The 40664-nt window shown below is 35.4% G+C and carries 34 protein-coding genes and 3 pseudogenes; 5 read left to right on the top strand and 32 right to left on the bottom strand.

Annotated features, from left to right (window positions below; translation table 11 throughout):
• Together L1275_RS15820 and L1275_RS15815 are read right to left on the bottom strand one after the other, a co-directional pair.
• A pseudogene (locus tag L1275_RS15820) lies at nt 1-998 on the bottom strand (hypothetical protein); the annotation flags it as partial.
• Nucleotides 999-1993: 995 nt separating this feature from the next.
• Nucleotides 1994-3130, bottom strand: coding sequence for a DegT/DnrJ/EryC1/StrS aminotransferase family protein (locus L1275_RS15815; RefSeq protein ID WP_253475674.1), 1137 nt, complete (start codon nt 3128-3130; stop codon nt 1994-1996).
• Between the two features lie 1367 nt (nt 3131-4497).
• On the opposite strand from L1275_RS15815, the gene L1275_RS15810 reads away from it, so the two are divergent.
• Entirely contained in the window at nt 4498-4737 is a 240-nt protein-coding gene (locus L1275_RS15810) for a transcriptional regulator (RefSeq protein WP_253475671.1), read from the top strand.
• Between the two features lie 265 nt (nt 4738-5002).
• Nucleotides 5003-5290, top strand: coding sequence for a helix-turn-helix domain-containing protein (locus L1275_RS15805; protein WP_253475668.1), 288 nt, complete (start codon nt 5003-5005; stop codon nt 5288-5290).
• Nucleotides 5291-5405: 115 nt separating this feature from the next.
• Here L1275_RS15805 and nagB read toward each other — a convergent pair whose 3' ends face one another.
• Nucleotides 5406-6179: a glucosamine-6-phosphate deaminase gene (nagB, locus tag L1275_RS15800; RefSeq protein WP_253475665.1), complete on the bottom strand. Its 774-nt coding sequence runs from the start codon at nt 6177-6179 to the stop codon at nt 5406-5408.
• A gap of 1296 nt (nt 6180-7475) precedes the next feature.
• Between nagB and L1275_RS15795 the strand changes: the two genes are divergently transcribed.
• Entirely contained in the window at nt 7476-7982 is a 507-nt protein-coding gene (locus tag L1275_RS15795; RefSeq protein ID WP_253475662.1) for a hypothetical protein, read from the top strand.
• 4 nt (nt 7983-7986) lie between these two features.
• On the top strand, nt 7987-8727 hold the full coding sequence (locus L1275_RS15790; RefSeq protein ID WP_253475659.1) for a peroxiredoxin: 741 nt from the start codon (nt 7987-7989) through the stop codon (nt 8725-8727).
• A gap of 824 nt (nt 8728-9551) precedes the next feature.
• Here the strand turns inward: L1275_RS15790 and L1275_RS15785 are convergent.
• From L1275_RS15785 to L1275_RS15675, 23 genes and pseudogenes are all read right to left on the bottom strand, one after another.
• Nucleotides 9552-10148 (bottom strand): acetyltransferase, encoded by a 597-nt coding sequence (locus L1275_RS15785; RefSeq protein ID WP_253475655.1) that lies wholly within the window; start codon nt 10146-10148, stop codon nt 9552-9554.
• 9 nt (nt 10149-10157) lie between these two features.
• Nucleotides 10158-10676 carry a hypothetical protein gene (locus tag L1275_RS15780; protein WP_253475652.1) on the bottom strand — a complete coding sequence of 173 codons (519 nt, stop codon included), beginning with the start codon at nt 10674-10676 and terminating at the stop codon, nt 10158-10160.
• A 4-nt stretch (nt 10677-10680) separates the two neighbouring features.
• Complete coding sequence (locus tag L1275_RS15775; protein ID WP_253475649.1) at nt 10681-11289, bottom strand: sugar transferase; 609 nt, start codon at nt 11287-11289, stop codon at nt 10681-10683.
• Nucleotides 11282-12475, bottom strand: a complete 1194-nt coding sequence (locus L1275_RS15770) for a glycosyltransferase family 4 protein (protein WP_253475647.1) — start codon at nt 12473-12475, stop codon at nt 11282-11284. The genes L1275_RS15775 and L1275_RS15770 overlap by 8 nt, the downstream gene beginning before the upstream one ends.
• 54 nt (nt 12476-12529) lie before the next feature.
• Nucleotides 12530-13663, bottom strand: a complete 1134-nt coding sequence (locus L1275_RS15765; protein WP_253475643.1) for a right-handed parallel beta-helix repeat-containing protein — start codon at nt 13661-13663, stop codon at nt 12530-12532.
• On the bottom strand, nt 13653-14714 hold the full coding sequence (locus tag L1275_RS15760; protein ID WP_253475640.1) for a glycosyltransferase family 4 protein: 1062 nt from the start codon (nt 14712-14714) through the stop codon (nt 13653-13655). Before L1275_RS15760 ends, L1275_RS15765 begins: the two co-directional genes overlap by 11 nt.
• Before the next feature lie 6 nt (nt 14715-14720).
• Nucleotides 14721-15719: an EpsG family protein gene (locus L1275_RS15755; RefSeq protein ID WP_253475637.1), complete on the bottom strand. Its 999-nt coding sequence runs from the start codon at nt 15717-15719 to the stop codon at nt 14721-14723.
• A 123-nt stretch (nt 15720-15842) separates the two neighbouring features.
• Complete coding sequence (locus L1275_RS15750; RefSeq protein ID WP_253475634.1) at nt 15843-16964, bottom strand: glycosyltransferase; 1122 nt, start codon at nt 16962-16964, stop codon at nt 15843-15845.
• Nucleotides 16954-18075 (bottom strand): non-hydrolyzing UDP-N-acetylglucosamine 2-epimerase, encoded by a 1122-nt coding sequence (gene wecB / locus L1275_RS15745; RefSeq protein WP_253475631.1) that lies wholly within the window; start codon nt 18073-18075, stop codon nt 16954-16956. The genes L1275_RS15750 and wecB overlap by 11 nt, the downstream gene beginning before the upstream one ends.
• Nucleotides 18075-19280 (bottom strand): hypothetical protein, encoded by a 1206-nt coding sequence (locus L1275_RS15740; protein WP_253475628.1) that lies wholly within the window; start codon nt 19278-19280, stop codon nt 18075-18077. The genes wecB and L1275_RS15740 overlap by 1 nt, the downstream gene beginning before the upstream one ends.
• Nucleotides 19270-20523, bottom strand: coding sequence for an O-antigen translocase (locus tag L1275_RS15735; RefSeq protein WP_253475625.1), 1254 nt, complete (start codon nt 20521-20523; stop codon nt 19270-19272). The genes L1275_RS15740 and L1275_RS15735 overlap by 11 nt, the downstream gene beginning before the upstream one ends.
• A gap of 1 nt (nt 20524) precedes the next feature.
• A complete protein-coding gene (locus tag L1275_RS15730; RefSeq protein ID WP_253475622.1) occupies nt 20525-21622 on the bottom strand; it encodes a DegT/DnrJ/EryC1/StrS aminotransferase family protein in 1098 nt (365 codons plus the stop codon).
• A 9-nt stretch (nt 21623-21631) separates the two neighbouring features.
• On the bottom strand, nt 21632-22096 hold the full coding sequence (locus L1275_RS15725) for an acyltransferase (protein WP_253475619.1): 465 nt from the start codon (nt 22094-22096) through the stop codon (nt 21632-21634).
• Nucleotides 22093-22503: an FdtA/QdtA family cupin domain-containing protein gene (locus L1275_RS15720; protein WP_253475616.1), complete on the bottom strand. Its 411-nt coding sequence runs from the start codon at nt 22501-22503 to the stop codon at nt 22093-22095. The genes L1275_RS15725 and L1275_RS15720 overlap by 4 nt, the downstream gene beginning before the upstream one ends.
• Nucleotides 22496-22897, bottom strand: coding sequence for an FdtA/QdtA family cupin domain-containing protein (locus L1275_RS15715; RefSeq protein WP_253475614.1), 402 nt, complete (start codon nt 22895-22897; stop codon nt 22496-22498). The genes L1275_RS15720 and L1275_RS15715 overlap by 8 nt, the downstream gene beginning before the upstream one ends.
• Entirely contained in the window at nt 22897-23778 is an 882-nt protein-coding gene (gene rfbA / locus L1275_RS15710) for a glucose-1-phosphate thymidylyltransferase RfbA (protein WP_253475612.1), read from the bottom strand. The genes L1275_RS15715 and rfbA overlap by 1 nt, the downstream gene beginning before the upstream one ends.
• Nucleotides 23779-23947: 169 nt before the next feature.
• Entirely contained in the window at nt 23948-24997 is a 1050-nt protein-coding gene (rfbB, locus tag L1275_RS15705) for a dTDP-glucose 4,6-dehydratase (RefSeq protein ID WP_253475610.1), read from the bottom strand.
• A gap of 10 nt (nt 24998-25007) precedes the next feature.
• Entirely contained in the window at nt 25008-26330 is a 1323-nt protein-coding gene (locus tag L1275_RS15700; protein ID WP_253475607.1) for a nucleotide sugar dehydrogenase, read from the bottom strand.
• Between the two features lie 90 nt (nt 26331-26420).
• On the bottom strand, nt 26421-27389 hold the full coding sequence (locus L1275_RS15695; RefSeq protein ID WP_253475605.1) for an SDR family oxidoreductase: 969 nt from the start codon (nt 27387-27389) through the stop codon (nt 26421-26423).
• A gap of 283 nt (nt 27390-27672) precedes the next feature.
• Nucleotides 27673-28086 (bottom strand): annotated as a pseudogene (locus tag L1275_RS15690) (sugar nucleotidyltransferase); the annotation flags it as partial.
• Nucleotides 28083-29141, bottom strand: a complete 1059-nt coding sequence (rfbB, locus tag L1275_RS15685; RefSeq protein ID WP_253475603.1) for a dTDP-glucose 4,6-dehydratase — start codon at nt 29139-29141, stop codon at nt 28083-28085. The pseudogene L1275_RS15690 and the gene rfbB (L1275_RS15685), both read right to left, overlap by 4 nt.
• 10 nt (nt 29142-29151) lie before the next feature.
• Nucleotides 29152-29586 (bottom strand): adenylyltransferase/cytidyltransferase family protein, encoded by a 435-nt coding sequence (locus L1275_RS15680; RefSeq protein ID WP_253475601.1) that lies wholly within the window; start codon nt 29584-29586, stop codon nt 29152-29154.
• A gap of 218 nt (nt 29587-29804) precedes the next feature.
• Nucleotides 29805-30326, bottom strand: a complete 522-nt coding sequence (locus tag L1275_RS15675) for an ArsR family transcriptional regulator (RefSeq protein WP_253475598.1) — start codon at nt 30324-30326, stop codon at nt 29805-29807.
• A 502-nt stretch (nt 30327-30828) separates the two neighbouring features.
• On the opposite strand from L1275_RS15675, the gene L1275_RS15670 reads away from it, so the two are divergent.
• On the top strand, nt 30829-32583 hold the full coding sequence (locus L1275_RS15670) for a tetratricopeptide repeat protein (RefSeq protein ID WP_253475595.1): 1755 nt from the start codon (nt 30829-30831) through the stop codon (nt 32581-32583).
• A gap of 121 nt (nt 32584-32704) precedes the next feature.
• Here L1275_RS15670 and L1275_RS15665 read toward each other — a convergent pair whose 3' ends face one another.
• The 6 genes and pseudogenes from L1275_RS15665 to L1275_RS15640 form a co-directional block, all read right to left on the bottom strand.
• Nucleotides 32705-34648 carry an OmpA family protein gene (locus L1275_RS15665; protein ID WP_253475592.1) on the bottom strand — a complete coding sequence of 648 codons (1944 nt, stop codon included), beginning with the start codon at nt 34646-34648 and terminating at the stop codon, nt 32705-32707.
• A gap of 12 nt (nt 34649-34660) precedes the next feature.
• Nucleotides 34661-35593, bottom strand: a complete 933-nt coding sequence (locus tag L1275_RS15660) for a type IX secretion system membrane protein PorP/SprF (protein ID WP_253475590.1) — start codon at nt 35591-35593, stop codon at nt 34661-34663.
• Nucleotides 35594-35608: 15 nt separating this feature from the next.
• A complete protein-coding gene (locus tag L1275_RS15655; protein WP_253475587.1) occupies nt 35609-36871 on the bottom strand; it encodes a gliding motility-associated C-terminal domain-containing protein in 1263 nt (420 codons plus the stop codon).
• 1 nt (nt 36872) lies between these two features.
• On the bottom strand, nt 36873-39452 hold the full coding sequence (locus tag L1275_RS15650) for a hypothetical protein (protein WP_253475583.1): 2580 nt from the start codon (nt 39450-39452) through the stop codon (nt 36873-36875).
• An 8-nt stretch (nt 39453-39460) separates the two neighbouring features.
• Nucleotides 39461-39949 carry a hypothetical protein gene (locus L1275_RS15645; RefSeq protein WP_253475580.1) on the bottom strand — a complete coding sequence of 163 codons (489 nt, stop codon included), beginning with the start codon at nt 39947-39949 and terminating at the stop codon, nt 39461-39463.
• A 7-nt stretch (nt 39950-39956) separates the two neighbouring features.
• Nucleotides 39957-40664 (bottom strand): annotated as a pseudogene (locus tag L1275_RS15640) (hypothetical protein); the annotation flags it as partial.

Below are 40664 nucleotides of genomic sequence, written 5' to 3'. Positions count from 1 at the left end.
GTATAAGTATATACTCGAGTCGTAGCATTTTGTTCGATAGTCGTCAGCGTTTCAGCAGCTTTTACTAAATCGGTGATATTGATGATTTGTAAAACCCCTTTATCATCATAATAGTTGAAATTGGTACCATCATAAGTAACATTTCCCTCTATTTTTGTGATGTATTGGTTTAAAATCTCTTTTACAACAGTGTTGTTGATGATCTCTTCGAATTTATTCGTCACATCTGCAATTACGTTGATATCAACTGTTGCTCCAGCCTCGTTGGTATAAGTATATACTCGAGTCGTAGCATTTTGTTCGATAGTCGTCAGCGTTTCAGCAGCTTTTACTAAATCGGTGATATTGATGATTTGTAAAACACCCTTATCATCATAATAGTTGAAATTGGTACCATCATAAGTAACATTTCCCTCTATTTTTGTGATGTACTGGTTTAAGATATCTTGAACCGTTGTATTGTTAATTATTTCCTCAAATTTGTTGGTGACATCGGAGATTACTGTAATATCGACTGTATCTCCAGCCTCGTTGGTATAGGTATATACCCCAGTGGTCGCATCTTTTACTAAGGTTGTTACCGTTTCAGGTTTTGAAATATCGCTAAGCAATACAGAAACGATATGTCCTTCGGTATCTTCTAAAACCAATTGACCATTAATAACACTTAATTTAACGTTGCTCGTATTTAAAAACAGGGTAGTGTCTTCATCACTAATCATTCTAGTCCATCTATTTCTAAACCAATAAAAATAACCCGGTTGCATTTCAGCATTTGAGGTTATATTATACACCAATAGACTTTCGACATTCCCATTGGCGATTGTTGAAGCATCAGTTACACTAGTTAAAGCAATGCGCGGGATTAAAACCCCTTTGTCGTCGGATTTAATGTCCAATTGTGACGACTTGTTCGGATAATGTGTACCAATACCGACTTGGGAATAAACCATACCGCTCACAAGTAATGCTGCTAAAGGAAGTAATTTTTTCTTCATCTGAAATAAATTTTAATTATTTTTTCGTTTTGTAACTCTCTAGAGTAGATGCCTCCGAATAATGGATAAATCAATAATTTTTTACAAATTCGCCTATACTATCAAAAGTATTAATCTCTAGAATGCGAATTTGGCAATTTATTTTACTAATAATGTTTCAAATTAATGGACGTACGTAGGTCTAATAATATGACACATATTTAAAAATCAGCCGTTTAATGGAAAACCCAATAAATAAACTGATTCGTTAAAAATTTTAAAGTAGGATCACAGATATTGAATAATTCCCATAAGATATAAGCCATGACTTCAATTAATCAATTTGAGACTAAGTTTAATTTTATCATAAAAAAAATATAAAAAAAATCTTAGATGTACAAAAAGGGTTGGAAATAGGACAAAAAAAATAAATAATTGTAGTGATAAAAGTCAAAAAACATCAAATCCCGTAATTTAGCACTCAAAAATGACTTTTAAATTGCCAAAAAAAGAGGTTTAAAACGAGTAAATACCGAAGTACTTTAAATACAAAACAGTTGTTAAAAACGGATTATCATCTTATATTCAGTTAATAAACAGCCGAATACCGTTTAGTTTACGAAAAAAAATCGTTTCAAATCATGAATTCCTGTAGCTGATAGCTACGGGAATCCAATCATTATGCTTTGTATATAAAGTAAATATCGACAGCCCTTGCCTGTTTACGGGATAATACGATAGACCGTTTCCACTAATACTCAAAGTGCGTACTTTATCAGTTAACTTGACCATAAATACTCCACAATATGTATCATTTGAAAATAAGTCTATTTTATCCCAACGGACAAATATCCAGAAGAAAAGACTGTAGGGTTTGTTTGAGGGGATCTTTGCAGCGGTGAAAATCCGGGTCACGATCTTTTGCGATAATCGAAAGCCGTTGAATTCTTGTCCGCATACCGTAAAATATTTGGACAAAAAAAAATCCAGTTACTTGGCAGTAACTGGATAGGTAACTATGAATTGAAGAAACTCCGAATAGCCGCGGCAATTCGATGTAGTTCCTCTTCTTGTAAATTAGATCCTGAAGGTAAACACAGCCCCGTTTTAAACAGATCTTCTGCGACTGTTCCTCCATAATAAGGACTTGCCGCAAATACAGGTTGTAAATGCATCGGTTTCCATAATGGTCTTGATTCTATTTGATCTTCTAATAAATGTAATCTCAATTGTTCTGTCGTTTTACTACAAAGGCTTGAGTCTATAGTAATACAACTCAACCAGTGGTTAGAGAAAAAATCGTCAGACGGCTCTACAAATACCGAGACTCCAGCAATATCTTGAAACAATTGTCGGTAAAAGAAATTATTGGCTCTACGTTGTTGTACGCGATCTTCTAAAACTTCCATCTGACCTCGGCCGATACCCGCAGCAATATTACTCATGCGATAGTTATAACCTATTTGAGAATGTTGGTAATGCGGTGCTTCATCTCGCGCTTGAGTCGACAAAAACACTGCCTGATCTTTAGCAGATTTGGTTTTACAAACCAAGGCTCCTCCTCCAGAAGTGGTGATGATTTTATTTCCATTAAAACTCAAGATACCGAATGCTCCAAAAGTACCGCAGTTTTCACCCTTATAAGTGCTTCCTAGACCTTCAGCTGCATCTTCTATAACCGGTATACCGTATTTTTCAGCTACGGCATTGATTTCAGCTACTTTATAAGGCATTCCATATAAATGAACAGCGACAATCGCTTTGGGTTTTTTACCCTTGGCCATACGATCTTGAATAGCTTCTTCCAATGCTATAGGACAAAGATTCCAGGTCTCTTTTTCACTGTCTATGAATACAGGGATCGCTCCACAATAGGCAATCGGATTGGCTGAAGCAGAGAACGTCATGGTTTGGCAAATCACCTCATCTCCAGGCTGTACGCCCGACTGAATTAAGGCTAAATGAAGAGCCGCTGTTCCTGCGCTTAAAGCCGCTACAAATACTTCTTTATTTAATGCTTTAGCCAGATCATCCTCTAATCCGTTAACATTGGGTCCCAAAGGCGCTACCCAATTTTCATCAAAAGCTTGATGAATATAGTGCAATTCATTTCCTCCCATATGAGGAGAAGACAACCAAATTTTTGAATTCATGCTAGTATTTTTTGGAAATATAAAGGTAAAGGTAAATTTGACAATTTCATATAGATATTTGAGCTTTGTTTTATCAAAATTTTATACTTAATTGGCAGATATATCCCATAATTCCCAGATGATTATCATCTAATATCCATGCTGTTGTTCCTATTAATACTTGCTGATACGATTTTGTATTATTTCATCTGTAAAAATTGCCGTTCTTGTAAAAGATCCCCCTTGCATCCCTATCCATCTCCCTTAAAACAACAGGAATATCAAGGAGGACTAACCATGTCTACGTGGTGATTTACTCCGTTTTCGGGTAACTGAGCATTTTTAATACGATTCTAAAATTATGATCAAAAAAAAATCGAATTTCCACAAACACAGCCTTATAATATATCAACTGGTAAAAACGGCAGTGACTAGCTTATTTTAATAAATAAACCTTTTAATTGTTATAAAAAACCTCCTTATATCCCGCTATCGTTTCCCTTAAATAGTGGTAATAATAAGGAGGCAAATCCATGTGAAACCTACCGCCTGTAAGGACTTAAGGTTAAACGGCAATTTCAGTTAAAAAAAGGCAATCTTAAAATAAATAAAAATCATGAAAAATGAAAACTTTAAAATTCCGCCACACGGTGTTTAAATTTAATCCCATCATAAAAAACTCAACTTCAGCGTTCGTTTTTTATAAGCCCATAAATTCCTCCAGAAGCCCTTAGGCAGTTCTCCCGTGTACACCTAAAAACTATATAAAGAAGGCAATAACTAATCTTCAACGTTTTATTAGTACAACATTTTTATTATTTAACTGTACAAAAAACACGGCTATGTGTTTAAAATAAAATTTATACGGGGTACTTCTAAAGCCTATAAATGGGATAAATATTCTTAAATCTGATCTATACTATACGGGTTTAAATCAAAAAACCTCTTAGCTTAAAAAAAGGCGCGAGTACTCTACGCTATCGTACAGACACTCGGCTTATCTATAAATAATCGTCGAGCCCGCGCCAAAAGTTGAAAGCCACCCCTCACTTCTTAGCTGAATTAAAATCTTTCAGTAAGAAGATCAAAGAACGCCTTCCATCATTAAAAAAGAGTAACTAAAAACAAGTATTAACCTTAAATCATATTTAATCTAGCAAGCACCCCTTTTATATATTTTGTGTTGTATTGGTCGGTTATGAAAAGGCTCTATGACTCCGAAGGCTATACCTTTTGAACAATTCAGTTGGTTCTTCAAAAAGATAGCGCTTTCCCAAACATACTGCAGTACTCTCCTTTTAGTTTCTTTGTCGAAATTTCAGCCAAACAACCGTATTTGCGTATCATCGTGCGCATTTTTATTTGGTTATTTGTGTTAATTTGATCCCATGCTTGACATTAACTTTATCATCTGCAGTTACATTTATCATCATTGGATACTCGAAGCGTACTCGCAACGCGGTTTTGCCTTAGATCATAATATCGAGGAAAGCATCGTTCGAAAAATTAAGACCACAGCCCTTAAAACCGGAAAAGTGGTTTACCACATACCGGTATTTACTTTAAAGAAAATTTGTGAAGCCCGCAATATAAAACTATATGAATTTTTTAAATTAATTGATTGTTAGTTTTAATTTGGTAAAATTTTTACTAGATGTTCTTTTATAACACTGCTATTTTTTTTAACTTCCAAACCACTATACAACGTCTTTTACAATACCTCAAAGAGCTCTTTTTTTTTCGAAAAACCAACTTCAAAAGCCCGTTATTCCTACAATATCCACCAGACTTAAACTTTCCATCTCATTGATATTGACCCAAATATAAAAATAATTTTTAAAAACAACCTATATGTATCCAAATATTTTTTGTTAAAAATCGATATTTACTACTATGGACAAAAAACGATTTAAACAGGAGAACGAGGCGTTGGGTTATCGAATTCGAGAACTGAGGGAGAATTATGTCCACGAAAAACTCTCTCAAGAAGAACTCAGTTATAAAACAGGGAATGCCAAAAAAACCATAGGCGAAATCGAAAGAGGAAACACCAATCCCACCTACGAAACCCTACTTAAAATAAGTAAGGAACTCGATATTACCATCAAAGAACTCTTTGACTTTGATATGGATAGGTACATCCAATTGTCAAAAGATTTTAAATTGGGAAAGCTCAAGTAAGGACTCGGGATCTGAAATTAACGGATACGAGTGAGCAGTAATCAGTGAGCAGTGATTAGAGAATCGTAGGCTACAGAGAATGCACGACTAACGAATCACGACTAACGAATTACGACTAACGCGTCAATCGCGATGCTGCTTCTTGATCCAACACGTATTCGACATTTTTAAATTGCTGTAAGTAGGTTGCAGGTACTCCCGCTGATATCATTCCCTCCAGTGCTTGATGTATAATTTCAGCTTTGCGTTGGGATAAAGCCAATAAGATGATTTCCTTGGCTTGGGTAATGGTTTTAATCCCCATGGTTATTGCTTGCTTAGGAACGCGTTCCCGGCTTCCGAAGTCCATGATGGCATCTTCGATAGTAATGTCATTGAGCGTCACTAAACGCGTAGCTGAATGCAGTTCCGAACCCGGTTCGTTAAAACCAATATGTCCGGTACGCCCGATGCCTAGTAATTGCAAGTCCAAACCGCCAAAGTCTTTAATTTTCTTTTCATATAAATCACAATGCGCCTCTACCTGTTCCATAGAAAGGGTCCCGTTGGGAATATGTATGTTTTCCGACAATATGTCTACATGGTCGAACAGATTTGCATTCATAAATGCACTATAACTCTGTTCATCAACCGGCTGCATCGGATAGTATTCATCCAGGTTAAAGGTCACCACATGTCTAAAGCTCAATCCCTCATATCGATGTAAACGAATCAATTCCCGATACACTAATTTGGGTGTCGATCCCGTTGCCAAACCCAATATCAGTTTTTCTCCTTGGATCTTCTTTTGATTGATCAATAAAGCGATTCGCTGTGCCACATAAATAGACGCACTTTCGTTATTGGGGTATACTTTTACTGTTTTTTCGACTTGGTTGTTCAAAGACATGGATTTAATAAAGTTTCTTAAGGCTTATAACTAAGACATCTTCAAAAATACAAAATCTATCTGAAAAAACACAGAAAAATATAAAAGGTTCCCAGTTGGTTTTATCACTCGATCAGTTGCTCCGCACGATTAACTACACGCAACTATAAGCGCGCTATTCATTAGTAGCTGTATCATCTAATACACCCCAGTTGCCCATTTTTTTTGCTAAAACTAGGTTTTCAAAATTCCATAAAATGGTTGACCATGCAACAGTAATTCTAGCGATCACAGCAGTAAAATGTCCTCCCTTTATCCTCCCTTTATCCTCCCTTTATCCTCCCTTTATCCTCCCTTTATCCTCCCTTTATCCTCCCTTTATCCTCCCTTTATTTCTAAATACATTTTAGAAGAAAAATCAAGCATCTAAAAATCTTATAATTATTTGTATATCTCGCTGCGATCTTTTATTAAGGACACCTCGTATGCAAAATTTTTCGCATTCGAGCAATAAGAGGAATTAAATAAGAAAACTTAGCCGAAATATTGGGTATTAGCCAACAAAATGTTTCCAATTAAAATACCGCCGAATTGTAAGACCACAAAATCAGCATGATTGCACAAGCTCTAGAAGTAACCGATGAAACTATTATAAATTCCTTAGACGAAAAAATTTGGAGCACTATAAAGAAATACCTTTTAGAATGGAGCTGCTAGCTACACACCCATCGACAAAGTATCCGAACGATACAAACGTCTATAAAAAGCTGAGCAAGAAGGAGTAAATTATCAAAGAATTCCCGTTTTCTTAACTAACGATAGCGGGTTCACAATCTGTATAATGGACTGATTAAAATACGCACGACTTATTGTAAGAATCGTCCGTATTCAACTTGTGGTCGTATTAAAATAGCAAGCCATATAAAAGCTTATATACCTCAATTAGAACAATTATTTCAACTTATTTTAATATACTCTTAAGCTTTCTATTGTATAAGGAGAGGATTTTTCTATGCACATTGATAAAATAGAAAAGGGAAACTAACTTATCAATCACATGGAGGAATTAAGACAATAGAAGCGGATTTTGATGCGGATGATTTAACCGAAAGCATTGTACTTTAAGAGAGGGCTAATCGTGTTTTTTAATGTTGTATAGATAAATAGTAAGATAAAGCAAGCTGTGATATTCTTGTAGGTCGTACAATACCTAAAAAAGTAAAAAAAATGACAGATTGTTTGCAATAAATACCATGTTTATGGTATTTATTGCAAACAATCTGTCTCTAAATTTGCTGTTCAATAAAAATTATAATTATGAAAAAAGTATTATTTGGGTTATTTGGAGTTCTATTCTTTATTTCTTGTTCGTCTGATTCAGAAAACACAGTAGATAGTAAAGAAGATGTTTATTTAAAAACTAATCTTTCTAAAATTTTGAATCTAAGTGAATCAGATAGAAGTGATTTTAAAAAAACAATGGTTTTTGACTCAAATGGAAAACTATCTTCTTGGAATATTGACTTATTAGAGAAGGCTTATGTTAATGAGGAAGATTTTACAAATATATTCTCTTTTTTGGTCAGTGATTTAGGTGGGGACACTAGTAAAATAATTATAGTTGATGAAAATAATAATGAAAGAGTTCTATACCCTAAATCTAAAAGGTTAAATAACAAAAAGATTTTGTCTAGAGGAGATCATATGACAGATGATGCAGATACTGGCGGTACTGGGACAATTACATATAAAGATTATATAAAGCATCAAAGTACCGGGGATTGTATGAAATACATAGGTCATTCATGTACAAGAACATATTAATTTTATGAAAAAAATATTTTGCCTTTTTTTAGTGTTGGCTTTTTTTTTATCTTGTAAAAACAAAATTAAGGACAGCAAAGAAGATGTTTATATAAAAACTAATCTTTCTAAAATTTTAAATCTAAATGAATCAGATAGAAGTGATTTTAAAAAAACAATGGTTTTTGATTCAAATGGAAAATTATCTTCTTGGAATATTGATTTATTAGAAAAGGCTTATGTTGATGAGGACGATTTTACCAATGTCTTTGCTTTTTTGATTAGTGATTTAGGTGGGGACACTAGTAAAATGATTATCGTTGATGAAAATAGTAATGAAAGAGTTTTATATCCTAAATTTAAAAGTTTAAATAGTAAAAAATATTCTTTAGATGAAGTAAAGAATATGAATGCTTTATTTTATATAACATCTACTAATTGTGGGGGGTGTGTATCAGAATATAATAATATGAATATTTTAGCATCAAAGTTCAAGGATAAAAATATAAAGTTCATCGCTGTTTTTGAAAATGTAAATACTATAGAAAATTATAAAAAAGGAGCGATTTATAAGAAAAATGGATTTATTAATGATGATTGGATTATATTAGAATTGAATAATTTGTTACCTGTTTTGACAAAAAAATACAAAAATGAATTAGGATTTCCTTTTGCTTTTTTTAGAAAGAATAATCTTGATTTAGATATATATCCCAATCCGCACGATTATCAAAGTATTGAAAAAATAATAAGAGAAAAATTTTAGTTTAATTATTTATTTTAACAAAGGCTGTCTCAAAAGGACAGCCTTTATCGTTTTAAAAATCCAACAACATTTAATTACATAGCATCTTGTTTTTCAGCATACTTAAGTATGGCAACACAAAAACCAAATTCTAAAGCTCTATAATTAATCGCAACTATCTCTTTTACCACATTCTTTAGATGATTTTGGTTGGCGATAATCATCCTGCACCTCTTGATAATAATATTATAGTCAAAATTGACACCCACTTATTCTGAATTAAAATGAAATAGGCATCACGAGTTATCGTCCTATTACTTGATGTAGAAAACATTCTAAAATGTTTCACCTTACTTCTACAAGTTTTAAGGTAAATACCTTTTATCTTATACTTAATTTTACCCTAGTAACTATTGATTTTATTAGTACTCGCCGATTTCCGTTTGCACTAACTTCGATTATTTCATTTCCTTGAACTACGCTATAATTTATATTCAACTCTTTGTTTTACAACACAGCAATTGACCACGCTTGATACTGATTGAAGTTAAGTCCCATTAAGTATAAGTCTACCTTTTCCATTATATTCCTAGATTTGGACAGTGTAAGTACAAGTAAAATATTTTTATATAATTCATCATTTTGAATAGACTCCGCAAAATGAAGAAAAAACTTCCAATTCAAGGTTCTGTAGCCAAAATTGTACCTTGCGACATATCACTATGGAGAATGAAACTTTAAGAGGTTTGTAAATAGAAAAGGACCTGTAAAAATCACATCTCCTCGAAGCCATACTACAGAGGAAGCATTTGGTGTTATTTACTGCATTTAATATAAACTCAATATTAAAATACATTATATTTAATGATTCTTGCTGGATTCCCGACAACTACAGCGCCATCTGGTACGTCTTTAAGGACAACAGAACCTGCTCCGATAGTCGCCCAACTTCCAATTTTGACACCTTGAATGATTGAGGAACCTATACCCAAGTGGCTGCCTTCTCCAACTTCTACATTTCCTGCTAATGCAGCATTAGGCGAAATATGAACAAAATCAGCAATAATACATTCGTGATCTACAGAAGCATTTGTATTTATGATACAATGTTTACCGATCTTTGCCCCTGAATTTATGGTAACACCCGCCATTATAACTGTTCCCTCCCCTACACTTGCTCTTTTGGAAGTAGTACTATGCGGATGTATTAAAGTTATAAAACTTAATTTTTTGCATCGCGTAGCTATCTCTTTGCGAATTTTATTATTGCCTATAGAAATCACCACTTGGTCGATATTAATAGGTATATCTTCAATAACAGAATAATCTAAAACCACTTCTATTTCGGGATTTCCATCAATAAAACCTGAAATAGGGATATTCAGAGCTTCAGCAATTTCTGCCACCACCTTTCCATGACCACTCGCTCCATATAAATACATAATAAAACTTTATTTAACTGTCACTCCCTTAAATTTAAACTCGTCGTTCCTCAAGTTTTTGGTAGCCAAATTGACTTGCAGCAAGCTAATTACTGGGATATAAGCATTAATATTCTTAAATACAAAAGTAAAGCCGTAAGGAACTTCAGTTGTAGAACTCAAAATCGAAAAGCCTTTTCCCGAAGGGTGTAATACAGTAAAGGTTTCATGAAATTCCCCTTTTGAATCTACGAAATTTGCTCCAAAAAAATTGATCCCCTTATAATTTATATTGTTGTTCTCCACAAGACCACTCACCCGCAACTGCTTCTCTTTCGCATCATAAACTACTTCGTTTATTATAACGATTCTGTTATCAATTTGGATCTTACTTTCTGATTGCCGCAAATCTAAGGCAACTTTGAAAAAAGAGTTGTCTTGTTCGAGTTTTATATTTTTTGTTTTTAAGCCATCACATTCATTTTCATTGCTTTGCGCGAATCCAAAACTCGAACTAGAAAATAGTATAACCGCGATTATTTTTCTCATAATATTACCTTTTACTACCTTTAAATGCTTCCATAGTTGCTTGACCGTCCGCTGATATCCCCTCTCTAATAAACACCTTTTTTAAAGTTAAGATAAAAATTTTAATGTCCAACAACAAACTCAAATGATCTACGTACCAGACGTCCAGTTCAAATTTTTGTTCCCACGAAATCGCATTCCGGCCGTTGACTTGAGCCCAACCGGTGATGCCCGGACGCACCTGATGTCGCTTTTTCTGTTTATCGTTATACAACGGTAGATATTGCACCAATAAGGGACGTGGTCCTATCAAGCTCATATCGCCATTTAGGACGTTAATGAGCTGTGGGATTTCATCCAAAGAGGTTTTACGAACAAACGCCCCTATAGGCGTTAATCGTTCGGCATCAGACAACAATTGCCCGTCTGCCCCCTTTTTGTCGTTCATCGTTTTAAACTTGACTATGCTGAAAATTCGTTCGTCTTTACCCGGCCTTCTTTGAAAGAAAAAGGGTTTGCCTGAATTGGCAAAAAACAGCCCAATTGTAACAATTATAAATATAGGACTCAATAAAAGCAAGCCGATAAGTGCCGCAAAAAAATCCAAGATGCGTTTTAAAAAATGTTTATACATTATAGTTATTTTGTTGGACAGTAAATCCTTTATCCACTAACAATCGATTATATTCCGCTAATAAGGCATTCCAAACGAGCTTTTGTTCGTAACGCTCGGTAATCATACGTCGAGCATTATTTTTCAGATATTGAAAGTAATCGTTGTCCTCATACAATTTCAAAAGACTTCTATAGATTGCACCAACGTCTTTTACCGGAACAATCAATCCGTTTTCACCTTCAATAATAATTTCGTTACAACCGTTAATATTGGTCACTATAGACGGTAATCCCATGGCCCCTGCTTGCATGACTACATTGGGAAAACCCTCTCTATAACTCGGAAAGACCAAAGCATCCGATATCGCAAAATAGGGCCTTACATCGGGTTGAAAACCTACAGAAATGACATCTTTGTTTGAGTTTATTTCACTCAATGTTACAGTTTCTAATGGGTCTAATGCTGCTTCAAAATCACCAACCAATAAAAGTTTAATATTATTTTTTGCTTTTGACACCAAAACAAAAGCCTTTAAAAGCTCATTGATCCCCTTATCTCCTACTAGCCTACCAACAAATACAAATACAAAATCTTCCGGACTAATTCCTAAATCTTGTTTAAGTAGGTTTAATTGTTCCGACGAAAAATGAGATGTATCAAAAAAAGCCGTATTGATACCATTAGAACTTCCCTTACCAATTACTTTCAATTTATTGGGATCTGTATATTTATTTTCAACAATAAAGTCATATAATCCGTTTGAATTGGGATATACGTTTGTAGCACAACGGTAGGTCAGTTTTTCTACAAAATCTAGCAACTTTCGTTTTACTCCAGTAGCTTCCATTAAGGGCAAACCGGCCACGGTATGCAATCGAATGGGTACGCCGGCCAATTTAGCCCCTAACATTCCTACGACACCCGCTTTAGGGGTATGGGAATGTACGATAGTTGGCTTTTCTTTTTTACAAAGTTTGTAAAAATTCCATAAGGAAACCATATCTGCTAAGGGTGCAATAGTACGCTTCATTTCTAACGCAACAACAGCAACCCCTTCATTGTCCCGAACCGCTTCTAAGTCTCTTCCTTTAGAAGAGACTCCTATAACATCAAATCCTTGTTGGGTCATAAATCGATGCTGACCCTCTAAGAGTTTTTTTAAAGAAACCGGAACAGTGGTTATGCGTAAAATTTTCAATTTCATCTATTGTTTACTAATTTTTATTCTATCTCAAAATCTAAATCTAATCAAACCCTTTTATTCCACTTGAATACTCCGTTCCTTAAACCATTTTCGAAATTTAAGTTCACTATCTAAATCCTTTTTATTTTCTTGTTGAATCTGAAACTTCTTAACGAAAATAGGAGGTGTATAAGTATAACTACCCGAGCTTTTAGAAAAAAACACACCGCTATTAACAGTAGTAAAACCTTCAAAAGAGATTTGTCCTTTTATCTTTTTTATAGTTTTATCATAATTATTAAGAAGTCCCGGTATTGAAATTGCTTTTGCGGAATAATAATCGGTACAATTAAGAAACCGAATATCGACCGTTTTTTGATTTTCACCTAAAAAAGAGCCCAGAAAGATTAAGAAACCAGCATCTCCATTATTGTAACTAACAATATTCTTTAAAACAATATTCTTTAATTCCTCATGGTTGTGATTGGGTTCTAAATCAATCCCTGCCATCGGCAGCGTTCCCGAGGTATTAGAAAGAACAATATCATTTATAGAGATGTTTTCTCCACTGATTACTGAAATCCCATTCCTCCTATTATCATCGACAATCCCACCTTCAATTAAAATGTTTTTAGATTTTATTCCATCAAAATCGTTAATATATATTCCATCGCCCCAACATTTTGAAATTATTGGATTAAAAATTTTTATATTTTGTGACCCGACAATATTTATTCCCATACCCCACTCGCCCTTAGAACTTAAATGAGCGTATTTATCACCTACTAAACGAGGGTTATAGATGGCTACATTAGAAATGTTTTTCAAATTAAAAATGGAATAATTTGTTAAACTGTTTGGTTCTATAGTTATTTTAGATTTTTCTCTGAAAAAAATCTTACTGTTGCTTTGTAGCTCCAACCCCAATTGATTAACTAAAATCGGAAAATCCGGAAAAACCAAATTAGGGTTTTCATCGAGCGCTTTTTGAATATATATAGTATAATCTATATTTCCCCTTTTGGAATATCCTTTTGGCAAATAATTACTAACCTCAATAAATCCCTTTAAATCTATAAGAACCCTTTTTGACTTATTAAGTTTTAAAGGCACCTCTTTATATTTAAAAACTGCCTTGTCTTGTCCCCTACAACTCGAGAAAAAAAACACTAGAGTCAATAAAACGTATAATGCCTTTTTAACTATCATATTCCTTTATATAAAGATTAATCATTTTATCTAATGTATATTCCTCAGCGCGTAAGGCACAACTCTTGGCTTTTTCAGCATAAAATTGTTGATTAGTATAAAGTTGTAATATACAGTCCGCTAATTCTTTTTCATTTCCCTGCTCGAACAATAGTCCATATCCATCCACAATTTCCTTAATCCCTTCAACATCCGATGCTATTGCCGGTTTACCAGCTGCCATACCTTCAACTATAGACAAACCAAACCCTTCGTAATAAGAAGATAAAATAGCAACATCGGCAAAATTAAGCAACTCTGGAACATCATATCTATTCCCCAAGAAAATTACTCGATGCATTAAATCTAGTTTCTCGGCAAAATCCTCATGTTCTTGTCGCAGACCTCCGTCTCCAACAAAAATTACAGAAATTTCTTCGGGAAGATATTTTAGTGCTTTTATAACCGTCATTTGATCTTTTTGAGAACGAAAACTAGACACCTGAATGAGATTAAATCCTTGCGGTAAATATTCAAATTTCGCTGATTTATTTTTATAATTCTCAACAACAATCCCATTATTGATAATTTTAGCTGCTGTATCACGACCTAAATGTTGGTCTAAGTTTTTCTTTGTTGCAGCTGTAATGCAACAAATGCTATCTAGACCACGATAGATAACCTTATCCACAGCGCGCCAAATTTTACTTTGTCTCCTTCTATTATTAGTGCTATGTTCTGTATAAACTATCCTCGTTTTACTAAAACTAATAAATCGCGCCAAAACCACCCAATAGAGCGCAGGAAAGAGATGTACATGTACCACATCATATCGGTGTAAATATTTTACAATTTTAATGATATGCCAAGGGTTGTAAACGGACCCTTTACTCATAAAAAAAACGCGACCGTTGGTACTGGCTTTTAATTGATTTCTAAAACCTGACTCCATATCCTTCAAAACAAGAACATCCGTTAAATGTCCTTGTTTTTGTAAATTCGGAATCATATCTACAATCAATTTTTCCGCCCCACCTGTTGAAAGACTTGTGACAACTTGTAATACCTTCATTATACTTTATCTGTTTTTATAATACTGTTCCCTCGCTAAAAACCTCGTATTTACATTGTCATCACTTAAAATATTGTTGGAGTAAGTGTAAAGTTCATTATTATAAGAAAGCCCCGTTCTCATAAAACAAAAGAGCAAAATATATCGAATCCAAAATCGACTATTATTAGCTGCAACACTTAAAACTACATTGGTGTACATATAAATATACCCTAATAAAAACAAATTTGAAAATCTGTTTATAAACGATTGCGACGTACTAAAATATAAATAAACCAATAAATAAATGATACACGAATTCACTAGGAAAGCATTGTATTTTATTACCCGATTGTAATATATAATGATAAATCCAAGCAGTACAATCTTCTCCAATATACCCCAAGTGATTCCGTAAGCTTTTTCCGTATCATCCGCTCCTTGATTTAGTAAATGTTCAATTCTCCCTCCAACTGCACTTCCAATCATTTCAAGAAAGTCCTTGTAAAAATTAAACTCAAGTAAATAGACTATTATTCCCAAGAAAGAAAGAACGACTAACAATCTCTTGTTTATGACTTTTTTACCTATAAAAAAGAGAAAAAATAGAAATACTGAAGATGTATGAAATGATACCGCCAGCAATATAATTAGAATTGCTTTTGTTTTTTTGTTTTCAATAATATAGGGAATTGCGAACATCCCAATCAAAATCGCTGTAAAATTTCTAAGTAAATCGATGATAACTATTGGAAATAATGCTATCAATAAAATATAACCTAAAGAAACATACTTTAAATAAGATCCAAATAATTTATTAATTAGAAAAACTTGTATTAAGGTAATACCCAAAACAAAACTCTGATAACTTAATCCTAACAACTTAGACATTTTCATTAAAAAAGAGAATCCAATTTCATAATCATCAGCTGTCCATACGTTCCACAAAGTGGATTCATATTTTAAATTATAATTAAACCAATCTGATCCTATATACCCTCTAAATCCAAAAAATAGTAAAAACAAAATAGCGCTACAATATTGTATTCTAACCCTTACTTTCTGGTCCGTTATATAACTTCTTTCGCATAAGAATAGCACAAAAAAAACAAAAAGAAGTACTAAATAGGGTAAACTGTGTAATTCCATTTATAAAATAATTTCTTTTAATTTATCGTCTATATTAGTAGCATTAAATAATGCTTTTGACCCGTCAGAATATAGCGAATAATTTGCGTCTATATCGGTAATCACTTTTGCGATCCTTTCAGGTGTAAATCCCTCCACACTGATTCCGCATTTATGTTTCTCGAACAAGTAGTTTAGCGCAGGAATATCATTCGAGAGCATCGGAATTCCAAAGTTAGCATATTCATAAATTTTATTGGGCGCACAATACAGCGTATTTAGCGAATGTTCAATTTTACCACCATCTGAAAAATAAGTTAAAAAACCTATATGAGCTTTTTGTGTGATTTTTAGATGTGAAGGACTTGCTACAAATGGTAAAAAAACAATTCTATCATTATTCTCATACTTTGTTTTTAGTGTATTCTTATAGTCGTTATCACTCCCCATTAAGCAGACGATATACTCGTCTGGCAAAAAAGCAATAGCCTCACACAGTTCGTCCATACGCCTTTCAGGATAATTAAAAATCCCTTGATATAAAATAATCTTCTTTCCTGTAAAGCGACTATCATCCTCTAGGCTTCCATCAATTGCTATATCCATTATTGGTTTATTAGGAATTATGTGAGGTAGCCGTTGTAAATTAAAAAAGGACTTGGTTATGTGACTTCTATTGTACTCACAGCAAATAACATTTTTTGCATTTTGAAGCGCTTTTTTATAATTAATAAACGGTGATAACAGTCGATAACGAAGGGAAACTTCTAATCTAGGAAACTCAAACAAATATAAATTTGTTTTAAAATTATTAATAAGACGATAAAACAACCATATTGAAGTTTGTCCAAACAGCCATACAGTAGGAGATTCTTGAGAATAGCTTTTCAATATTTTTTGTACTTTTTTTCTAAAAAAGATTAGTCGTAAAAATTTGACAATGGAATTTGACTGCGTATTGTTGTCAATTAAATTATAAAATGTAACTCCTTTCTTCTTCAAAGATTCTATATAAATCAAATCATAACAACAACCAATTACAATAATGTCTAAACCATTATTCTGCAAAAAGTTAATTATTGACAATATCGGAGGATACTTTTGAATATCATATTCAAAAATCAGTATATGTTTATCGCTCATTTAAAAAGAATTTCACAATTTTCTCACTTGCTTTTCCATCACCATAAGGATTGTGTAAGCCAGACATAATTTCATATCGTTTATGGTCCTGAAGCAGGCTTTTCGTTTCTCTAACGATTAAGTCTCTATTGGTTCCCACTAAAATCACTGTTCCTGCCTTTACCGCTTCTGGTCTTTCAGTAGTATCACGCATTACCAAAACCGGTTTACCCAAACTCGGCGCTTCTTCTTGTACTCCTCCAGAATCCGTAATAATCATATACGATTGATTCATTAGCCATACAAAAGCAGGATAAGCCAATGGATCAATCAGTTTAATGTTATCGATACCCGATAACAGTTCATATACAGGTTTCTTTACATTGGGGTTTAAATGCACGGGATAGATAATCTGTACATCGGTATGCGTGATTGCAATTTCTCTTAAGGCCTCGCAGATTCTAATAAACCCATCCCCGTGATTTTCCCTACGATGTCCGGTTACCAAAATCAATTTTGCATTCGGATTCACCAAGGTCTTTAATTTCGCAATTTCTTCATTTTCAATTGTCTCTACACGTTTCGAACTGTCCATTAAGGCATCGATGACGGTATTTCCGGTAACCACGATAGTTTCTGGGCTAACATTTTCTTTCAGCAAGTTTTCTCGCGAAGCCTCTGTCGGTGCAAAATGATAATCTGCTATTCTTCCTGTGATTTGTCTATTGATCTCTTCCGGAAAAGGCGCTCGCTTATTATGTGTACGAAGTCCGGCTTCAACATGACAAATTTGTGCTCCTGAATAAAAAGCGGCAATACTAGCAGCCATAGTGGTCGTAGTATCTCCATGAACATATACATAATCGGGTTTAAAATCCTCTAAAACCTCTTGTAGATTTAAAATAATATCAGCCGTTAAAGAGTATAAGTTTTGATTGGGTTTCATTAAATCTAAATCATAATCAGGAACAATTCCAAAAAAATCTAATACCTGATCTAACATTTCTCTATGTTGTGCTGTAACACAAACTCTAGTGTCAAAAAACTCTGCATTCTTTTTAAATTCATTGACTAAAGGAGCCATTTTTATGGCTTCAGGTCTAGTACCAAATACAATTAAATTTTTCTTCATTATAATTTTCTAAATTTATTAATTTTTCTTAAAAATGAAATTATTCTAAATCTACTAAATCGCGTATCCTTGAGATCTTGTAATGTAAATGACGATAGGTTTACTTCTTGCAATAACTGTCGAGATACATTTTCTATACTGTGGTTTTCCATAAAATATCTATAGCAACTATCACCCTCTTTTAAGATAGAGTGATCTTTAATCTTTGCTATTATTTCCTCGAAATCATGCAAATATCTATTTTTGACATCGTAAACATCGCCAACAGAATAATTAGCGGCTTCATACAACCACCTAAATTTATTATCAATGGGCATATAAGTATAAGATAAATCTACGAGAATAGTAGGTATTTTAAGACTCGCAGATTCCAATGTTGATGTTCCCATAGCAAACATCACATGAATATTATTTACCATGTACTCATTTAATTCATCACCAATTATGGTACCTAAATGTAATAGTTCAAGATTTGGATGCAATGCTAGCTGATCTATTTTATGCTTAGCTTCGCCTTCTCCTATTATATGAAATTTAATGGTTTCAGTAGGGTATCTATCCAAAAAAGCATTACAATGTTCGATTACATTGATTAAGGGATTAACCTTTTCACTACTCAATCTACCTAAAGTTCCCAAATGAATAGTATTTGTCGGAATTTCGCATTTTAAGTAATCCTTTTTGCCGAGACAAATAATAGGAAGATAATTTTGAGGTGTGTTTTTAAAATTAAAGATATCACGTTGAGTACTTAAATTTGCACCATCCATAAACACCAATGCATTTTTGTCAATCATAAAATCAATATCGTTGGCAAAATCACTCCATGCGAAAGATTTAAAACTATACTTCTTAAAAGGTGTTAAAGCATTTTTAAGTCCCATTGGATGTATCGACCAGAAAAAGAGATTACAATCGCCTTTGCAATAATTTAGTATATCGACACTAGACGAAATTGGAGCAATCATAACAGTATTTTGGGGTAAGGTTAATTTCGTAACAACCTTAAAAGGAATCAAATTAATCTTTAGATTATTCTTCTTGACTTCACCTGCAACAAATCCATCTTCATAGTCAACATAATTTACAGATATAGACAAATCGTCCGACAAATAGTTTGCTAATCTCAAAAAAAGAAACTCAGCACCTCCAACAATTTTACTCGGATAAAAGAACGTAATTGAACTAAATTTACTATTTTCCATAAAATAAAAGTTTTCTGAATATTATAATAAATAATAATAAATATAATAGATAATTTAAACAAAACCCCATTGCAGCCCCTTCGACGCCATACAAACCAACAAACCAATAACTAAACAAAACATAGCTAATAGAAAACATAATCTCCGTAATTATATAAATTTTCATCATTGCTTTTGCTAACATCAAATAAGCCAAAATATATGAGGCTATTTTAAAAACATCTCCTAAAAGTTGCCAGAAAAATAATTTTTCCATCGGATAAAAATCCGCTGTGTATAATAAATCAATAATAAAATAGCGCCCCAAGTACATTGTAAAACTCATTACCATCACGGCAGGAAGTATCATTTTATATCCTTGAAATATTTCTTTTCTCAATTCCGATTTCAACTTAATACTAGAAAGTTTAGGTAGATAATAAGTCAATAGTGCCATGTTAATTATCATTAAGTAACCATCAGAAACACGCATCATTCCTTGCCAGATTCCTGCATCCGTTATATTCAATTTCTCAATTATAATATTACGAAGAAACAATTGCGAAACCGGAATTGTTAAAGCTGTGACAATAGCCATTGACGTATAGCTACTCAGTTTGCGAACTATTGAATAATCAATTTTCTGTTTAAAAAGTTCCACAGTCATCCACGGTTGACGAAAAACAATTGTCAATGACACAAAAAACACTAGTGTCTGCGACAAAATTAAAGCATACAAGGCTCCGTGAATTTTATAAAAATACACTAAAGTCAAGGTAATGAAGAGGCCTATAATACTACCTAGCGTATTAACTAAGGTTAATATTTTAATCTGTCCCTTTCCGTTTAAAATCGAAACCAACAATGAATTCAGAGAATAAAACAACAAAGTAACCCCTAAAGTGATAATAACAAATTTATATGAATTATCAGCAAATATTAACTGTGATAGAGAATTAGAAAATATCGTTAAAAACACACCTATAAAAAAAGAACAAAAAAAAGAAATACGCAAACTTGTACTAAACAGTTTTTTTGTTTGCTGCTCATTATCTAAGTATTCAGCTGTATACTTGACAACACCTGTATTTATCGCTCCATTTCCAAAAGTTAAAACAATAGCTAAGAAATTCACAAATGCCCCCATCACTGCTACACCAGGAGCTCCAATTAATATTGCAACGATTTTGGTCGAAACAAACCCTGTTGAAATTTTAACAAGAGTAGTTAACCCCGAAAAAATTGTTGTTTTAATTAATTTCAATCTAATATTGATTTAAGTATTTTACAATTTCAAAAGCTTCCTCTTCTGTCAATACTTCACTTATAGGAATACTCAAAACCTCTTTATGAATTTTTTCTGAAATTGGTAAAGATAGATTAACCCAGTTTTTATAGGCTTCTTGTTTGTGAGGTGGTATTGGATAATGAATCAAAGTTTGTATTCCTTTACTTTCTAAATATTGTTGTAGTTTTTCTCTATCATCGCAACGTACAACAAATAGATGCCAAACATGATGATTTTTATTTGTAACAACAGGTAAAACAATTTTTGGATTGTTAATTTCACTAAGGTAAATATCAGCTATCGCTCTCCTTTTCTTGATTACAGCAGGCAAATGTTCCAACTTAATACTTAAAAAAGCAGCATTTAACTCATCTAGACGACTATTTATACCTTGATATAAATTTTGATACTTTATATGTGAACCATAATTACGCAAGGCTTTTAAAACGACATATAGTTCTTCATCATTTGTAGTAATTCCACCCCCATCAGCTAGAGCACCAAGGTTTTTACCAGGATAAAAACTATGTCCAGCGGCATCTCCCAAATTACCTGCCACTTTACCGTTGTATTCTGCACCATGGGCCTGTGCCGCATCTTCGATAACTTTTAAATTATATTTTTTTGCTAACTGGTTGATACGATTCATATCCGCCGTTTGCCCATATAAGTGCACAACTAATATGGCTCTAGTCTTTTCGGTAATATGGCTCTCTATCAAGTCCGGATCCATATTGAAAGTACCCAAGCTCGGCTCTACCAAAACTGGAGTTAATCCGTTCGTGGAAATTGCTAAAATGCTAGCAATATAAGTATTTGAAGGAACTAGAATCTCATCCCCTTCTTTAAAAATTCCCATCTCTTTATATGCTCTAACAATCAATATTAAAGCATCCAGACCATTTGCTACTCCTAAACAATATTTAGTTCCACAAAATTTAGCATAGGCCTGTTCAAAGTTAGCTAATTCTTGTCCCAACAAAAACCATCCTGAATCTACTACACGATTAAATGCGCATGTTAATTCCTCTTTATATTCTTTGTTGATTTTCTCTAAATCTAAAAATTTAATCATAATAATAATTTATATAATTCCTTTTTGTACAGCTGGATTACCGTACCATATTGTATTTGCGGGAACATTCTTGGTAACAACACTTCCCGCACCTATTAGTGCGTTTTCTCCGATCACTATACCAGCAATGATAGTAGCGTTTGCACCAATTGACGCGCCCTTTTTAACTAATGTTTTTTCAAATTTTTTTGGGTATTGTTTTGATTTAGGAAACAAATCATTTGTAAAGGTAACATTAGGTCCAACAAACACATTGTCTTCTAAGGTTACTCCATCCCAAACTTGAACCCCCGATTTTATAGTGACATTATTACCAATAATAACATCATTCTCAACAAAGACTTGTGCATTTAAATTGCAGTTTGAACCGATTTTAGCTCCCGCCAAGATAACCGTGAATTGCCAAATCATAGTATCGTTGCCAATATTCTCACATTGTACATCTGCTAACGGGTGCACTGTATAATTTTTCATGAATTTATAAATTTTAAATATGCATCATAACTCCGTATATAATCTTTTTCATCGTATTTACGAGAGGCCAGAACCAGGCAAATACTACCACTTGAAAAGCCTACAATTTCTCTCCAAATACCTGGTTTGATATATAATGCTTTTGATGGATCGTTTAGAAAAACCGTTTTTTTTCTTTCACCGTCATCTAAAACAAATGAAAATGATCCGCTTGCGGCAATAATATATTGCTCTAACTCGTAGTGACCATGTCCTCCTCTTTCACTTCCCATAGGAACATCATAGAGATAATATATTCTTTGAACTTTAAACGGCATATCGATGTCGTTTTGTAAAACCGTTATATTACCGCAAGTATCTCCTATTTTAGGTAGATCTACTAAATTACAGTCATCTATTTTATACATTTTTCATATCTTTAAAATGTACAAAATCCCTTATATAATCTTCTTCTTGAAACAATTTATCCGATACGATCAAAGCAAGTGAATTTGTCGAAAAATTCTCCAATTTTCTCCAATACATTTTTGGGATAAAAAGCCCGTAATAAGATCTATTTAATGAAAATTTCATCTCCGAGCGCCCATCATTTAAAACTACATCAAAGCTACCAGATAGTGCAATTATAAATTCTTGTTGCTCTTTAAAAGCATGACTACCTCTAACTTCTCCACCTGGGACGTCATAAATCCAATAAGTTCGAGCGATTTCAAATGGTAACTGATTAGGATGTTCCAAAAAAGACAAGTTACCTCGTTCATCGAAAATCTTTGGTAGATTAATAATTTTTGCTGTATTCATTAAATACTATGTTTTAAGATTATCTTCTTTATATAATCATAATAATCCCCCTTTAAATCCTTTATTTGATCCCAAAGTTTATTTTTATCAATCCATTGATGTTTTAACGCAATTTCTTCCAAACAGGCAATCTTTAAACTGGTTCTCTTTTCAACAGCTTTTACAAACTCCGTAGCTTCTGTCAAAGATTCGTGAGTACCGGTATCCAACCAAGCAAATCCCCTACTCATGGTTTGCAATTTGAGTTTTCCTTGCTTCAAATAATCTTGATTAACCGAAGTGATTTCCAATTCCCCACGATGCGATGGCTTAACTTCTTTTGCTATCTCCACCACCGAATTGGGGTAAAAATACAAACCCACTACTGCATAATTGGACTTGGCTACCAGAGGTTTTTCCTCCAAACTCAATACGTTCCCAACGGCATCAAACTCCGCTACACCATAACGCTCGGGATCATCGACATAATATCCAAAAACCACGGCCTTATCTTCGTCTGTTACAGTTTGTATAGAATCTTTGAGTAACTTCAGTAATCCTGCACCATAAAAAATATTATCACCTAAAACCAAACAAACATCATCTTGACCGATAAAAGCTTCTCCAATAATAAAAGCTTGAGCCAACCCGTCTGGATTGGGTTGTTCGGCATAAGATAATGACAGTCCCAATTGACTACCGTCACCAAAAAGACTTTTAAAATTCGGTAAATCATGTGGAGTCGAAATGATTAAAACATCCTTAATTCCTGCCAACATCAATACCGATAAGGGATAATAAATCATCGGCTTGTCGTAAATAGGCAGTAGTTGTTTGGAAACCACTTTGGTCAAGGGATGCAATCGAGTACCTGAACCTCCTGCTAATATTATTCCTTTCATTTTTTTATAGTGTAGTTAGGCGTTATATTGTTATGTATAATTGAATGCTTTTTAATCTAAATAACTGTTATTATGATAGGTACAAAATTAACTGAAAGAAAACTTTAACTACCTAATAAAAATCACAACCTGGTTAAAAGTATTCATTTTATCATTTGATAAAAGTATTCTATTTTTGATATTGTTCCTCATAATATTGTTGGTATGCGCCACTGGTGACATTCTCTAACCAAGTTTGATTATCCATAAACCAATCGATGGTTTTCTCCAACCCCTGTTCAAAGGTCACCGACGGTTTCCATCCCAATTCGGCATTAATCTTACGCGCATCAATGGCATATCGCAAATCGTGGCCAGGTCTGTCTGTCACATAAGTAATCAAAGATTGCGAAGTTCCTACTGGTTTCTTTAATTTCTCGTCCATCAATTGACATAACAGTCTCACCAAGTCGATATTGGTCCATTCGTTAAAACCACCAATATTATAAGTTTGATGATTTTCGCCGCTATGGAATACCAAATCAATGGCTTTAGCATGATCAACGACATACAACCAGTCACGAGTAAACTTACCGTTACCATAAATAGGCAAGGGTTTATTGTTTAAAATATTGTGAATACAAAGTGGAATCAGTTTTTCAGGAAAGTGATTGGGACCATAATTGTTCGAACAATTACTGATTACATAAGGCATCCCATAGGTTTCGCCATAAGCCCGAACAAAGTGATCAGAACTTGCTTTGGAAGCTGAATAGGGGGAATTGGGGGAGTAAGGAGTACTTTCCGTAAAAAGTCCTGTTTCTCCTAACGTACCATAAACCTCATCGGTACTCACGTGATAAAAGCGCTTACCTTCCCAATTGTTGACCCAAAGATTTTTAAAAGCCTGCAATAAAATGACGGTCCCCAATACATTGGTTTTAACAAAAGAAAACGGATCGGTAATCGATCGATCGACATGAGATTCGGCTGCTAAATGTAAGACTCCTTCAAAGCGGTGTTCTTCGAATAAACCATTAATAAAGTTTTCGTCTGTAATATCACCTTTGACAAAATGATAATTGGGTAAATCCGCTATATCCATCAGGTTGGCTAAATTACCCGCATAAGTCAAGGCGTCCAAATTGTAAATTTGGTACTCGGGGTAATTCGTAACAAATTGTCGTACTACATGAGAACCAATAAAACCAGCACCGCCTGTAATCAATATTTTTTTCATCCGTATATATTTATAATCTACAATCTACTTGTGAACCTAGTACTCCTTTGACATCATAAACAATAGCAACTTCTTTTTGAGATTTTTTTAAATCTAAATCTAAAAAAGCAGCATGAGCTACGCCCAAAACAATTCCATCAAATTGCTTTTCAGGTAAAGTCTCCCTACTTTCAATACCGTATTCTTGATGTACATCAGCTGGATTGGCCCATGGATCATAAGTCGTAACTTTGATACTATACTCTTCCAAAGCGCGGATCACATCGACTATTTTGGTGTTGCGCACGTCGGGGCAGTTTTCTTTAAAAGTCACACCCAACATCAGTATTTCAGCGCCATTAACCTTGATATTTTTCTTAATTAAAGTTTTTACGACTTGAGAAGCGACATATTCTCCCATAGAGTCGTTTAAGCGACGTCCCGCCAAAATGATTTCTGGGTGATAACCGTGTTCCTGTGCTTTCTGCGCCAAGTAATAGGGATCCACACCGATGCAATGCCCACCAACTAAACCGGGTTTAAACGGTAAGAAATTCCATTTGGTACCGGCTGCTTCCAAAACCGCATGGGTATCGATATCCAACAGATTAAAGATCTTTGCCAGTTCATTGACAAAGGCGATGTTGATATCGCGTTGGGAATTTTCGATCACTTTAGCCGCTTCAGCTACTTTTATGGTCGGTGCTAAATGGGTACCGGCTATGATGACCGATTTGTATAATTCGTTAACGACTTGTCCAATTTCTGGAGTGGAACCCGCTGTTACTTTTAGAATTTTTTCAACCGTGTGCTCCTTGTCGCCTGGATTGATGCGTTCTGGTGAATAGCCCGCAAAGAAATCCACGTTAAATTTTAAACCGGAAATGCGTTCCAAAACCGGAATGCATTCTTCTTCCGTCGCGCCCGGATATACCGTCGATTCATAAATAACGATATCCCCTTTTTTTAGTACTTTACCGACCGTTTCCGATGATTTGTATAAGGGGGTTAAGTCCGGACGATTGTTTTTATCCACCGGTGTCGGTACGGTAACCACATATACATTACAATCCGAGATATCTCCCAAATCATAAGAACAATATAAACCGGTGGTCGCCTTGCTTGTTTCCTCCATAACGCCTTCGGCAATATGAGGATTTTGAGTCAACAGTACGCTCTGTAGAAGACTATCACTCACTTCCAGCGTTCGGTCGGTACCCGAGCGCAGTTCGGCTACTCTAGTCTTGTTGATATCAAAACCGATTACGCAATATTTTGTTGCGAACAAACGCGCTAAAGGTAAGCCTACATACCCGAGGCCTATTACTGCTATTTTGTGTTGTAAATTACTCATCTGAAAGTATTGATTCTGTGATTCCACATCCCTTTCGGGTTTTCTGTTTTTTTATATCTTTTAGGCTACTGAAAAGTGCCTCTTTTCTCTTTACTTTAAATTTTGCCAATACCAACCAACAGCTTCTGCAAGACCTTGTTTGATAGTATGCGTTGGCTCGTAATTCAAAAGGTTTTTGGCTTTATCTATAGAAGCCAAAGAATGCGGAATATCGCCTTGACGGTTGGGACCGTGTATCACGGCTATCTCGGCAATAGCCTGATCAAAGGCCGTTAGATATTCTTTTAGATAAGCTACGAGTTCGTTTAACGTTGTACGGTCACCCACTGCGGTATTATACACCGTATTCACCGCTTCAGGATTTTGCGTTAACATGGCGCGTTCGTTCATTTGAACGACGTTGTCGATATAGGTAAAATCCCTGGAGAAATCGCCTGTACCGTTGATCAACGGGCTTTGGTGATTCATAAATTGTTTTACAAATAGCGGTATTACTGCAGCATAGGCACCATTGGGGTCTTGACGACGCCCAAAAACATTAAAGTAACGCAATCCTATGGTTTCTAAGCCGTAGGTTTTACTAAATATATCGGCATACAATTCGTTAACATATTTGGTAATGGCATAGGGTGACAAGGGTTTACCAATCTGATCTTCCACTTTGGGCAAAGCCACGGAATCACCATAAGTCGAAGAGCTGGCAGCATAGACAAAACGCTTTACTTTCGCATCTCGAGCAGCGACCAACATATTTAAAAACCCAGAAACATTTACATCATTGGTTGTAATGGGATCTTTTATAGAACGCGGTACCGAACCCAAAGCCGCTTGATGCAATATATAATCGACATCTTTTGCTGCTTTATGACAGTCTTCTAAGTTCCTAATATCGCCTTCGATCAGTTCAAAGAGCGGGTTTTTCATAAAAGGAGCCAAATTATGACGGTGACCGGTTGCAAAATTATCCAATACGATAACTTGATAATTTTTGTTTAAAAAATGCTCACATAAATTGGAACCGATAAATCCCGCTCCCCCTGTTATTAAAATTTTTGCCATTCTCTTTAAAAATACTTAAGTATTAATTGATCGTTTATAATTTTTTCAATACGTGCTCTTGAATAAGGTTATTCAAAACCCGCTTCTCCTGAGCTTTATGACCAAAAGTTTGATACGTCTACCGCTGAGGAAAAACAGGAGATGCGTATTCCCCTCAATGCACTATATTGATACCTATTTTATTGTGTAACAAATCTCCGATTTTCCAATGTAAGTAGTCAAAATACGCGCCTTTTAAACCTCTAATTTGCTTTTGTGCCAGCTCTTTAGTGATCCAATCGTTATATCCAAATACGGTGGCTTCTCTATTTTGTTCTACATCCTTGATGGCTTGAACCAACAAGTGTTGCAATCCCGCCCCATAAAAAATATGGTCGCCCAAAATCATACACAGCTCATCTTGACCAATAAAGCTTTCACCGATGATAAAGGCTTGCGCCAATCCATCGGGCGTGGGTTGTTCGGCATAAGTGACTTGCATCCCCAGAGCACCGCCATCTCCCAATAACTTTTTAAAATTGGGCAGGTCATTAGGTGTTGAAATGATTAAAACTTCCTTAATTCCAGCCAACATCAATACCGATAATGGATAGTAAATCATCGGCTTGTCATACACCGGCAATAACTGTTTGGAAACCGCAATGTTCAACAGGTGTAATCGGGTTCCAGAACCACCTGCTCGTACGATGCCCTTCATTTTTTAATTAAATTGTATTGTTCTTTGTAATATTGTTGGTAAGCACCACTGGTGACATTCTCTAACCAGTTTTGATTATCCATAAACCAATTGATGGTTTTTACCAAACCCTGTTCGAAGGTCACCGAAGGCTTCCACCCCAACTCAGTATTGATCTTACGCGCATCAATGGCATAACGCAAATCGTGTCCGGGTCTATCCGTTACGTAGGTGATTAAGCTTTCTGAAGTTCCGATGGTCTTTCCTAACTTTTGATCCATCAATTGGCAAAGTAACTTTACCAAGTCGATATTAGTCCACTCGTTAAAACCACCTATATTATAAGTTTCGCTATTTTTTCCTTGGTGAAACACCAAATCAATGGCCTTGGCGTGATCTATCACATACAACCAATCGCGAATAAACTTGCCGTCGCCGTATATGGGCAAGGCTTGGTTGTTTAATATATTGTGAATACACAAAGGAATTAATTTTTCGGGAAAGTGGTTTGGTCCGTAATTGTTAGAACAATTACTAATTACATAGGGCATGCCGTAGGTTTCGCCATAAGCGCGAACAAAATGATCCGAACTGGCTTTGGAGGCGGAATAAGGTGAATTGGGTGCATAGGGTGTGGTTTCGGTAAAAAAGCCCGTTTCTCCTAAACTTCCATAAACCTCATCGGTGCTGATGTGATAAAAGCGTTTGCCTTCCCAGTTGCCCATCCAAATATTTTTAAAGGCTTGTAATAAGATTACGGTACCCAAAACATTGGTTTTCACAAAGGAAAACGGATCGCTAATCGATCGATCCACATGCGATTCGGCCGCCAAATGCAAAACGGCATCAAAGCGGTATTTTTCAAACAAATTATTGATTAAGGTTTCGTCGGTGATATCAGCTTTTACAAACGTATAATTCGGCAAAGCTTCCACATCGGAAAGGTTGGCCAAATTACCGGCATAGGTAAGAGCGTCCAAATTGTATATATGATCATTCGGATAATTCAAGACAAACTGCCTTACCACATGTGACCCTATAAAACCGGCACCGCCTGTAATCAATATCTTTTTCATACTTGATTAACTATCCTATCTTAATGATTTTACTTTGTTCCTTTTCCGCTACTTCTCTACGTAAAGAGCTGCTGGAAAAACGATGATCTCTACGGTTGTAATATAACTCAATCCCCTTTTGCTCACAATAGCCTCTTCCTGTAAAATTTTTATCTTGATATTCGTCGCCGATTATACGTACATCGATCTTAAAAGAACGCAACACGTCTTCCAAATCTTGTTCGGTAGCATAAGGCACGATTTCGTCTACAAAACGACAGCCCTTTAGTTGAATATATCGTTCCACTACGGTTTGAGTGGGATGATTTTTTTCAGGACGGTCTAGGGTTGGATCCGTTTGAAGACCAACAATTAAATAATCACATTGGCGCCTGGCCTCTTCGAGCATTTTAATATGCCCAGCATGTAATAAATCAAATGCACTAAAGGTAATTCCTACTTTCATATTTTTTCTAAGCTATTCATTTTTAAACGTATCTCTAATGGTAACCGTTTGTGAAATTATACTATCAAAAACAGCACCAATCCGCTATAACATATTCAAAATGATTAATCAATGATTTTTTAGCAAATCTTATCAATTCATTTCCCCAGAATGAGGAAAACAGAATCACAATTTTATTTTAACACATTCCAATTCGACTTGCGAACTTTCGGTGTACTTTATTTTATTACTTCACTCCTACTATCCAGTAGTATCAGACCCGCTGTTTGCGGTGTTGCTGTTAAGGTCAAGGCTACTTTACGGTCGATTAATACTTCTATTTTCTCACTTAACTGAGCCACGTATTGGCTGTCAAGCGACTGTCCGACAATAGTCACACAAATGGTACCAGAATCCAGTCCATTAGCATAATCCCCCGTAACGACCACTTGTTGCACTTCGCCCATACGTTCCACCACACTAGCCACCAAAGTATCCAATCCCAAATATTTTCGCACGATATCCTGTAAAGAACCGAATAAAGGATGATGGATATTGGCTTTATATCTAACCTTATTCTGAACGTTTTCCTTTTCGAGATATCCCGCATCCGACAGGTTGTTTAATTCCTTACGAATAGCATTAGTCGATTCGTTAAATTCCGTCGCTAAGCCTCTTAAATGCGCTTCATTACTGGTGTTTATAAAAAACTTCACCAACAACCGAAGCCGCGTTTTAGACGTAATAATAGAGTCTAACATTATGTATTTTAATTTTAATTGTTGTTTCGTACAACAAAAGTACTCGATTTAATAAAACGAGCAAATTTTTTACTCTCTTTTTATTACATTTTAGCAATAATTTATTTTAATATATTTATCTTATCCAACCATTTTATCATTTCAGTCGATTAATCTGCTTAAAATATAAAAAAAGACAAAATTCCTAAAAAAGCGCCCCTTTATAGAATAGCTAAATCCTTTTTTTAAGTAAAAATTCCATCTATATGTATCACTATTTCAAAAAACTATAAATAAATCAACTTTTGTACTTAATATATAACAATAAAATTAGTTTAATTCCTAATATTTGTTATTTTTATAACACTAAAAATTTGTCAAGCAAAAACTTTTAACATACTATCTTCACCCTTTGCCTCATTCGTCATCGCTACAAAATCCAACTGTACTAACAACCTAAATATTACACTACTGAAATTCAAACTACTGATTTCTTTATCTCCGTTTATTTAAGCTTATTATTATGAAAACGCTCCCATACTCTCTATTTAAAACACGGCTTTTTGTTAGTCTCTTTTTTTTAATTTCTCCTGCGCTATTCGCACAATACGACAAATTATTAAACAAGAGCTACGCAGAGAAGCAACCTATATATGCGGAAGATTTTTATTCCAATAAAAAATTATTAACCGATTCGATAGGCTATTTTAAGGAAATGCAAAAAGTTTATGATTTAGGTGTTATATCCAACGATAGAAGTCTTATAAATGAAGCGATCTTCATTAAGTTACATTTTCTCGGTAAAACAAATTACGCCAATTATATACCCGAAATGCTTCACCTGATTACCTTGGTTGACTTGGATAAGAATGACCAACTACAAGCACGAACAAGGCTCGCTTTAGCTGCGCACTATTACGAAAAGGGAGATTGCATCAATGCCTTCAAATACATTTCGAATTCTTTTGATTTCCTAAAGCAACTTGATATCAATGAGCTACCAGAAAAACAAGAGATGCTTTTCATTATGGCTTTATTGCACTACAATATGGGCTCAGGAAGTAAATCATTATATTTTTTGAACCTCGCCAATGCGGTTCCGCACGACTTTTATCCTGAAATAAAACTAAAGATTTTAAATACTCGAGGATTGATAGAAACAACGAACCAAAACTTTTCGGTAGCAGAGCAGAGTTTTAAGAAGCTACTCGAATTAAGTACGGAAAATAAAGATACGATTTGGCAAATGACGGCAATGACCAATTTGGCTACAACTTATTTTTTTAATAAAAAGTACCAGCAAGCCTTAGACATTTTTAAAAATTATCAAACGGTCGACACAGACAAATTTGTTAGGCCTAGAATTGACGTCTTACTGATCAAATCAAAAATCTATCAAAAGTTAGGGCAACAGGATTCTTTTAATCTCAACGTAAAAAACTTGATCAACGATATAAAAAACATTCATTTAAACGTAGAATCAAAACAAGAAATTTATCCTTTAATCGCTCAATATTACAAAAACCGAAACCAATTGGATCTGGCTTATGTATATTCCGATTCTGCACTTAGTTATTTAAATAAAAACATCGAACAGAAAAAAACCGCAGCTATACTGAATCTGGATATTCAAGATAAGATGAATCTTCTACAGCAAAAGGATATCGAATTAAAAAACAATAACGATCGTATCCGCATGTTGTGGATTGTGGGATTAAGTATAGGATGTGCGCTTAAATTAATCGTTTTTGGTATTTTTCGTTTTGTCAGAAAAACCGAACGCCGCAAGCGAATTCAATTGGAGTTTGAGAAATTAAAAATGAAAAATGAACTTCAAATTGCCAATGAGAAATTAAAAATCTCGTTGCACGATTTATTAATCAGTAGAGGAAGTTTGACCATTATAAAAAATCAGCTGCAAAAAATTGATTTTCCCGAAGCAATTAACCAAGATACCCCGAATGATCTTTCTTTGCTGTTCAACGAAAATCACACCTTTTTTCAACAACATGCTTCAGGCCAACATTGGTCTGTATTACAAGCTTCCTTTGAAAAAGCCTATCCGTTATTTGTGTCCAAAATAAAGAAGAAATTTCCTCATCTTACTTTGGTTGAAAAAAAATTCATCATCCTTAAAAAAATCGGTTTAGACAATGCTGAAATAGCACAGATCATGGATGTCAATCCATCTGCATTACGCGTTTACAGTCACCGCATTCGAAAGAAATACAACTTTGATAGTACGGACAGTCTGTATGAGTTTATCCATGAATTATAAAACAATGTAATCTGTATTAGAAGATACAAAAAAAACCCTAACATAGTTAGGGTTTTTCTGATTTTAGCTGTTCTTTAATTTTGGTTATTCGTTGTTTAATTTTAATCGCTCTAGTGGATCACTACAATTCCAATACGATAAACTCGCTTCTTCTGTTTTCTTGATGTTGTACTTCTGAACAAGGAACTCCGTTTGAACAGGAATTAACCAATTGGCTTTCTCCATATCCTTTAGCGGACAATCGAGTTTTATCAATGCCTTGCGCTTCTATCCAAGCTTGGGTTGCCTCAGCTCTCTTTTGAGATAGTTTCTGATTGTATTGATCGTCTCCTCTACTATCCGTATGGGAACGTATATCAATATGAATTTTTGGATATTCTAGTAAAACCTCTACGACTTTAGCCAATTCAACGGCAGCATCTGGTCGAATCGTTGACTTATCGAAATCAAAGTAAATTGGACCTAGCCTTAATGCCTTAAACAAATCGGTGCCTTTTTCAATAATTACCTTTGTTTTTTCCAATCCAAAATCAACCTGAGTAGTGCCGCTTATATTAGGTAATTCAACCGTAACTTCAGCTGTGTTGTAATTTGGTACTTGTGCCTTAACACGGTATTTTACTCCACATTGCAATGCATCAAATTCATAATATCCTAAACTATTTGTAGTTGTTTCCCCTACTAAGTTAAATAAGGCGTCGTATAAAACCATTTTAGCATCGGCCTTTTTTTGTTGATCTGTTTTATCATATACGGTTCCAACTATTTTTTGACTACAAGATAGCGGTTGGGTTTCTACCAATGAATAGATATCATCATTTCCCACCCCATTTTTTCTATTGGAACTGACAAATCCTTTTTTCGTATCGGTATTTATAGTCCAACCAAAGTCGTCAAAAGGGCTGTTTGCCGGGGCTCCGATATTTTGTACCTCACCAAAGGTATTGTCGCCTTTAATTTTTACTACAAATATGTCCAAGCCTCCCAAACCCGGATGTCCATCGGAGCTAAAATACAACTCATTGAGTTCTGATATAAATGGAAAGCTCTCGCGTGCTTCTGTATTGATTTGATTACCGAGATTTTCAGGTTGTCCAAAACGCTCTGCTCCCAATATCGCAACGCGATATAAATCAGACTGTCCCACCGTTCCGCTTCGATCAGAGCTGAAATACATCCATTTACCATCAGGGCTCAAAGCTGGATGTGCAGTACTATAACTATCTGAATTAAAAGGCAATTCTTTGACATTGGTCCACCTTTCATTCACTTTCTGTGCACTATAAATCTTTAGTAAGGTGGTGCGATTTTCATCTTTGCCGCGCTTTCCGTTTAAGAAATTATTTCTCGTAAAATACATGGTTTGTCCATCTTTAGCAAACACCGGAGTTGATTCGTTAAATTTCGAATGTACTCCGCGATCAAAAGCAACGACTTTTCCGAGTGTTCCATCAGCTAAGATATCTGCTTGATATAGGCTGGTAAAGCTGGCATTGGTCCAGGAGTGAATTTTCTTGGACACACTACCCGTATCGCGAGCAGAAGTAAACACCAACTGTTGATTAACTACCGCGGCTCCATAGTCAGAATAGATCGAATTTAAAGATAAATTCTCAAGGGTGTACCTTCCTGAATTGGCTTTAATACGTTCTAAGTAATCGAGATTTTCCCTAAATAGTTTAGCGCGTATTTGGTTGTTTTCAGCTGCATTAAACTCCTTTAAATACTGGGTCGCTAATTCGTTATTACCCGTTGCTTTTAAAGTTTGTGCATAACGATATAAATACTCGCTCTCTACCTCTTTAGTCAACTCAAACAATGCTGCATACCAAGTATTTGCGCTATCTAAATCGCCATTAAAATAATATGCATTTCCGAGTTTCTTAAATACATCTGGGCTTTTAAAACCCTTTTTCGCCACTCTTTCGTAGACTTTTGTAGCATCGATGTAGGCATAACTATCATATTTTTTATCCGCTCGTTTGACACTTCCCTCTTGAGCTGTAGCGCTTAACGAAATCAATATCAATATAGCGCTGAATAGATTTTGTAGTGTTCTTTTCATTTTTTCTAAATATTAGAAGAATCTCGGTGTGGTGATTCTGTTAAAGCGATTAAATAGTTCAAATCGCAAAAATATTTCGTGCGATCCCGAGTTGTAATTCGCCAATTTGGTCGTTTCTGCATCATAACTATAGCCTATAAATAGGCCATCAGTGACCTGAAATCCAACTAAACCACTAAAAGCCGCATCCCAACGGTAAGCTCCTCCAATGACAAATTTGTCTATAAACATAAAATTCGCTGTGATATCTGCCTGTAAAGGTGCTCCAGAAACCGCTTTTACTAAAAATGCGGGTTTAAACTTTAGGCTTGGGCTTAGGTCAAAGACATGTCCCCCCATCAGATAAAAATGCATTTTTTGTTTGGCCGTCGATACGATGTTGTCATCATATCGCTCGGTTTCCAAAAAGTTCGGTACAGATAAACCTAAGTAGGTTTTCTCTGAGTGCAAATACACACCGGCTCCCACATTTGGTGTAAACTGGTTTTCTATATTATTGGCCAGCATCGGATCATTGGGATTATACTTGTTGAGCTTGGTGTAATCGACATTAAGCAGATTCGCAGATCCTTTGATTCCAAAGGCCAACTTATAACGTTCACCCAGATCTATCGTATACGATAAATCTGCCGAGATGGTATTTTCGTCCATGGCACCAATGGCTTCATTGACAAAAGACACACCTAATCCCAATTTAGAGTTATTGATCGGAGTGTTTACAGAGAAGGCCGCTGTTTTTGGAGCACCATCCAAGCCTACCCATTGCGTACGATATAATCCAAATATACTCATCACTCCACGTGAGCCCGCATAAGCTGGATTGATATTAATCGTATTGTACATATATTGGGTATACTGGGGATCTTGCTGCCCATACATTTGGTTTATACTGCAAAAAACAACTGTAGCATATCCAAATCCTCTTATGATATTTCTTAATTTCATCTTGTTCAGTTTAGATTAGTTGTTTTCTAAGTGCAGATAACCTGCTTTTTTGATAGTTTCGGCTGTACCGCCAACCACTACCTCATATTGAACGATATAAAAGTAAGTTCCGGTTGGCAATTTCTCCTCTTTATTCAAAGTTACCCGCCCCTCAGAAATACCTCTAAAGACATTTCCATTACTGTTATATGCATTGGTTTCATAAACCTTCACCCCCCAACGATTGAAAATCTGCACGGTATTTTTGGGAAATCTCTCGATATTATCTATAATAAAATAGTCGTTTTTCCCGTCTCCGTCAGGGCTTACAGCATTGTAAATAACAACGTCTCCCTCGAAAATTAAATTTGGTTTAACCGTACCCAAAGTAAAGATTCCATAACCTTCAACAACTGTTGGTGAAGTCACGGTTTTTGCCCCCACATCTACAATACCTCCTTCATCTACCCATAGAGATTGTACGGTATCCCATCGAAGGATCCTCAGATTTTTAGCATCCTCGGTCAACAAAACCGCAGGAGTGACCTTGGTATTCCAACTCAGTGTAAGCATGATGTTGTTTTGAGTATTAGCTCTTTCAACGGTCCAGTACTCCGCATCATTGATTAGATTAATGACCCCTGTTTTACTATTATGTGGATGCTTTTTGTTTGAATTATCCAAATAATATTTTGCTATAAAAGCGTCTTTAATATTCGGAGGCGCACTGATTTGAGCCATTCTGTATATGTTTTTATCACCTATGGGATAAACAAATGCTTCCCGTCCTACTTTCTCTACCAGTCCATCGGCAAAACTTTTGTCTGAAACATTGACTGCCTGCGCACCTGATTCAAAAAGCATATATCCATTTAAAGAATCTATGTTGACAATCCCGTTTAAAAAATTTGCCTTTCCATTTATGCTCATATCGTTTTTTAAATCAAATCCACTATTGGCAGCAGGGCTGTGAAACAACACGTCATAAAAACTTGAGGGAATACTCCCCGACAGTTGTTGGTTGGCTGTTTTATCAGCAGACTGTTGAAAAACCGCATAGGATGATTTCTTCTGCGATGAGAAAGTATAGAGTCCTTCGTTGTCAAAATTGGCCTGATAATATATCGATCCGTCATTGAATACCGATGCGTCTTTTAGGTTTAAGAAATCGGCAGCCGTTGTTAAGCTGGTTTCGGGCATTACGGTTAAGATCCCGGCATTGGCAGTCTGCCCTTTCCCCTGTAAAGGAAAAAGAGCGATTACCCATGCACTATAAAAAAGTTTTTGTATCGTTTTCATATCAAATTCGTATTATAAATTTTGATGGTATCATCGGATTGGTAGGCAGCTTACATCCTTTAAAAGTCAGTGTTACCTCTTGACTGATGGTTTCACAACCGGCTGTAGACTTCATCACAGCACGAATTTTAGCTGTAGAAACATTTGCATAGCCAATTCCGATAGAGATTTGATTCCCATTTACACTAAAAACACCCGACCAATTGGCCGCACTTATGTCTTGCCATACATTTCCGACCATAATCTGCCAAGTAATTTGGGGAGCTGTTGTTTGCAACTCAATCAACTGAATAGCATCATCACAAATGCTGTATGCTAATTGCGGTAAGGTTCCCGTTGGTCCAGCCAGTATGGTAACCGTGAAAGCCACTTTGCTTCCAACACACAACTGGGCATTGACCGTTTTGCCTTCAGCTACGTAGTAAGTATATGTTCCTACTGTTGTTGGATGTGGAATTGTAGTCAACGGGGTTGTACTCGCAGCAGTTGCAAAATAATACAGCTCAAATTGATTGGTCACTCCAACAGCAGAAAGCGCAACATCTAAATTGTAGGTAGCTCCAAAACAAGCCGTAATATTAGTGGCAGTAGGGACCGTGGTTACCGAGGTTAAATTGATATCAAATTTCACATAACAACCCGGTTTCATTCCATACACTACGGCATAAAAACTATTTGTTCCAGCAACCACACTAAAGTTTCCACTTACCAAATTGGCAGGATTGATTAGTCCGTCGGGTTGACTTTTGTAAAAAGTGGTTCCCGCGGGGTATTTGGCAGTTACCACGGCTCTATCTATAGCGTTATTCGGCACGCTACAGAAATAATTAAACGTCATTGGATCTGTCACTTGTGCAACACTTACACAATTGGCTAAAAAGGCCGCGGAAGGCACTACATTGATACTATAAGGATCATAAATCGGTTGTCCGACACAGTTTGCTCCGGTTGTAAAACCCTTTATAAACTTTATATTTAATGGTTTTAAGGAGTTTTTCCCTGTTCCGTTAAAACTTCCGTTAACTTCAGATTTTAAAGCACAGTCACTACTGGAAGTTTGCAACAAAGCACAATCGGTCGTTACTCTTAATTTATATTTTAAGGTTGAATAAACCAAATTGTTATTCGGAATTTCAACACCAGTCAGGTCCCACACAATTTTACCTCCTGGGGTTAAAACGGGATCGGTACTCGATGGATGACTCCAAGTAACAGTACCTACGGCCGGTGTAGCACTTGCCGATACATAATGCATGTTGGCCGGAACAGGAATCTCAATTTTCCCATTGATAATGGGTTCCGAACCTTTGTTCTTTAGGCTTATCGTAAATTCTAATTCTTGGCCAGGTACTACATTGTCAGAGGCCGCTCCGGCATCGGTACGCGTATTTAGCGCGTCCATCTCCGGTACGTAAGCATCTACGGCAAAAGTGATGTTGAAAATACTATATACATCCTGAGTAGTTCCGAATCTAAAAGCCGTTTGGGTTTGATTGTTCCCAATGAGTACATTACCGGTATTGGGCAAATCAAACATGGCAATATCTATCCCATAATTGTTTAGATTTTCAGGATTTCGGGCATTACTACCCGTAAAAATCGACGAATTAAAAAAGTTATTAGTCGTATTTTGCGTGTGTGATAAGGTTTGCCAAGTGTTGGTTGCTAATTTTCGAATATCAAATGAATCGCCGCTAATATCTCTGTCTCCCTCACCAGCCATCATACCCATCTTGATATTAATCGCGCCACTTTGAGCGGCACGAAATCCAGAAACGGCTAGATTACCATAAGTAGTAGCACGACTAAGACCTTGCATCGTACCGTCCCAAGCGATTTGACTAAAACCGTCAAAAACCGTAATATCTCTCCATTTCATCGTTGGGTTTTCATAGATTACAACCATTCCCCAACCTCCATAATATCCGATATCACCACCTGTTCCTTGAAATGTCGCTATATTTCCAACAAAATAATCTCCTACACCTCCAGCTTTGACATAAGTGGTTACATCTACATAACTAGAATACATACCATAGACATCTGAACCTCCGTAATAAATTTTATCTGTAGTTAGTTCCACATAATTAGCCATGCCCGGTGCTTTGAACTGGATTTTTTTCTTACTTAATCCGTTTCCTGCATTTCCCGATTTGGATAATACATCTCCCGAAGTATTATCTCCACGTCCAGCCCAATATAAACCGGCATAAATTATTTTTGTACACGGTGCATCTACATTGTTCGGTATCGGCAAGGCCAATCTCGAGGAAGAAGAATTCTTTATTGTAGCATTCGTGGGATCCAAATTGGAAAACTTCATATCTCCTGAATTATTTCCACCATCTGAGTAGGGATTTAGAAATACATTAGAGTTTCCAATCATCACAAAATCACCACGAAGATTATAGTTCAAAACGGACTTATACGGATCTGCTACTAAAGCAGAACTTCTCGGTGCAAAAGCTACTTTGTTCAATGCCTGTGCTTGTGCAAATTGATTGCAAGCAACCAAACTCCACGCCAACAGTACCCACAGAAGTAGCCCTCTGTTGCACATTTTTTTTCTTAAGATATCCATCTGTTTACTTATTTAGGATTGTTAAGTCGCATTAAAACTATTTCATACGGTTGATTGTACATAGAACTATCCAGTAGTTTTTCAACTTGCTCGTATTTATAATCTTCGTAAAAACTAATGATCACATATTTTAAATGTGGAAATAGTGTAAAATAACTCGGATCAAGCATTTCTTTACTAGCTGGAGTCCATAAAATCTTAATGATCTGAACCTTATTTAGTAGCGATTGATTGGAGTTTGCCTTCAATTGATCTAATGCATCCCAAGTCATATCTACGCTCAACACAGTTCCTTCCCATAATTGCTGAGAGGTATTTTTGTCTGCATACCATTTTGGTACCGTTTCAAATAACATCCTTTTAATTTCCTGTGCTTCCTCAGTCGGTTTACCCTGTATCCACTTATCGTATTGTTTACTCTTAACCGATTGAGCTTGTGCATCCATAGTGAGGCACAACACCATTAAAGAGCAAAGAATTGTATATATCGTTTTCATCGCTCAGTTATTTAATTACAAATACTATGTTTACAAAAGAATTGCGTGTTGCATTCCCGACTACTTTATAAGTTAGTTTCCCATCGTTCGATACGGATAATACTTGAATTGCCAGATTATCGAAATAAGTGATGTAGTAATCCAATTCCGTATTGGTTGCGATATAAGGTATATTCGCTTGTGATGTTGGATTTCTTTGCGTTGCTGGTACGTTTACAAACTGAGATGTATATTGTGCATATAAATCCAGTACATAGGTTGCATTCAAATTTTGAACATCAATCAATATCGATGGCATATAAAAGAATTTCGGCATGGTTGATTTAACCGTTTTCAAAATTCCAGTAGCATCAGCTACTACCACTTTATCCGTCGCAGTACCAACTGCTGTATTGATATCTCTTACCCTAACATTACCATTTGCGACATCCAAACGTTGTGAGGGAACTGCTACTCCCACAGCAACTTGACCCATTTGATAAATAGATTGGGTATTCGATGTTGCTTTTGTTCCATCAGCAGCATTATTCCATGGTTCTACAGCCAATGCATTCAAATCTGCAGAGACAACCCCTTCTGCACTATCAGTCAATGTTAAAACACCAGACGCTAAAGTCAACGTACTGTTGGTCGTGTTTTTGTCAATAGCACTTAATGCGATCTGAACCGCCACTCCTTTGTTGTCCGTCAAAACTAAATTCGTTCCCACTACAGC

Source organism: Flavobacterium sp. HSC-61S13, from assembly GCF_024171535.1.
Classification (GTDB): domain Bacteria; phylum Bacteroidota; class Bacteroidia; order Flavobacteriales; family Flavobacteriaceae; genus Flavobacterium.
The sequence above is the reverse complement of the archived record's forward strand: the minus strand, read 5'-3'. Positions and strand labels throughout refer to the sequence as shown.

Bases quoted from the DNA above. Each gene is read 5' to 3' on its own strand.
- L1275_RS15815 (WP_253475674.1), bottom strand. From the start codon at position 3,130: ATGAATTCAAAAATTTGGTTGTCTTCTCCTCATATGGGAGGAAATGAA.
- L1275_RS15810 (WP_253475671.1), top strand. From the start codon at position 4,498: ATGCTTGACATTAACTTTATCATCTGCAGTTACATTTATCATCATTGG.
- L1275_RS15805 (WP_253475668.1), top strand. From the start codon at position 5,003: ATGGACAAAAAACGATTTAAACAGGAGAACGAGGCGTTGGGTTATCGA.
- nagB (WP_253475665.1), bottom strand. From the start codon at position 6,179: ATGTCTTTGAACAACCAAGTCGAAAAAACAGTAAAAGTATACCCCAAT.
- L1275_RS15795 (WP_253475662.1), top strand. From the start codon at position 7,476: ATGAAAAAAGTATTATTTGGGTTATTTGGAGTTCTATTCTTTATTTCT.
- L1275_RS15790 (WP_253475659.1), top strand. From the start codon at position 7,987: ATGAAAAAAATATTTTGCCTTTTTTTAGTGTTGGCTTTTTTTTTATCT.
- L1275_RS15785 (WP_253475655.1), bottom strand. From the start codon at position 10,148: ATGTATTTATATGGAGCGAGTGGTCATGGAAAGGTGGTGGCAGAAATT.
- L1275_RS15780 (WP_253475652.1), bottom strand. From the start codon at position 10,676: ATGAGAAAAATAATCGCGGTTATACTATTTTCTAGTTCGAGTTTTGGA.
- L1275_RS15775 (WP_253475649.1), bottom strand. From the start codon at position 11,289: ATGTATAAACATTTTTTAAAACGCATCTTGGATTTTTTTGCGGCACTT.
- L1275_RS15770 (WP_253475647.1), bottom strand. From the start codon at position 12,475: ATGAAATTGAAAATTTTACGCATAACCACTGTTCCGGTTTCTTTAAAA.
- L1275_RS15765 (WP_253475643.1), bottom strand. From the start codon at position 13,663: ATGATAGTTAAAAAGGCATTATACGTTTTATTGACTCTAGTGTTTTTT.
- L1275_RS15760 (WP_253475640.1), bottom strand. From the start codon at position 14,714: ATGAAGGTATTACAAGTTGTCACAAGTCTTTCAACAGGTGGGGCGGAA.
- L1275_RS15750 (WP_253475634.1), bottom strand. From the start codon at position 16,964: ATGAGCGATAAACATATACTGATTTTTGAATATGATATTCAAAAGTAT.
- wecB (WP_253475631.1), bottom strand. From the start codon at position 18,075: ATGAAGAAAAATTTAATTGTATTTGGTACTAGACCTGAAGCCATAAAA.
- L1275_RS15740 (WP_253475628.1), bottom strand. From the start codon at position 19,280: ATGGAAAATAGTAAATTTAGTTCAATTACGTTCTTTTATCCGAGTAAA.
- L1275_RS15730 (WP_253475622.1), bottom strand. From the start codon at position 21,622: ATGATTAAATTTTTAGATTTAGAGAAAATCAACAAAGAATATAAAGAG.
- L1275_RS15725 (WP_253475619.1), bottom strand. From the start codon at position 22,096: ATGAAAAATTATACAGTGCACCCGTTAGCAGATGTACAATGTGAGAAT.
- L1275_RS15720 (WP_253475616.1), bottom strand. From the start codon at position 22,503: ATGTATAAAATAGATGACTGTAATTTAGTAGATCTACCTAAAATAGGA.
- L1275_RS15715 (WP_253475614.1), bottom strand. From the start codon at position 22,897: ATGAATACAGCAAAAATTATTAATCTACCAAAGATTTTCGATGAACGA.
- rfbA (WP_253475612.1), bottom strand. From the start codon at position 23,778: ATGAAAGGAATAATATTAGCAGGAGGTTCAGGTACTCGATTGCATCCC.
- rfbB (WP_253475610.1), bottom strand. From the start codon at position 24,997: ATGAAAAAAATATTGATTACAGGCGGTGCTGGTTTTATTGGTTCTCAT.
- L1275_RS15700 (WP_253475607.1), bottom strand. From the start codon at position 26,330: ATGAGTAATTTACAACACAAAATAGCAGTAATAGGCCTCGGGTATGTA.
- L1275_RS15695 (WP_253475605.1), bottom strand. From the start codon at position 27,389: ATGGCAAAAATTTTAATAACAGGGGGAGCGGGATTTATCGGTTCCAAT.
- rfbB (WP_253475603.1), bottom strand. From the start codon at position 29,141: ATGAAAAAGATATTGATTACAGGCGGTGCCGGTTTTATAGGGTCACAT.
- L1275_RS15680 (WP_253475601.1), bottom strand. From the start codon at position 29,586: ATGAAAGTAGGAATTACCTTTAGTGCATTTGATTTATTACATGCTGGG.
- L1275_RS15675 (WP_253475598.1), bottom strand. From the start codon at position 30,326: ATGTTAGACTCTATTATTACGTCTAAAACGCGGCTTCGGTTGTTGGTG.
- L1275_RS15670 (WP_253475595.1), top strand. From the start codon at position 30,829: ATGAAAACGCTCCCATACTCTCTATTTAAAACACGGCTTTTTGTTAGT.
- L1275_RS15665 (WP_253475592.1), bottom strand. From the start codon at position 34,648: ATGAAAAGAACACTACAAAATCTATTCAGCGCTATATTGATATTGATT.
- L1275_RS15660 (WP_253475590.1), bottom strand. From the start codon at position 35,593: ATGAAATTAAGAAATATCATAAGAGGATTTGGATATGCTACAGTTGTT.
- L1275_RS15655 (WP_253475587.1), bottom strand. From the start codon at position 36,871: ATGAAAACGATACAAAAACTTTTTTATAGTGCATGGGTAATCGCTCTT.
- L1275_RS15650 (WP_253475583.1), bottom strand. From the start codon at position 39,452: ATGGATATCTTAAGAAAAAAAATGTGCAACAGAGGGCTACTTCTGTGG.
- L1275_RS15645 (WP_253475580.1), bottom strand. From the start codon at position 39,949: ATGAAAACGATATATACAATTCTTTGCTCTTTAATGGTGTTGTGCCTC.